This window comes from Polaromonas sp. P4_F9, from assembly GCF_056401235.1.
Genome location: NZ_JBFUJT010000038.1, coordinates 1 through 49,986, shown reverse-complemented (window position 1 = coordinate 49,986; position 49,986 = coordinate 1). Strand labels below are relative to the sequence as shown.

The following is a 49,986-nucleotide window of genomic DNA, read 5'->3' as shown; positions in this document are numbered from 1 at the left end:
GGCGAAGCGATGTGCGTCGCGTGCTGTATGTGGCCGCCCTGGTGGGTACCCGATTCAATCCAGTACTCAAAGCCTTTTATGCCAAGCTCCTGGCCGCCGGCAAGCCCAAGAAGGTCGCCTTGGTGGCCTGCATGCACAAGCTGCTGGTCATCCTGAACGCCATCGCACGTACCAGGTCGCCCTGGAACAACGCTATTGCAGTAACGAATTAATGTCTTCATTCAAGATGGTTGCTGTTCTTTCCTGCTTTTCTCTGTTTTTTTCTGTTCTTCCGGGTCGGGGTGCCGGCGGGTCAGTGCAGCGGTGTCTTGCAGAAGTGCCCATGCTGCGCCACGCTCATCAGTTCGTGAAACTGGTCGTGCGACATCCGCAGCAGGCGCTCGTGGTCGCCGCCTTCCATGTAGATAACGTCGTTGGCTTCGAGGTCATCGTCGACGATGGTTTCCATGCCCCAGGCCATGCCAACCGGGGGCACCGCACCCACGTCGCAGTCATCGAACATACTCGCAATGCGGGTTTCATCGGACAGCCGCAATTCCTTGCGGCCCAGCAGCCGGGACAGATGACCCAGCATGACGGTCTTGTCGGCCGGAACGACCGCCATCACGCAGCCGGTGTCGTCTTCAAGAATCACCGACTTGGCGAGCTGGTGGGGCAGCACATGCGCCGTGTGGGCGGTCTCTGCGCTGCTGTGGCTGGGCTGGTGTGGGTGGATTTCATAGAGCGCGCCGCGCTCATCGAGGTAGCTTGACAGACGTGAGGAAATCGACATGACAGCCTCCTGGTGCAAAGCGACAGGCCATGGTCAGGGCAGCGTCACCGATGAAGCCGCTCGTGCCCGTCAAATGCATACTATGCGCCATGGCGGGCCAGATCGCAAGCCATGCGCTCCTGGCCTTGCATTGCCCCTTTGGCGGGGGGCGGAGGGCGGAGGGCGGGAAAGGATGTCGCCGCCTCCCCGATCAGCCCCCCAGTCAGCTTACCCAATCAGCCTGGGCAGCCAGGTCGCGATCCCGGGAATCCAGAACACGGCGGCCAGCAGTATCAGGCTCATCACCACATAGGGCACCACCGCCATGAAGATATGGCCCATGGTGACGGCAGGCGGGGCCACGCCGCGCATGGTCATGAGCAGCAGGCCGTGCGGTGGCAGCAGCAGGCCGAGCTGCATGCAGATCAGAAACATCACGCCAAACCAGATCGGGTCTATGCCCAACGTTTGCACCACGGGCATGAAGATGGGCAGCGTGATCATCATCATGCTGACCTGGTCGACAAAGATGCCCAGGAAAATCAGCATCAGCATCATGCCGACCACGATCATGCTGGTAGACAGGCCCTGGCCGGTGATGAACTGCACCAGGCCGTTGCTGGCGCCCGAGAACGACAGGATTTGCGCAAACGTGGTGGCGCCCAGGATGATGAACAAAATCATGCCCGAGATGCCCGCCGTGCCCTTGAGCGCCTTGAGCACGGCGTCCCGCGTCAGGACGCGGTAGCACAAGGCCAGCAGCATGGTGGCAAAGGCGCCCAGCGCGGCGCACTCGGTGGGCGTGGCCCAGCCGGCGGCCAGCGCGCCCACCACCACGCCAAAGATCGACAGCGTGGGCAGCACATAGCCAAAGAACAGGCTCCAGCGCGCCCAGCCGCGGTACTGCACCGCATCGTCTTGATCGATGGGTGCCAGCTGCGGGCTGATGGTGACGCGAATGACGATCCACAGCACAAAGGCGACGGACAGGATCACGCCGGGCACCACGCCGCCAATCAGCAGCTTGGAAATCGAGATGCCCGACAGCGAGCCCAGCAGCACGGTCAGCGCCGAGGGCGGGATCAGCATGTCGACCGCGCCAATGGCCATGATGGGCCCGGTGGCCAGGGTCGGGTGGTAGCCGCGTGACAGCATGATGGGCAGCATCAGCGAGCCGAGCATCGCGGTGGTGGCAATGGTGGAGCCCGAGATGGCCGAGAACACCGTGCCGGCCACCACGGCGACCACCGCCAGGCGGCCGGGCACGTGCTTGATCAGCCGCTCGACGCCTTCGATGACCTTGATGGCCAGGCCGGTATGAAACAGGATCTCGCCCATCAGCACGAACAGCGGAATCGGCGTCAGTGAAAACGCCGTGACCGAGCTCACGCTGCTGCGCGCCAGCTGCACCAGGCCGGGCTCGCCGCCCATGTAAAGCCAGGCGCCGATGATGTTGATGGTGATGAAGGTCAGCGCCACCGGCATGCCGATGAACAGCAGCACGGTGGAGCCGCCCAGCATCAGCCAGGCGGCAATGCCCCAGGCGCTCATGACGGCACCCTGGCGCTACGCGCCGTCCCGCCAAGCGGGAATTCGCCCTTGGGGCGGCCCTGCGTGCTCATGCCGCGCTCACCGCGTCATGCCGCGGGCCGCGTGGGCCGCGCTGCAGCCGGATCATGCGAAAGATCATTTCAATTCCAAGCAAAACAAACACCAGGGGCAAGGGCGCCAGCGCCCACCATTCGGGCGTGACCAGCGTCTTGATGTTGACGGCGCCCGACAGGTAGCTGGACCAGGCCGCCTGCGTGCCAAACCAGGCAATCGCCAGGCAGCAAACAAAACCGATCAGGTCGCCCACCCATTCGAAGCTCCAGGCCAGCTGCGGCGGCAGCGCCTGCAGCACGATATCGACGCGGATATGCTGGCCCTGGCGCAGCAGCCAGGGCGCCACGCACATGGTGATGAGGTAGAGCATCAGTTCCGAAATTTCGGTGCTCCAGGCCAGACCTTGCGGCAGGCCGGGCAGCGCCAGGTTGCGCAGCGCCACGTCGGCCACGATGATGAACATCATGGCCATGAGGATGGTGCAGCCCAGCAGGGCCAGCCTGGCCAAAAAGCGGCCATAGGCCTCAGACAACCGGTCTATCACGACGGGGCGCGGTGCTTATTTGGAGAAAAGCGTTTTGAAGCGCGCGGCCACCTCGGGGCTTTGCTTCATGGCGCCGGCCCAACCCACTGCGTAGGCTTTTTCGCGGAAGGCCTTGGACGTGGCGGCATCAAACTTGATGGTCTGGATGCCGGCGGTCTCCTGGCGGGCGGTTTCCACATTGCCGTAACGTGTCCAGAAAGTGTTCTCGGCCTCCAGTGCCAGCAATTGCTTTTGCAGGTAGTTGCGCTGCGCATCGGTGAGCTTTTTGTAGGCCGGCAGGTTCATGGTGAGCGATACCTCGGCGTCATAAAACCCGGGGTCTACACGGAACTTGGTCTTTTCCTGCCAGTTCAGGTCAAAAATGCCGCCAATGGGCCAGCCGTAGCCATCGACCACGCCGCGCTCCAGCGCGGTGTAGACCTCGCCCGGCGGGGTGGTGACCACATTGGCGTTGAGCGCCTGGAAGAAGTCGCGGTACACCGGCGAGATGCGGATCTTCTGGCCGCTCAGGTCGGGCTTGTCGATCTTCTTGTTGGTGTAGATGTGAAAGGGCTGGTTTTCGACCATGCGGGCCAGGTATTGCGTGTTGCCCTTTTCGTTCCAGACCTTGTTGATGGCGTCAAAGGCGCCGTTCTTGCGCTGCTCGGCCACCGGGATCTGCGTGAGTTTCAGGAAGTCGGCCTCGGGCATGACGTTGGTGTAAAACGCGCCGGTGTTCATCGCCATGTCCACCACGCCGGTTTTCACCGCGTTGCCAGCCTCAAACGTCGGAATGGCTTTGGGGCCACCCAGAAAGTTGATCTGCAGCACGCCCTTGCCCTCGGCATTGACCTTGGCGATCCAGGGCAACAGGCGTTGTACGTAGATGCCGTTCTCGGGAAAGGCGCTGACGAGCCGCAGCGTGACCTCCTGCGCCAGCGCGCCGGCCGAAAAGCTGGCCGCCAGCATCAGGGCCAACGTGGGTTTGAGAACTCTGAGCGTTCGTGTTTTCATGGGTCTTGTCTCCTGTGATCGGGTTGAAATCGATGATCCGGTCTGCTTGCTGCCGCGTCAATGCGTGCTAATCACTACACACTGCACGGCACTACATGGCACTACACGGTGGCCGCCAGCATGTGCTCCAGCGCCTGGCCCGTGTCGTCTGCCAGCGCGGCCTGGCTCAGCGCCTTCAGTTGCGCCGCGCCCTGCGGCATGGCCTGCAGCTGCGGCAGCTTGGCCATTACACGCTGAAAGCTGCGCCAGCCGCGCGCATGCGTGTCGCCATACCCTTTGACCAGCCGCTGCGAGCGTGCCACCTCCAGCGCCAGCGCCGGTTGCACGGGCGCCAGGCGGGCTATGGTGGCGAGCCAGTCGCTGATGCGCCGCTGCTCCACCTGAAAGCGCAGCGATTTGGGGCGCAGCGGGCGCAGGGCGGCAATGGTGTAGAGCAGCAGGTAGCCGCGTATCGAGCTGGTCTGCACGATGCGGCCCTTGCGTGTGAAGGGCTCCACGCAGGCGCGCGCCCAGGGCGTGGCCAGCAGCCAGCGGCCGAAGCCGGCGGGCAGCGTGTCGGCAATCTCTTCCACACGCGGATGCAAAAACTCATTGATGCCCAGGTGCTGCGCCTGGCTCAGCTTGACCTCGCCGCCCACGCGGTCAAAGCGCGAGCGCCGGGTCTTGAGGTCGGCCACGCGCACCGTGTCTTCGTAGCTCATCCACAGCGCCAGGTGGCGCGCGGTTTCATCCAGCAGTTCGGCGGCGAGCGTGGGGTCTGCGGGCAGGCAGGCCGTGAGCGGCTGCAGGCGGTCCAGGTAGCTGGCGGCATAGCCCACGTCCTGGTAGTCGGCCGCGCGCACAATGCCGGCGGCCAGCGTGGCGTGGTTGGCCGGCGCAAAGGTGTTTTGAATGCGCCGGGCCAGGGCCGCCAGCCGCGCACCGACCGGCGGCATGGGGGGCGCGGCCTGAACGGGAGGCGCCGCAACGGCCAGTGGTGTCATGGCCTGCTGCGCGACGGCAAAGCCGGCGGCAAAGGCCTTGAGGCTGGACTTCACGCCGACACCGCCGCGCGAGATGGTGGCTTCAAACTGTGCGCGGGTAAACGGCAGGCGCCCGGTGGCGGCCAGCGCGCCGTACAGCGTCGGGCTGATCAGGCTGCCGGTGTCCTCGGCCAGCTGGGCAAAGTCGGCGCTGATGAAGTGCTGGGCAGCGGCACGGCCACCTTCGAGCAGCTTGGTCGAGCTGACGCGGCCGTCGCCCATGGCGGTGCGCTCGGTCATCGAATACACACGGTGGGTTGAGGCTATGAAGGTGGTGCGCCGGGCCGAGACCAGGCCGCGCTGCAGTGCACGGCCGGCTTCCATCAGCTCCGATGCAATCACGATGTCGACTTCGCCCGGCACCGGGCCGAGCGCCAGCACGGGCAGGCGGCCCGCCGGTGCGCCGGCTTCGGGAAACAGCTCCAGGTAGTAGACCGTGGCGCCAGTGCGCTGCGCCACGCCGGGTACCGAGGTGGTCTGGGCAAAGTAGCCGTTCTGCTCGGCCAGGTCGACCAGCCAGTCGGCCAGCACACCGCCGCCTTCACCGCCCATCGCAAGAATCGCAATGGTGATCGCGCGAGGAGTGTGAGCCCCCACGCTTTTCACTCCGTGTAATGCGCTGCCCCCCGAGGGGGCGTTCGCGCCTTGGGGCGGCCCGGCGTCGCTCATGTTCATGGTCATGGTCATGCGGCAATCCCTTCCAGCCGGCGCTCGATGCGGTTTTGCAGTGCGCCGATCACGGCCGTGCGCAGCCGCAGCTTGAAGCGGTCCCAGGCCGTGGGGTTGTTGATGATTTCGGCGCGGTAAAACGAGGGGCACAGCACCGCGGCATGCGCCACCTCGCCGCACAGGCCGCAGCCCACGCAGCTGTCGATCACCGTGGCAATCGGGTCGCGCCGCAGCGGGTCGGGGTTGGGCTTGATGGTCAGCGAAGGGCAGCCCGACAGGCGTATGCACGAGTGGTCGCCGGTGCAGGTGTCGGGGTCGATGCCGAAGCGCTCGCGCACCACGCGTTCGCCGCCTTCAATGCGTTTGCGGATCTGCGGCTTGACGCGGCGCTGGCGGTTCAGCATGCACTCGCTTTGCGCCACGATGACCTTGGGGCCTTTTTCTTTCGTGGTCAGCGCCTCGCGCAGCACGTCGCGCATCTGCGTGAGGCTGTAGGTGTTGGTCACCGTTTTGGCCCACTTCACGCCGACGCCGCGCACGGCCTTTTCAATCGGGTTGTTGGTGCTGCGTATCGGGTTAACGGCCTTGGACGAGAGCACGTCCTGCCCGCCGGTGGCGGCCGAATAGCCGTTGTCCACCACCAGCAGCACGTTGTCGGTCTGGTTGAACACCGCATTGCCCACGCCGCTGGTCAGGCCGTTGTGCCAGAAGCCGCCGTCGCCCATCATGGCAATCGTGCGTTTGGATGTCTCGGGGGTGTTGAAGGCCGAGGCGCCGGCCCAGCCCAGGCCGTAGCCCATGGTGGTGGCGCCGATGTTGAAGGGCGGCAGGATGGAAAACAGGTGGCAGCCGATGTCGCAGCTGATGTGGTGCTTGCCGAGCTCGCGCTCGATCAGCTTCATCGCGGTGAAGATCGGGCGCTCGGGGCAGCCGGTGCAGAACGAGGGCGGGCGGCCCTGCACTTCATCGGAGGCGGCCTTGATGGCAAAGGCCTTGGGGTTGCCGTCCAGCACCGCCAGGCCGCTGGAGGCGGGCCGTGCCGCCACTGGCAGCTCGCGGCCCTGCAGCAATTCGGGCGCATAGATGTCGATGAAGCGCGCCACACCCTTGAGCACCACGCCGCCGGTGTACTCGCCGGCCATGGGCAGCACGTCCTTGCCGTGTACCTTGGTCTGCACATCGGCTTTGCGCAACATCGAGTTCACGCTCTGCTCGATGAAGTCGGGCTGGCCTTCTTCCACCAGCAGGATGCCGCGCTTGCCGGCGCAAAAACGCTTGAACTCGTCGTCAATCAGTGGGTAGGTGAGGTTGAGCACATACAGTGGCACCTGCGAGTTGCCAAACGCATCGGCCAGGCCCAGCAGCTCCAGTGAACGCAGCACGCTGTTGTACAGGCCGCCCTGCATGACGATGCCGAAGTCCTTGGCGCCTTCGGCAAAAAACTCGTTGAGCTGGTGCTCCTGGATGAACTTCACGGCGGCTGGCCAGCGCTCGGTGATCTTTTCCTGCTCCTGCGCGTAGCTGGCGGGCGGCAGCACGATGCGGCTGGCGTCGCGCTGCGGGTTTTCCATCGCGTCCTTCAGCGTGAAGGATGGCCGCTTGTTGGCCTTGGTGGCAAAGCGCCCGTGCACATGGCAGGCGCGTATGCGCAGCTCCAGCATCACCGGTGTGCGGCTGGCTTCAGACAGCTCGAAGCCCATCTCCACGGCCCGCACAATGCTTTCCAGGTTGGGCCGCGGGTCTATCAGCCAGACCTGCGACTTCATCGCAAAGGCGTGCGAGCGCTCCTGCATGATGCTGGAGCCCTCGCCATAGTCTTCGCCGACGATCAGCATTGCGCCGCCGGTCACGCCGCCCGACGCCAGGTTGGCCAGCGCGTCGGAAGCCACATTGGTGCCGACTGTGGACTTGAAGGTCACGGCGCCGCGCAGCGGGTAGTTGACGGAGGCGGCCAGCGTGGCGGTAGCGGTGGCCTCCGAGGCGCTGTGCTCAAAGCGCACACCGAGTTCCTGCAGGATGTCGTTGGCGTCGGTCAGCACGTCCATCAGGTGCGAGATCGGTGCACCCTGGTAGCCGGCCACATAGGACACGCCCGATTGCAGCAGGGCCTTGGTGACGGCCAGAATGCCTTCGCCGCGAAACTCGTCACCGTCGCCCAGGCGCAGTTTCTGCACTTCATTGGCGAATGAACGCTCAGCCATGGAAGGCACCGGATGCGGCGTTCGCCGGAAGAATGGGTTGTTGCTGCATGCGTGTCACCGTGGGTCTCGATGTATGTGTGTCTGTGCGTCTCATGCCACGTCGGGCTGGCAGCCCGTCTGCGGCTGGCGGTATCCGTGTATTGACGGGAATTTACGCAGGTCGAATTCATCCGGCAAATGGATTGTTCAGATGGAGCACATCCATTTGATGAATAATCCGGGAGAACCCTGAGAACCATTTCGGGGAGCAAGCCAGCCTGTTGGAGACGCCGCCATGAACTTTCGCCAGCTCGACCTCAATCTCTTGCGTGTGCTGGCGGCCATTCACCGAACGGGTTCGGTCACCCTCGCCGGCAAGGCGCTGTCACTGTCGCAGCCGGCCACCAGCAATGCGTTGGCCCGGCTGCGCGATTTTTTTGACGACGAGCTGTTTGTGCGCGCGCCCTCGGGCCTCAAGCCCACGCGCCTGTGCGAGCAGYTCGCGCCCGCGGTGCTGGCGCAGCTGCTGGCGCTGGAAACCGTGGTCACTGGCCATGAAGAATTTGAGGCGGCCCACAGCGACATGCACTGGCGCCTGTCGCTGTCGGACCTGGGCGAGATGCTGTTCCTGCCGGCGCTGGCCGGTGCGCTGCGCAGCCAGGCGCCGGGCGCGCGCCTGTCGAATATCTCGGTGGCGGCGAACGATGTGGCGGCCGCGCTGGAGGCGCGCGAGATCGACCTGGCCATCGGCATCCTGCAGCCGCGCCACCGCGGCATACGCACCGAGCTGCTGTTTCGCGAGAACTATGTGGCGGTGGCCGCGCCGCAGTGGCGGCCCGCCTCCGGCCGCAGCGGCCGCACCTTGACCAAGCAGCAGCTGGCCGAGGCCGCCTTTGTGGTGGCCTCGCCCACGGCGACGTTTCACGGCAGTGTGGAGCAGATGCTGCTGCGCATGAAGCTGCAAGACCGCATCGTGCTCCGGGCCCGCCACTTCGGCGCCCTGCCCGACCTGGCGCTGACGACCGACCTGCTGTCCATCGTGCCCGAAATGTATGCGCGCAACCTGCGCCAGCGCTACGACTTCCGGGTCTGGGGGATTCCCGGCGCGCCGGCCTATGAGGTGCGCCTGGTCTGGCACGGCAGCACCGACAACGACCCGGCGCACCAGTGGATGCGCGCGCTGGTGCAGCAGCTGTTCAGGCGGCCGGTGCGCGCGGATCCGGTGTGAGGAAGCTGCATGAAGAAGAGTTGCGCCTGCCGTGATGCGGGCGCCGGTGTCCTGTGCGTTTGTGGTTTTGGGCCGGTGCTTCCGGAGCTTGGAGCGTCGCGCAGCCTCCACTTTTTCGGCGTTGTCAACCTCGATTGCCCCGGTAGGTAGTTGTACGGAGTTGAAGGCGCAGGGCTTACCGCCCATCATCAGGCCCTCTCCATCAGGCCGAGCCGATGTGATTCGGGCTGCTGAAGATTCGCACGCTTGAGTGACAGACGCGCCGAAATAACGGGATGGCCTGAACCGGTGTGTGTGATGAGTGTGTGATGAGTGTGTGATGACTCGATGAATTGCCAGATCAACACAACAACACAACGGGGATGACATGACAATCACAAGCAAAAACTGTTTGACGCTGACGTCTATAGCCGCAGCCGTCGCAGCCGTATTGGTACTCAGCGCCTGCGGGGGTGGCAGTGCAGGTGAAAACATCAACCGCAAGCCGACCTATCTGGGCACGGTGGTGTCGGTCAACTACGACGGCGCCAGCGATGACTTGCTCACCGCAGGTCTCGGCAAAACCGGTCTGGGCGCAACCGCGCCCGTGGCGGCGGATCCCTTGAATCCGACAGCGGCGGAGCTGCGGAGAATTGCCATCTTCAACAACTACCGCGCGCTGCTCGACATCACGGTGGCCGGCGGTTACGGCAGCCTGTATGGCCCCAATGTGGACGCCAGCGGCGCTATCACCGCCAGCGAAGGCAAGATTGCCGGCACCGAATACCTGGCCTACTCGGATGACGGCACCGGCAACCAGAACATCACGATGCTGGTGCAGGTGCCTGTCAGCTTTAACCCTGCCAGCCCGTGCATCGTCACGGGCACATCGAGCGGGTCGCGCGGGGTGTATGGCGCCATCGGAACTTCCGGCGAGTGGGGCCTTAAAAATGGCTGTGCCGTGGCCTATACCGACAAAGGCACCGGCACCGGCATGCACGACCTGCAGAACGACACGGTCAACCTGCAAAATGGCGTCCGCGCGACGGCCACGGCGGCCGGCAAGGCCTCGAATTTCACCGCCAGCCTGACTAGCGCCGAGCGCGCCGCATTCAATACGGCAACGCCGAACCGGTTTGCCGTCAAGCATGCGCATTCGCAGCAGAACACGGAAAAAGACTGGGGTAAATGGACGCTGCAAGCGGTCGAGTTTGCCTACTTTGTGCTGAATGAAAACTATGGTGCGGTGGCGAAAGACGGCGTGTCGCGCCTCGTCAAACTGACACCCGCCAACACCATCGTGATTGCGTCAAGTGCGTCCAACGGCGCGGGCGCGGCGCTGGCCGCGGCGGAACTCGACACGAAAGGCCTGATCACCGGCGTGGCGGTGGCTGAACCCCAGATCCAGGTGGTACCTGACACCCGGCTGAGCGTGAAGCGCGGCGCAACCACCCTGGCCGGGACCGGAAGGCCTTTGTTCGACTACGCAAGCCTGGGCAATTTGCTGCAGCCCTGTGCGGCGCTGGCATCGCCCACCACGAATGTGTTCAACACGGTCAATACGACCATTGCCACCAACCGCTGCAATGCGCTCCAGTCGAGCGGCCTCATTGTTGGCAACACCACGGCCGAACTGGCCGCCGATGCCATGGCCAGGCTGCTGGCGGCAGGGCATCAGCCGGAAAGCAGTGTCTTGCAGGCGTCGCACTATTCTTTTGCGACACCGGCGGTGGCCGTGACCTTTGCCAACAGCTATGGGCGTTTCAGCGTCAAGGACAACCTCTGCGGTTTCAGCTTTGCGGCCACCGGAGCGGCCGGCTCGGCCACCCCGAATGCGCCGGTGGCCGCCTCCGCCACCGCGCTGGCCACCTCGTTTGGCACCAGCAACGGCATTCCGCCGACGGTCGGCATCAACATCGTCAACAACAACAGCGTGGGCGGCCCCTTGCTGGATGCCGCCTCACTGTCTGCCGGCAGTGTGCTGGACTACAACATCGCCGGCGCGCTGTGCCTGCGCGATCTGTTGGGGGGGAGCAGCGCGAACGCGCTACGGCTGCAGCAGGGCATCAACGAGGTGTTGCGCACCGGTGATTTGCAGGGCAAGCCGGCGCTGATCGTGCACGGTCGCGCGGATGCGCAGGTGCCCGTGGCCTTTTCATCGCGTCCTTATTTCGGCCGCAACAAGATTGTGGAAGGCGTCAACAGCAAGCTGTCCTACATTGAAGTGACGAATGCCCAGCATTTCGACGCTTTCCTGGCATTCCCGGGCTATGGCGAGCGCTTTGTTCCGGCGCACCGCTATTTCATCCAGGCGATGGACATGATGTACGCCAACCTGAAAACCGGCGCCGCGCTGCCGGCCAGCCAGGTGGTGCGCACCGTGCCGCGCGGGCTGACGGGTGCGGTGGTCAATCCGATCACGCCGGCCAATGTGCCGCCGATCAAAACGGTTCCGGCGGTGGGCGACCAGATCACCTTTGCCAACAACGTGGTGACGGTTGCCGATTAAACCTTCAGGTTAAAAACTCGCTGCCCGGCCCCAATGCGCCGGGGCCTTGCTGAACTGGCCGTGCCGCTGCGAACTCATCAGCGCGTGGAACTGGTCGTGCGACATGCGCAGCAGGCGTTCGTGGTCGCCGCCTTCCATGTACACGGCCTCGCACGCCTCGAGTTCGTCATCGACAATCGTTTCAATACCCCAGGCCATGCCGACGGAGGGCACGGCACCGGGTTCGCAGCCTTTGAACAGCATGGCAACGCGGTCTTCATCGGCCAGCCGCAGTGACCTGCGGCCCAGCATGCGCCCAAGCTCATCCACCATCACGGCCTTGTCGGCAGGGATGACGGCCATCACATAGCCCAGGTCGTCTTCAAGAACGACCGACTTGGCCAGGTGATCGGGTATGACGTTGGCGCTGCGGGCTGTTTCCGCACTGGTGCGGCTGTGCGCGTGCGCAAGAATCTCGTAGCGCGCACCGCGCTGGTCGAGGTAGTTGGCTAGAGTCGAGGGAATGGACATGGCAGCCTCCGGGAGTAAATGGACCTTCCTGGGCCTTCGGGGGCCACACAGCGCAGCGGCCCCGTGCAGGTTCCATTCAGTCTAGGCCGAAAAATACCGCGTTGCCAGTGGGGTGTTGCAGGCTGCCCGGCACATCAAACGGCATCTTCCCAGGCGCTTGATGGGCCAGGCAGCCCGGTCATGAACTGGGTCGACTTCAGGCCCGTTCCTGCCAGCAGCGCCGTGGCGCCGGAACGGGTCAATGATGGTGGCCGTGCTCGCCGTGCACATGGCGGTGCGCAATCTCTTCTTCGGAGGCGGCGCGCACGTCGGTGACCTTCAGCGTGAAGCGCAGGGCCTTGCCGGCCAGCGGGTGGTTGCCGTCCAGCATGACGACGTTGCCCTTGATTTTCATCACGTGGAACAGTTGCTCCCGGCCGTCGTCGCCGCGGCCTTCCAGTTGTCCGCCGACCTTGACGCCGGGCGGAAATTCAGACTTGGGGATGGTGCGCACCAGGCTTTCGTCGCGCAGGCCGAAGGCGTCCTCCGGCTGCAGGTTCAGCGTGACCTGGTAGCCGGGCAGCTGTCCGTCCAGGGCTTCCTCGATCTTGGGCAGGGTGTTGCCATAGCCACCATGCAGGTAGACCATGGGTCCCGAGCTTTCCTCGACGAGCTTGCCCTGGGCGTCGGCGACTTTGTAGTTCAGGGTGACGGCGGTGTTTTTTTCGATTTTCATGATGAGTGCTTTCGGGGCTTCAGGGCGCCGCATCGGGCTAGTGTGGTGTTGCACGCTATCCGGTACATAAAACCGTGTCTTTTTGCCCATGGCGGCGTTGCAAATCCTCGCAATAGTGGAACTATTGCTGTGGTTTGCGCCTTGCCCTGAACAAAAACCCATCGGTTTTATTTGTACCGTCAAGCATGCAACACCACACTAGATGCTTCATGCGTCAATGGGTAATCTTAGCAATGATGGCTTACCCGCAGGCGCTGGACGCCGGGGCCTGTCGGGTCTGACAATAGCGATTCAACAACAACACTTTACCGGACGGTCCATGCCATGAATTTACTGGACATCGAAACCATCGAGCTGCTGTCGGCTGCGGCATCGCCCCGGCCGCTGTTTGTGCTGTTGCACGATGAAGGCGGTGTGGCCGCCGACATGCTCGTCATGGGCAACCTGCTGGGCGATGCGTTTGCCGAGGCCGCCGTGTTGATCCCCGAGGGGCTGGTGGGCCCGCTGGGTACGGGCAACGGCCACGGCAGCCTGTCGACCCGGGTGGAGGCCCTGGCCGCCTATTTGCGGAGCCAGCAGCAGCGGTTTGACGTGCTGCAGTCGGACACGGCCCTGGTCGGTTTCGGCGCCGGCGCCACGCTGGCCCTGGCCTTCAGCGACGCCCACGATGGCCTGGCGGGGCGCGTGCTGGCGTTTGGCGGCAGCTACCAGGTCTGGCCCGACAAGGCGCCCGCCCTCACCACGCTGCACCTGCTGCACGGCCAGAACGACCCGGTGGTGCCGGTCAGCGTCGCACGGCACGGCTTTGACCTGCTGATGGCCCTGAATGCCGATGCCACGCTGGACGTGGCCGCCTCCGTGGGCCACGAGTTGCATCCGGCGCTGATGGACCAGGCCGTGACGCGGCTGCAGACCTGTGTGCCGCTGCGGCACTGGCGGGCGGTGTAAACGGCCCTGGTGACTTCGGGGCATTTTTTAAGCAAATAATGCCTGCAAGCCGCGCAGAACGAGCGTGACAAGCTCCTGAATCAATAGCAACAAATTTGCACCCCGCACCCTGCAAGGCCTAGGGAGCTCTTAAACCAAGCAGGGGCCGCGGGACTGGCTTTGCCAGACCGCAGGCGCAGCGCCCCCTCGGGGGGCAGCGAACCACACAAAGTGGGGAGCGTGGGGGCTTTGTTATCGGCAGGCCTGCAATGCCTTGCCCTCGAGCTGGGGCTTCAGGGACTCCAGCTGGGACCGCAGCGCGGCATCGACCGCGGCCAGCTTGAGCAACTGGCCTTTCGCTTCGGGCCGTTCCAGCACGACCCTGGCGGTGCGCACGCCGAGGGTGGCGGCCCTGGCCAGTTCGCGCTCGGCCTCGGCCTGCGAGCCGAAGTGGCCCAGCGACAGGCCGGGGGCCAGCGTCGGGTTGAGCAGCGGCTCGAAAGACACGCCCCGCTGGCGCAGCTCGCCGCGTTTTTTGGCCAGGGCTTCGTCGCTGCTGTATTTACCCATGTAGATGATCCAGCGGCCGGGCTCGGCGCTGCTTTCGAGCGACCAGCTGCCGGCGGGCAGGCTGGCTTGCAGGCGGGGGCGGAGCGCGCCGGCCTGCTCGTCGCTGAAGAGGCCGGCCTGCAGGCACTCGGCAGAGCTGGAGGGACCGCCGGCGCTTTCAAATTGCCGGGCTTCGCCCGTGCTGAGCAGCTGCATGGCTTCCGGCCGGATCTGCTGCTCCAGGCGCTGGGGCTCGGCCTGGATGGCCGGAGCCCATCCGTAATCGGCCAGCAGGCCCTGGGTAAAGGCAAAGTAGCCTGCGTTGGCCAGCAGCAGCGCCAGCACCAGCAGCCTCAGCATGGGCGGTTGCCCTTTGCCGCCGAAACCGGCCGCACGCTGACTTCGGAACTGGTGATTTCTTTCATGCCAGCCGCAGTATGCACGAGCAGGGCGCCGCTTTCACTGACGCCGTGCGCCGTGCCTTCGGTGCCGTCCGAGAGCCTCACGGCGCGGCCGGCGAGCACATCGCGCGCCGAAAAACGCGCCTGGAAGGGCGCAAAGCCGAATTGTTCAAAGGCCTGCACGGCCTGCACCAGCGGGGGCAGCGTGCGCAGCAGCGCTTCGCCGGCATCCACGCCGGGGCGCAGGTCCTGCAGGCAACCGGGCGGGACGGCCATGGTGGCGGGGAAACCGGAGACGGAGGAACCGGAGGCGGGGGCGGAAAGCTGCACCGGCAGGATGTTGATGCCGACACCGATCACCACATAGCGAATGCCGCCCCAGCTGGCGGTTTCCACCAGAATGCCCCCCAGCTTGCGCTCGCCCTCGCGGGTCTGGCCGGAAAGCCAGAGGTCGTTGGGCCATTTCAGGCCGATGGCTGGTTGGCCTGCGGGCCGCGGGTCCAGGCTTTCCGCCAGGCTGATGCCGACCGCCAGCGACAGGCCCGACCAGTCGGCCGGCTGCAGGGGCAGGCCCAGGGAAAAAGTCAGGCTGTCTGAGCGCCGGCTTTCCCAGCTGCGGCCGGATCGGCCGCGCCCGGCGGTTTGCTGTTCGGCCACCAGCAGCAGGGGCTCGGGCCGGAGCGGCGCACCGTCGCTGCCGCGAAAGCGCCGCATCAGCTCGCTGTTGGTCGAGTCGATCTCGGGCAGGACCTCCACGGTAAACCCCGGCAAAGAGGGAGCTACAGCCTCCCAGATGGCCTCGGCGGGCCATCGGAGGGGGGAGGCCGGGGCGGCCGTCGGGGAGGAAGTCACGGCGAGGGGCTGAACGTGGAGGATGGGAGGGGCGGAACGGTGAGACGGTGAGAAGGCGAAATGGGGAGGTGACGGTGAAGCAAGCTGCCCGGTTCAGTCCTTCTTCTTTTTGTTCTTTTTGGCCTGGGATTTCTTGCTGTCGAGCTTGGCTTTGGCTTTGGCCTTGTCGCCCGCCTTGTCACTGGCCTTGTCTTTCGCTTTCGGCTTGTCCTTGCCAGCGTCTTTGCCGTTGTCCTTGTCTTTGGGGGCGAGCAGCGTGCCACGGCAGTTTTTGGCGCCGCACCAGCAGGGGTATTCGGCCTTCAGCTTTTTGGTGTACTTGGCATCGATGATCAGGCCGTAGTCGTAAAACAGCTCTTCGCCGGCCTTGATGTTGCGCAGCGCCTTGATGAAGACACGCCCCTCGTCTTCGTCGGCCTCGCAGTTGGGTTTGCAGCTGTGGTTGATCCAGCGCGAGGAATTGCCGCCGTACTTGGCGTCGATCACATGCTTTTCATCGATGTGAAAGTAAAAGGTGTGGTTGGGGTCTTTCGGGTCGTGCGGGTGGCGCCGCAGGGCCTCTTTCCAGGTCACCACCTCGCCCACGTACTCGATCAGTGTCTCGCCTTCGGCCAGGTCCTGCAGGGCAAACACGCCCTTCCCGTGCACGCCGGAGCGACGGGTCTGGATGCGGCGGCCGTCGGCGCCAGACGCGCCCTCGGGCGCCAGGGAAGAAAGTGCGGAAGGGCTCGCAGCGGCGTGGTTTTTTGACACGGGGTAATTTTTTGGTATGGTTAATTCATGCATGTGCGCGCACAGGCGTGCGTGCGCACCCGCGCGCGTACCTGCGCGTGAAGTGGTTATTGTAGTGATGCATCCAGGGAGTCCACCGTGTTCAACCGCCGAAATGTTATTCAGGCCATCGCCGCGATCGCCGCGCCGGGCGTGGGCCTGCCGGCGTGGGCCAGGGAGCCGGAAGGCCCCCTGCCGAAGGTGGGCAGCACGCTGCCTTTGCCGTCCCTGACGCTGCTGGATGGTCGCCGCTGGACCCCCGCCGATGCCCAGGGCAAGGTGCTTGTGGTGTACTGGTGGGCCAGCTGGTGCCCTTTTTGTGCGCTGCAGTCGCCTCATATAGAGGCTTTGTGGCGCGCGCGGAAGGACCAGGGGCTGGACGTGCTGGCCTTGTCGATTGACAGGCAGCCTGCAGCGGCGGCCGGCTATTTGAAAGCCAAAGGCTACAGTTTTCCCGCGGGAATGCTGACCCCCGAGGTCGGCAAACTGCTGCCCAAGCCGGCGGGTCTGCCGGTCGTGGTGGTCATGAAGGTGACCGGGCGGAATGGAAAAGTCGTATTTGCGGAAAGCGGAGAGATGTTCTCCGAAGATGTGGAAAGTTTGAAGAAGTACTTATGAAAACTCTGGTGATTGCAGAAAAGCCCTCGGTGGCACAAGACATTGTGCGTGCCATCACGCCCACGGCGGGGAAGTTCGAGAAGCACGACGAGTACTTCGAGAGCGACGAGTGGCTGGTCACTTCGGCCGTGGGCCACCTGGTGGAGATCCAGGCGCCCGAGGAGTTTGACGTGAAGCGCGGCAAGTGGAGCTTTGCCAACCTGCCGGTGATTCCGCCGTACTTTGAAGTCAAGCCCATTGACAAGACCAGGACGCGGCTCAACGCCATCGTCAAGCTGGCCAAGCGCAAGGACGTGGGCGCCATCGTCAATGCCTGCGATGCGGGGCGTGAGGGCGAGCTGATCTTCCGGCTGATCCAGCAGTACGCCAACAGCAAGCACCCGGTCAAGCGCCTCTGGCTGCAGTCCATGACGCCGGCCGCGATCCGCGAGGGCTTTGACAGCCTGCGCACCGAAAAGCAGATGCAGGGCCTGGCCGATGCCGCGCGCTCCCGCTCCGAGGCCGACTGGATGGTCGGCATCAACGGCACCCGCGCCATGACCGCCTTCAATTCACGCGATGGCGGCTTCTTCCTGACCACCGTGGGCCGTGTGCAGACGCCGACGCTGTCGGTGGTGGTGGAGCGCGAAGAGAAAATCCGCAAATTTGTCAGTCGCGACTACTGGGAGGTCCACGCATCTTTCCTGGCCGAAGCCGGCGAATACCCGGCCAAGTGGTTCGACCCGAAATGGAAAAAGGCCGCGGCGAATGCCGACAATGCCGAGCCCGACGCCGAGCTGCGGGCCGACCGCGTCTGGTCGGAGCGCGAAGCGCTGGCCATTGCCGAGGCGGTGCGCGGCAAGGCCGCCACGGTCACGGAAGAGTCCAAGCCGACCACGCAGGCCGCCGGCCTGCTGTTCGATTTGACCTCGCTACAGCGCGAAGCCAACGGCAAGTTCGGCTTCTCGGCCAAGACCACGCTGTCGATTGCGCAAAGCCTGTACGAGCGCCACAAGGCGCTGACCTATCCGCGTACCGACTCGCGCGCGCTGCCCGAAGACTATTTGCCGGTGGTGAAGCAGACCTTCGAAATGCTGGCTGACAGCGGCATGCGCCACCTGGCGCCGCACGCGGCTACGGCCCTCAAGGGCAACTACATCAAGCCCAGCAAGCGGATTTTTGATAACGCAAAGGTGAGCGATCACTTCGCCATTATCCCAACCACGCAGGCGCCAAGTGGCCTGAGCGAGGCCGAGCAAAAGCTGTACGACCTGGTGGTGCGCCGCTTCATGGCGGTGTTCTACCCGAGCGCCGAGTATCTGGTCACCACGCGTATATCCCAAGCGGTTGGCCATAGCTTCAAGACCGAAGGCAAGGTGCTGGTCAAGCCCGGCTGGCTGGCGATTTACGGCAAGGAGGCGGCCGATGAAGTGGCCGATGCGAAAGACGGCGACAAGGGCCAGAGCTTGGTGCCGGTCAAGCCCGGCGAGCGGGTAGCAGCCGAGGTGGTCGAGGCCAAGGGCCTGAAGACCCGGCCGCCGGCCCGCTACAGCGAAGCCACCCTGCTGGGTGCGATGGAAGGCGCCGGCAAGACCATAGACGACGACGAGCTGCGGGAAGCCATGCAGGAAAAAGGCCTGGGCACGCCGGCCACGCGCGCCGCCACCATTGAGGGCCTGATCGCCGAGAAATACATGCTGCGCGAAGGGCGCGAACTGATCCCGACCGCCAAGGCCTTCCAGCTCATGACGCTGCTGCGCGGCCTGGGCGTGGAAGAGCTTTCCAAGGCCGAGCTGACCGGCGAATGGGAGTACAAGCTGGCCCAGATGGAGCACGGCAAGCTGAGCCGCGAAACCTTCATGGCGGAAATTGCCGCCATGACGGAAAACCTCGTCAACAAGGCCAAGGGCTACGACAAGGACACCATCCCGGGCGACTACACCACGCTGCAGACGCCCTGCCCCAACTGCGGCGGCGTGGTAAAGGAGAACTACCGCCGCTACACCTGCACCGGCAAAAACGGCGACGATGGCTGCGGTTTTTCCTTCGGCAAGACGCCGGCGGGCCGCACTTTTGAAACGGCCGAGGTCGAGCAGTTCCTGCGTGACCGCAAGATCGGGCCGCTGGAAGGCTTCCGCTCCAAGGCGGGCTGGCCCTTCACCGCCGAGATGGTGATCAAGTTCGACGAGGAAACGAAGAACTACAAGCTGGAATTCGATTTTGGCGACGACAAGAACGGCGAGACCGGTGAGATCGTGGATTTTGCCGGCCAGCAGTCGCTGGGCCCCTGCCCGCGCTGCGCCGCCCGGGTGTTCGAGCTCGGCAAGAACTACGTCTGCGAAAAGTCGGCGCCCACGCTGGAGCAGCCCACGCCGAGCTGCACCTTCAAGACCGGCCAGGTGATCCTGCAGCAGCCGATTGAGCGCGAGCAAATGCACAAGCTGCTGGAGACCGGCAAGACCGACCTGCTGGACAAGTTTGTCTCGATGCGCACGCGCCGCCCGTTCAAGGCCATGCTGGCCTGGGACAAGGAGGCCGACAAGGTGAACTTCGAGTTCGCGCCGTCCAAGTTCCCGCCGCGCAAACCGGCGGCCGCCAGGACGGGGGTCGTGAAGACGCCGTTCGGCAAGACGGTGGCGGCCAAAGGGGCCGCAGGCGATGCGGCGCCGGCGGCAAAGAAAGCTGCGGCCAAAAAGGTCGCCGCCAAAAAAGCGCCGGCCAAGACGGCCGCACCCAAGGTGGCGCGCAAGGCAGCCACCCCCAAGCCGGGTGCCGGCCTCAAGCCCAGCGCATCGCTCGCCGCGGTGATTGGCGCCGAGCCGGTGGCCCGCACCCAGGTGATCAAGAAGCTGTGGGACTACATCAAGGCCGAGGGCCTGCAGGACGCCACCAACAAGCGCGCCATCAATGCCGACGCCAAGCTGCTGCCGGTGTTCGGCAAGCCGCAGGTGACGATGTTCGAGCTGGCCGGGATTGTGGGCAAGCACCTGAGCTGAGGCGTCCGCCAATGGACGCCCCCGCCGCATCACATGTCCTTTCGAGCACGGTCCGCCACCGCATCCGCACGATCACGGTGCGTGACGACATGGTGGGCTGGGTAGCCTCGGGCAGCAAGCGCCTGGCCACCCCGCAAGGCAGCACCGGTTTTCGCACCGGCGACGTGTTCGTGGTTCCGCGTGCGACGCAATGGGACATGGTGAACGACCCCGCGCCGCAGGGCCGTTACATCGCGCGCGTGTTGACTTTCGCGCCGCCGCTGGTGGAGCTGTTCCATGAGCGCTTTGGCCAGTTCGCAGCCACCCCGGTCGTGCAAGGCTGCGCCAGCCTGCTAGCCGACGAGGCGTTTACCGCCACCTTCGGCCATGCCGCTGCGGCCCTGGAAGACAGCGAAGCGTCGCAGGTCATGCGCCAGCATCGCGCGCTTGAAGTGCTGTTGCTGCTGGCCGAGCGCGGCCTGGTGTTCGCGCCAGCCCGTGAACTCGGCTGGGCCGACCGCGTGCGGCGGCTGGCGGGGCAGCGCCCGCAAGCCGTCTGGACGGTGGACGACGTGGCCCGCGCCTTTCACCTGAGCGCCAGCACCCTGCAGCGCCGGCTGGCGCAAGAGGCCACATCGGTCAGCCAGTGCGTGCGCGAGGTCCGGCTGGAAACGGCCATGAGCCTGCTGCAAACGACCGGGCTGCAGGTGTCTGAAATTGCCGGCCGCTGCGGCTACGAATCACACAGCCGCTTTTCCGCGGCGTTCCGCGAGCGCTTCGGCTTCGCGCCTTCGCACCTGCGTCCTTGAGAACGGGTTGCGGGGGGCTCTGGGCTCTGCCGCACAGCAATTGATGCGGCGCAGCCAGCAAGGTGCGCCGGTTTGCACCATCATCCGGTTCTCATCTCAGGAGAATTTCATGAAACGCACGCTTCTCATCGCCGCCCTGGCAGGCGCCGCCACGCTGGCGCACGCCGCCGCCTTCACGCTCACCAGCCCGGACATCAAGGCCGGCGGAATGATCCCCAAGAGCTTCGAGTTCAACGGCTTTGGCTGCTCGGGCGACAACAAATCGCCCGCGCTCAAGTGGAGTGGCATGCCCAAGGACACCAAGAGCTTTGCCGTGACGGTCTACGATCCCGACGCGCCCACCGGCTCGGGCTGGTGGCACTGGTCGGTTATCAACATTCCGGCTTCCGTGACGGAGCTGGCGCCCAACGCCGGCGCTGTGGGTGGTGCAAACCTGCCCAAGGGTGCAGTCCCGGTGCGCATCGATTACGGCGTGGCCGGCTGGGGCGGCACCTGCCCGCCGCAAGGCGACAAGCCGCACCGCTACATCTTTACCGTGCATGCGCTCAAGGTCGACAAGCTGGAGGTGCCGGCCGATGCCACGGCGGCGCTTGCCGGCTTCATGATCAACGCCAACACACTGGGCAAAGCCAGCTTTACCGCCAGATACGGCCGCAAGAAATAAGAACAGCCGCGTGTTCGGGATCGTATCGGCTTCGGGGGCGTTCAGCTTGTTTGGGGTGCCGCTTCAGCCGGGCTGACCCTGCTCAGCGCAGCTGCAGTGCCGGCCAGCCGCGCTCGCCGCCTATGGCCGCCAGTGTCGCGTCGGCGTTCACCGTCACCGGGTGCTTCACCGCTTCCAGCAGCGGCAGGTCATTGATGGAGTCGCTGTACGCCGTGGTTTTGAAGTCCTTGAAGCGCAGGCCGCGTGCCATCAGCCAGTCATGCAGGCGCGTTACCTTGCCGGCGCGCATGTTCAGCGTGCCGGTGGTGCTGCCGGTGAAGCGGTCGTCTTGCAGTTCGGGCTCGGTGGCAATCAGGTGCTCGATGTCCAGGTAGAAAGCGGTCAGCTCGGTGAGGAAGCGGTTGGTGGCCGTGGTCATGACGACCAGGTCGCCGGCTTCCAGGTGCTTGTCGACCAGCGCCACGGCCTGCGGCGTGATGCGCGGGACGATCCATTCCGAGAAGAACTCCTGCCGCAGGGGTTCCCACTCGCGCACGGTGCGTCCGGCCAGGGTGCCCACATAAAAATCGGCAAACTCCTTCAGGTCGACGGTGCCGGCCTTGTAGCGCGCTTCGATGTCGGCATTGCGTGCGGAAAAATGTTCTTTGTCGAGCACGCCTTTTTCCATCAGGAAGTCGCACCACAGCACATCACTGTCACCACTGAGCAGCGTGTGGTCGAGGTCGAAGAGGGTCAGCTTCATGGTGTTCTCCTCATGGCGAGACAACTTTCCGACGGGCCGCCCCCAGGAAAATCAGCCCCATTTCCTCGTGAAAGGGGCAGCGTAACGCCGTAGGCACGCGGAGCGACAAGCGTGGTTGCCAGGGTTTCGCCGCCGGGCCGCCCCAAGGCAAAATGCGCCCCCTCGGGGGCAGCGAACCACACAAAGTGGGGAGCGTGGGGGCCTGTATTTTCAAGCAGGGGCCGCGGGACTGGCTTTGCCAGACCGCAGGCGCAGCGGCCCCCTCGGGGGGCAGCGAAGTACGCGAAGCGACAAGCGTGGGGGCCATATATTCAGGGTCGGCGCAAGTGCCAGGCCTTGGGACGGGTGAAGGTCTGGATGCCGTAGGTGGACAGCGTCAGGCCGACGCCCGAATCGCCGTAACCGCTCCAGGGCAGGCGCGGGCTGACGCGGTCGCAGCAGTTCCAGTACACGCTGCCCGCATTCACCTGCGCCAGCAACGCCTTCGCGCGGGTCTCGTTCGGGGTGAACACGCCCGCGGTCAGGCCGTAGCGCGTGTCGTTCATGAGCCTGACGGCTTCCTCGTCGCCGGCGACTTTCTGGATGCCGATGATGGGGCCGAAACTTTCCTCCTGCATCAGCGCCATGCCGTGGTTGACGTTGGCAAACACGGTGGGCGCATACCAGTTGCCCGGGCCCGGCAGGCGGTGGCCGCCGGCCAGCAGCGTGGCGCCTTTGGCTTTGGCGTCCAGCACCTGCGCATCCAGCACCTCCAGCTGGGGTGCGCGCGTGATGGCGCCGATGTAGGTGTCCTCGGCCATCGGGTCGCCGACCTTGAAGGTCCTGACCGTGTCGACAAAGGCGGCCACGAACGCGTCGTGAATCTTCTCGTGCACATAGATGCGCTCGACCGAGCAGCAGCTCTGCCCGGTGTTGTACATCGCGCCGTCGGCAAGCGACTCCGCGGCGGTCTTCGGGTCGGCGTCGTCGCAGACGTAGGTCGGGTCCTTGCCGCCCAGCTCCAGCTGCAGCTTGACCATGCGCGGGCCCATGGCGCGGGCAATCCGCGCGCCCGTCGCGTAGGAGCCGGTGAAAAAGAGGCCGTCCACCTGCTGCGCCAGCAGGGCTTCCCCCACGGCCGCGCCGCCGACCAGCGGCACAAACACATCCCGGGGCACGCCGGCGGCGTGCAGCAGGCGGGCCATGGCCAGGCCCGTCATGGCGGCATATTCGGAAGGCTTGTAGAGCACGGCGTTGCCCGTGAGCAGGGCGGGAATGAACACATTGCCGCCGACGAACCAGGGGTAGTTCCAGGCCGAGATATTGGCCACCACGCCGAGCGGCGCGTGCTCGATCTGCTCGGTCATGCCGCCCTCGCTGAAGACGGTTTGCGTGGCGGTGGTGCTGTCGAGTTCTGCCAGGAAGAAGTCGATGCGCCCCAGCAGGCCGTTCAGTTCGTTGCGCGACATCTTGATGGGCTTGCCGGTTTCGTGCGTCATGGTCGCGGCCAGCGCGTCCAGCTCTGCCACGATGCCGGCGCGAAAACGCGTGATGCAGGCCTTGCGCTCGGCCAGCGGCATCCTGGCCCAGCCCGGCTGGGCGGCGCGCGCCTGGCCCGCCTTGCTGGCCACCGTGGCAGCGTCATCGGCCGGCAGGTCCGTTATCAGGGCGCCGGTCGCGGGGTTGTGGATGGACAGTTGCGTCATGCCTTGCTTTTTCGGGAATGGTTGTGATGGTTGTGCTTGGCGTCCGCCACGGCCGACAGGAAATCTTCGAGCACGGCGGCGTCGTCAATCGTGTCGGAGCCGGGCTGGTGGAATTCGGGATGCCACTGCAGCGCGGCGATATAGCTTTTGGAACGGTCCTTGCGGCGTATGGCTTCCACAATGCCGTCGCCGACGCTGTAGGCCTCGACTTCAAATTCGGGCGACAGCTTCTTGATGGCCTGGTGGTGAATGCTGTTGACACGCACCCGCTCCACGCCGGGGTATAGCGCCGACAGCCGGGTGCCCTGCACGATGTCCACGCTGTGGAAATTCTGGTCGTAGGTCGCCGCATCGCGGTGAAGGAAGGAGTCGGGCACCTGGGTCTGGATGTCCTGGTAGAGCGTTCCGCCAAAGGCCACGTTGAGCAGCTGCAGGCCGCGGCACACGCCAAAAATCGGTTTGCCGATGCCTTCGAATGTGGCGACCAGCGCCTTGTCGTATTCGTCGCGTATCCGGTCGCCGGACCATTTTTCTTCCATGGGCGCCTCGCCATAGCTGCCGGGCCAGACGTCGGCGCCGCCATGCAGCACCAGGCCGTCCAGCCACTGGGCGTAATGCTCATAGGTCACATCGCCGCGCCGGGTATTGCCCGTGGGACAGGGCACCATGACCACCATGGCGCCCGAGGACATCAGCCAGTGGGCAATCGACTGCTCCACATATTGCAGGGTCTTGCCCGTGAAGAAGGAGCGGCTCGGGTCGGCATGCGAAAAGCAGGCCGAAAGACCGATCTTGAGGCGGCTGGCGGCGGTCATTGGGCCCCCACGCTTGTCGCTTCGCGTACTGCGCGAGGCCTTGCAGGCCGCGGCTCGCGAGACGCTTCGCCTCTGTCGCCTGTCCAAAGCTGCTCAAGCAGCTTTGGAGCCGCAGGCTCCAGCCCCTCGGGGGCGCTGCGCCTGCGGCCCGGCAAAGCCGGTTCCGCGGCCCTGGCTGAATGGGGAACCTGTATCGCACGACGCATGGTCATCACGAGAGTTGTCATGTCGGCGTTCATAAAGCGGCCTCGAACAGCTTTTGAAAGTCTTCGGCCTTGCAAGGGCGGGGGTTGGTCTGGTGGCAGATGTCGGCCGTGGCGATCTCGACCAGGCGTGGCAGGTGGTCACGCTTGACGCCATGCGCTGACAGCGGGCCGGTGATGCCGACACTTTCTTTCAGCTGCTTGAGCCAGGGCACCAGGGCTTTGCCGCCGCCGGCCACGCCGCAGACATGGGCCAGCTCGTCAAATTTGGCCGGTGCGGCTTCGTGGTTCCAGGCCAGCACGGTGTCTATCATCAGCGCGTTGGCCAGGCCATGGTGCAGGTCGCACACCGCGCCCAGCGCATGCGCGCACGAGTGCACGGCGCCCAGGTCTTTCTGGAAGGCAATGGCGCCCATCATGGAGGCCATCATCATGTCGCCTCTAGCCTGCAGGTTGCCGGGCTCTTTCACCGCGGTGAGCAGGGCCCGGGCAGCGATGCGCGTGCCTTCCAGCGCAATGCCGTCGCACAGCGGATGGTAGGCGGGCGACAGGTAGCTCTCGATGTTGTGGGTCAGTGCGTCCATGCCGGTGGCGGCCGTCACATGCGGTGGCAGGCCCAAGGTGAGTTCGGGGTCGGCAAACACCACCTTTGCCAGGATTTTGGGGCTGAACACCACGCGTTTCAAGTGGGTGTCGTTTTCGCTGACCACGCTGGAGCGGCCGACTTCGGAGCCGGTGCCGGAGGTGGTGGGCAGGGCCACAAAATAAGGCAGTTCGCCCGTGATGGCGCGCACCTGCGGATGGTCCCATACGTATTCGAGGATGTCGCCCTCATGGGTGGCCGCGACGCCCACCACCTTGGCCACGTCCAGCGCCGCGCCGCCGCCAAAGCCGATCACGCAGTCGGCCTGGTGCGCCTGGTACGCCGCGGCGCCGTCCATCACCTGGCTGCAGGTCGGGTTGCCGAACACACCGGAAAATACCGCCACCTCCAGCCCCGCCAGATGGGTTTTGAACTCGGCCAGCACCGGCAGGGCCGCCAGGGCCTTGTCGGTCACGATGAGCGGGCGCCTGCAGCCGGCCGCCAGCAGGGCTTCGGCCACCTGCTTGCGTGCGCCCGGACCGAATTTGATGGCGGTGGGGAAGGAAAAGCTGGTGATGGTCATGGGGTTAGAGGGCCAGAGGGTTATGAGGGTGGGGCGGTTCAGAAGGACCGGGCGTGCGTGAGCTGGCGATACATATGGGTTTTGCCCAAACTGGCGCCATTGACCCGTATCGCGTCGGGCTCCGTGCCCCAGGACGAAAAACCGGCGCTTTCGTAGAGCGCCATGGCCTGCCGGTTGCTGTCCGTGACCGTGAGGATGACGAGCTCCACGCCCCAGGTGGTGGCCGCTTGCAGCACGGTGTCGACCAGCGCGCGGCCGAGACCCTGGCCACTGTATTCCTCCGCCACATACATGCTCACCAGTGAGGCCTTGTGGCGGTTTTTCAGGCGGGTTTCACGGCTGAGCCCCACCATGCCGGCCATGACGGGCTTCTCGCCTTCGACAAAAGCGCCCCAGAGTTTTTCGCTGGTGCTGGCGGCCAGCCTTTTTTCGGTGTCGGCCAGGGGGCGCAGGGTTTCTTCCTCAAAGCTCGACGTGAAGGCATCGGGGTGCTCGCGCAGGCCGCGCAGCCGAAAGGCCCGGTAGACCGGTGCATCGGAGATTTCAAGTGGTCGAATTTCCATGCCTGTCATGCCTAGATGATCTCGAAGTAGCGTTTTAATTCCCAGTCGGTCACCCCGTCAAGCCATTGCCGCCATTCCCAGTCACGGGTCGCGGCGAAGTGGTCGACAAAGGTATCGCCCAGCCAGTCGCGGGCAATGCTGGACTGCTGGAAGATGCGGGTGGTTTCGATCAGGGTGCGCGGTGCGCGCGGAATGTGCTCGGCGCCCTGGTTGGTGCCGGTGATGGGCGGTGCCGTGAGCTTGAGGCCTTTTTCAACACCGTCCAGTCCGGCCGCGATCACGGCCGCCATGGCGAGGTAGGGGTTCACGTCGGCGCCCGGGCAGCGCGTTTCCAGCCGCGTGGCCTTGGGGCTGCCGGCAATCACGCGGAAGCTGGCGGTGCGGTTGTCCATGCCCCAGGTGGGTTTGACCGGCGCCCAGAAGCCATCGACCAGGCGCTTGTAGCTGTTGATGGTGGGCCAGATCAGCGGGCCGAAATCCATCATGCAGGCGACCTGCCCGGCCACATAGCTTTCAAACAGCTTGCTCATCTTGCGCGGGTTCTTCGCATCGTAGAACAGGTTGGTTTTTCCGTCGGACAGGCTCTGGTGGATATGCCCGCTGCAGCCGGGCAGGTGCTGGTTGGGCTTGGCCATGAAGCTGGGCATGATGCCGAAGCGCGCACCGATTTCCCGGGTGCCGGTCTTGAACAGGATGGCGCGGTCGGCCTGCGCCAGCGCCTCGCTGAAGCCGATGGCGGCTTCATAGACGCCGGGCCCGGTCTCGGTGTGCAGGCCTTCAATCGGGATGTCAAAGGCCAGCATCTCATCCATGATGGCCTTGAAGAACTCGCGGTTCTGGTTCATGCGCAGCACCGAATAGCCGAACATGCCCGGTGTCAGCTGCTCGGGCCCGACGCCTTTTTTGGCGGCCCAGCTGTGCGGTGTTTCCAGGAAATTGAACCACTCGAATTCCATGCCGGTCATCACCATGAAACCCATTTTTTCGGCGCGCTTGAGCACGCGCTTGAGCGTCTGGCGCGGGCAGACGGCATGCGGAGTGCCGTCCGCGTTGACGAATTCTCCGAGAAAGAAGGGCACGCCGTCGTCCCAGGGCACATGACGCGCAGTGTTCAGGTCCAGCCTGGCCAGCGCATCGGGAAAGCCATGCTGCCAGCCGGTGACGGTGGTGTTGTCGTAGCAGCTGTCCGTCATGTCCCAGCCCAGCACCACGTCGCAAAAGCCGAAGCCGCCCGCCGGGTAAGGCTCGGCGGTGCCCAGAAACTTGTCGCGGTGCAGGTATTTGCCGCGCAGGACGCCGTCGATGTCGCTGACGGCCACCTTGACCTTGGTCGCACCTGATTTTCTGACCGCCTCTACAGCGGGGTGGGTCTTGCCGGATGCTTTGCTGGCCATGCTGACTCCTGGTTTTTTATCAATGCGCTCAATGCCCCAAATTTCCCCAATGCTCCCAATCCCCTCAATCTTCTCCGTGCCCTGAATGTCGTCAGTGCGCCGGTGCGGCAGAGGGGATTCCCATGTCCTGCAGTGCCCCGGCGATGGCGTGGACCGCCTGCTCCATTTCCCCGGGGCCGATCGCGCCAATACAGCCTACACGGAAAGTTTCCACCTGGGTGAGTTTGCCGGGGTATAGGACAAAGCCGCGTTCGCGCGCGGAGGCATAGAACCTCTTGAATTCATAGCGGCTGTCGGCCGGCGCGTGAAAGGTCACGATGATGGGCGCCTGGATGGCCGGGTCCAGAAAGGGCCTGAAGCCGAGCCGGGCCATGCCGGTGACGAGCGTGGTGTAGTTGCGCTGGTAGCGGGCCAGGCGGGCGGGCTGGCCGCCTTCTTCCTCGAACTGCGCAATCGCCTCGGCCAGCGCCACCACGACGTGGGTGGGGGGCGTGAAACGCCACTGCGTGGTCTTTTCCATGTAGACGTACTGGTCGTACAGGTCCATGGCCAGCGACTGGCTGCGGCCGGCGCAGCCCTCCAGGATGGCCTTGCGGATAAAGACAAAGCCCATGCCGGGAACGCCCTCCAGGCATTTGCCGCTGGCGGCCACCAGCGCATCGAAGTGCACCTTGCGCGCATCGATTTCCAGCGCGGCAAAGGAACTCATGGCATCGACGATCAGCCCCTTGCCGTAGGCGGCGCACACGTCGGCCACCTCCTGCAGCGGATTGAGCACGCCGGCGCCGGTCTCGCAGTGGATCAGGATCACGTGGCTGATGCTGGCATCGGCCTTGAGCTGGTCGGCCATCGCGGCGGCGGACACCTGCGCCGCTTCGTCGAACGGCAGCACGGTGCAGCGGCGGCCCATCAGTTGGGTGAGGCGCGCGGCGCGTTTGCAATAGGCGCCGTTGTCCAGCACCAGCACATGGCCGTCGCGCGGCACGAGGGTGGCGACGGCGGCTTCGACGCTGAAGGTGCCGCTGCCCTGCAACGGCACCACCACATGCGAGTCGTGGCCGTGGATGATGTCCAGCAGGCTGTGGCGCACGCTGGCCGTCACGGCGTTGAAGTCGGCGTCCCAGGAGCCCCAGTCCTTCAGCATGGCCAGCTTGGTGCGCAGCGTGGTGGTCAGTGGGCCCGGTGTGAGGAGGATTTTGTCTCGATCCATTTTTATCTTTCGGTTCCAGTGCCAGCTTCAGGCAATGAGAGAACGTGGGGGATGGTGGTCTTCACCAGCAGGGGCCGCGGGACTGGCTTCGCCAGACCGCAGGCGCAGCGCCCCCTCGGGGGGCAGGGAGCTACACGCAGTGAGCGAGCGTGGGGGCACTATTTCCTCCATGCCTGGGTCCGGCGGTTGATCCACCAGGCGAGGGCCATGAACAGCAGGGTGGCGATGGTTGATGCAATACCAATCAGCACGGCCATGGCCGCGGCGGCGCCCATCTCACCGGCTTCGTCCAGATTCAGGATGGCAATCGACGCCACCTTGGTTTCGGGTGAATACAAAAACACCACAGCCGAAATGGTGGTCATGGCATTGATGAAGAAGTAACGCGCAATGTCCACCAGCGCGGGCGTGCAGATGGGCAGCGTGACGCGCCAGAAGGTCTTGAAAAACGGCACCTTGAGCGAAGCGCTGACCGCCTCGAACTCGCTGTCCAGGCTCTTCAGCGCCGTCACCGCGGTGAGGTGGCCGGTGGTGTAGAAGTGCACGATGGTGCACAGCGTCAGCAGCGTCAGCGTGTGGTACAGGCCGCCCAGGGGGTTGTCCGGGGCATTGAAAAAGAAGATGTAGCCCAGGCCCAGCACCAGGCCGGGCACGGCCATGGGCAGCATGGCCAGCATGCGCACAAAGCCGCGCAGGCCGTCCATGCCCTTGGTTTTTTCCAGCAGGTAGGCGCCGCAAAACACCAGCGCCGTGCCGAAGAACGCGGTGCCGGCCGACATCTTCAGGCTGTTCATGAAACCCACGCCCACTTCCGCATCGATCAGGCCGAGCGTGTAGTGGCGCAGGCTGGGTGTCAGGTTGTAGGGCCAGAAGCTGGCGAACGAGGCAAACACGGCCATCGCCAGCATGGCCAGCACCAGCAAGGCGATCGCGCAGCAATACAGGGTCATGAGGGCGTCGTAGCCGCGCGCGGGCGTGGGGCGGTAGGGCACCGCGCGCGCGGTGAGCATCGCGGTCTGCCGCTTGCTTACGTAGTGGTCGACGGCGAAGGTCAGCACGGCCGGTGCGAGCAGGAGAATTGCCACCACGGCGCCCTTGGCGAAGTCCTGCTGGCCGATCACCAGCTTGAAGACGTCGGTGGCCAGCACATTGAAGCTGCCGCCGATGACCTTGGGGATGCCGAAGTCGGTGATGACCAGGGTGAAGGTGACGAGGGCCGCCGAGATCAGGCCGTACTTGGCGCCCGGCAGCGTGATGGTGAAGAACTTGCGACGGGCGCTGGTGCCCATGGCATTGGCCGCCTCATACAGCCGCGCATCCGACAGGCTCAGCGCGGTGAGCAGAATCATCAGCGCATGCGGGAACACGGCAAAGCATTCCGCAATCACGATGCCGGGCGCGCCGTAGATCTGCCCTACCCCCAGGCCTTGCATCCAGCCCTTGAGCACGCCCTGGTTGCCGAACCAGTAAATCAGGGAAATGGCCGACAGCAACGACGGGGCCAGCAGCGGGATCAACGTGATGCCCCGAAATAGCGCCTTGTAAGGCATGCATGAGCGTGCCAGCGCATAGGCGAAGCCGAAAGCCAGCGGCACGGTCACCACGGTGACGGCGACGGACACCCAGATGCTGTTCCACAGGCTTTCCAGCAGCGCCGGGGTTTTCGCGTAGTCAATGAAGTTGTCAAACCAGACGAGGTCGCCGGTCTTGTCTTCCACGGCCTGCTGCAGGATGGTGACCAGCGGCGCGGCGAGAAACGCTATCAAAATCACCGCCACCAGCGCCAGCGCGGCGTAGGCCAGGTGGTCAATCCAGTGCACGCGCTGCCTGACCAGCGGGAGTTTGGCGGCGGCGGTGGACAGGGGCATCAAAACACCTTGATGCGTTCGGGCAGCAGCCGCAGGGGCAGGGTCGAGCCGATCTGCAGCGACTGCTCGGACAGGAAGTTGAGCGAAAGATAAACCGTGAGCTTGTGCTTGTCCAGTGCGGGGGAGGTCACATGCACGTGGCAGAAGGACCCGAGAAAGTCGATTTTCTCGATGGTGGCGTTGAACACATGGGGGTCGCCTTCGGCAATGGGACGGGCCAGTACGTCTTCGGGACGCAGGTAGACCTTGACGTCGCGGTCGGCGCCGTCGCAGGGCAGGCAGAGTGCGCCAAACCTCATCTCGCCGCCGCTGACACGGGCCGGCAACACATTCACCTTGCCGACAAAATCGGCCACGAAGGGCGAGGCCGGCTCGCGGTAAATCTCCATCGGCGTGCCCACCTGCTCGATCAGCCCCTGGTTGATCACGACAATGCGGTCGGCCACGCTGAGGGCTTCTTCCTGGTCGTGCGTCACCATGATGGTGGTCACGCCCAGTTTTTGCTGCAGCGCCCGGATTTCCTGGCGCAGCCGCACGCGTTCCAGCGCATCGAGCGCCGACAGGGGCTCGTCCAGCAGCAACAGGCCCGGTGAGGTGGCGAGGGCCCGCGCCAGCGCAATGCGCTGCTGCTGGCCGCCCGACAGCTGGCTGGGGTATTTGGCTTCGCTGCCCGGCAGGCCCACCAGCCTGACCAGCTCGCCCACCCGTCTGGCGGCTTCGGCCCGCGGGGTCTTGCGGTTGACCAGACCATAGGCCACGTTGTCGGCCACCGTGAGGTTGGGAAACAGCGCGTAGCTCTGGAACACGATGCCGTAGTCGCGCAGCGCGGGCGGCAGGCGGGAAATGTCGCGGCCGCCCTGGTGCACTTCGCCGGCGGTCTGCACTTCCAGGCCGGCAATGATGCGCAGCAAGGTGGTCTTGCCGCAGCCAGATGGCCCGAGAAAGCAGACAAACTCGCCCTTGCGGATATCCAGGTTGATGTCCTGGAGCGCAATAAAACCACCGAACTCTTTCCGGATGTGGCGCAGCGCGAGAAAAGTGTCGTGGGTCATTCGTGGGTCATACGTGTGTATTGCCTGGACGGGCGGCGCGCCGATGCAAAAAAGCAGGCAGCGGCGTGGAACCGGCTCCGCCGGGCCACAGCGGCTGTCCCCCTGAGGGGGAGACGGCGGCCAAAGGCCGCCGACAGGGGGCTATTTTTTTTCTGTTTTGCTGTTATAGCGCCGCGTCCATTCGTTCAGGATGCGTTCGCGGTTGTCGGCGGCCCAGGTGAAGTCCATCTTCACGAGGCGTGCTTCATAGTCCTTGGGCACGTTGGCCAGCGGCGGCGCCAGGCCAGGCTGCGCCGTGATGGCGAAGTTCTTGCCGTACAGCATCATGGCGTCCTTGCTGGAAGCCCAGTCAGCCAGTTTTTTGGTGGCTTCCAGTTTCTTGGTGCCCTTGTGGATGGCAAACGCCTCGAGGTCCCAGCCCAGGCCCTCTTTCGGGAAGACCAGGTCAATCGGTGCGCCTTTGGCCTTGTTGGCGTTGCCCCGGTACTCGAAGGAGATGCCCATCAGGAACTCACCGGCGGCCGCCATGTTGCAGGGCTTGGAGCCGGAGTGGGTGTACTGCGCAATGTTTTCATGCAGGCCGTCCATGTATTTCCAGCCGCCGCCCTTGCCGTCCTTGTCGCCAAACAGCGTGAGCCAGGCGGTCACGTCGAAGTAGCCCGTGCCGCTGGAGGCGGGGTTGGGCATGACGATCTGGCCCTTGTAGATGGGCTTGGTGAGGTCCTGCCAGGTTTCCGGCTTGGGAATGTTCTTTTTCTGGGCTTCGGTCGTGTTGAAGCAGATGGTGGCACCCCACACGTCCATGCCGAACCAGGCCGGGACTTTTTTCTTGTCGCGGTACTGGCTCATGATGCCGTCCAGGTTGAGCGGCGCATAAGGCTCGAGCATGCCCTGCTTGTCCAGCAGTGCCAGGCTGGAAGCCGCCACGCCCATGACGGCGTCGGCCTGGGGGTTGGCTTTTTCAGCGAGCAGCTTGGCGGTGATCACGCCGGTCGAGTCGCGCACCCACTTGAGGTCGATGTCGGGATGCGCCTTGTTGAAGCCTTCCTGGTAGGCCTTGAGCTGGTCGGTTTCCAGGGCGGTATAGACCAGCAACTGGGTTTTTTGCGCGGAGGCCGATGCGGCAATGGCCAGCAGGCCTGCTGCGGCGAGTGCTTTGCCGAGGGATTTGAGATGGAGAGCCAGCTGCATACATCGTCCTTTGTGAAAAACCTGCCATGTTGTGACCTGATCGTGTCAGCGGGATGACATGTGATGGCGCAACCTGCGCTCAGGCCATATCGATCCAGCCCGAGTGAATTGGACGCCGCCCCTTTTTACTTGTCAATTGTTTTTTGCAGATTGTTGACATTTTTTTGTTTTGTGCTTCAATGCAGGGCATGAACGCAGTCTTTCACCCCACCATCGCACTCCTCCAAAACAGTTCCCTCACCACGGTAGTGCAGCAGGAAATCGAGCGGGCCATTCTTGTCGGCGAGTACGAACCCGGCAGCAAACTGATTGAAGCGGCGCTGGCCGAGAAGATGGGTGTTTCACGCGGGCCTGTGCGTGAAGCCTTTCGCATGCTGGAGGAAGCGGGGCTGGTGCGCAACGAAAAAAACCGCGGCGTCTTTGTGCGCGACATACCGATCGACGAAGCGGTGGAGATTTTTGACCTGCGCGCGGCGATGGACGAGCTGGTGGGCCGCCAGCTCGCCAGGAACATCACGCCGGCGCAGCTCAAGGAAATCAAGGGCCTGGTCGACGCGATGGAAAAGGCCGTGAAGGCCGAAGACGCCTACAACTACCACCTGCTGAACCTCAAGTTTCACGACCGGCTGGTCGAGATGGCCGGCAACCGCAAGCTCACGGCGATTTATCGCAAGCTGATCAAGGAGCTGTCGCTGTTTCGCCGTCTCAACCTGGCCGACGGCTGGCTCATGCCCATTTCGGCCAGTGAGCACCGGCAGATCGTCAAGGCCATCGCCTCGGGGGACGCGGATACCGCCGGGCGGGCCATGTTCGACCATGTGATCGAAAGCAAGGAACGCACGATCGAGAACGATTTGCGGCGCCAGGCACGGCTGCAGGGCGGCGACGCCGGGACGGGTGCAGGGCAGGGTGCAGGGCAGGGCGCAGCCAGGGCCACGCACCTGAACAACACTTCGGACACCGACAGGGAAAGGCCCAAACGTGGCAACCGATAAGGCACGCGCTGAACTGACGGTGAATGGCCGGTCGTACGCGCTGCCGACGCAGCCCACGGTGGTGGTGTGCGTCGACGGCTGCGAGCCCGACTACCTGGCCCAAGCCGTCGCCACGGGCCACATGCCCTGGCTGCAGCGCACGCTGGCCCTGGGTTCGGGCCTGACGGCCGACTGCGTGGTGCCCAGCTTCACCAATCCCAACAACCTGTCCATCGTCACCGGCGCGCCGCCCAGCGTGCACGGCATTTGCGGCAACTACCTGTTTGACACCGCGACCGGCACGGAGGTCATGATGAACGACCCCAAGTGGCTGCGCGCGCCCACGCTGCTGGCCGCACTGGCCGATGCGGGCCAGTCGCTGGTGGTGGTGACGGCCAAGGACAAGCTGCGCAAGCTGCTCGGCCACCAGATGAAGGGCATCTGCTTTTCGTCCGAAAAGGCCGACCAGGTGACGCTGGCGGAAAACGGGATTGAGGACGTGCTGGGGCTGGTGGGTCGGCCGCTGCCCAGCGTGTACAGCGCAGACCTGTCCGAGTTTGTCTTTGCCGCCGGCGTGAAGATCATGCAGAAATACCACCCCGACGTGATGTACCTGTCGACCACCGACTATGTGCAGCACAAGCACGCGCCGGGTACCGATGGCGCCAACGCGTTTTACCGCATGATGGACGGCTACCTGGCCCAGCTGGATGCGCTGGGCTGCGTGATCGTGCTGACCGCCGACCATGGCATGAATGCCAAGGTCGCCCTGGACGGCACGCCCGATGTGATTTACCTCCAGGACTGGTTTGACGCCTGGCTGGGCACGGCGAAAGCGCGCGTGATCCTGCCGATCACCGACCCGTATGTCATGCACCATGGCGCGCTCGGCTCGTTTGCCACGGTCTACCTGCCGCAAGAGGTGGACGTGACCGCGGCCTGCGAACGCCTGGCACAGCTCAAGGGCATGGAAGTCGTGCTGACCCGCGAACAGGCCGCCCGGCGCTTTGAGTTGCCGGCCGACCGCATCGGTGACCTCGTGGCCGTCTCGGAGCGCTTCACCGTGATCGGCACGTCGGCGTCGCGCCACGACCTCTCCGCACTGGAGGTGCCGCTGCGCTCGCATGGTGGCCTCAGCGAGCAGCGCGTGCCGCTGATCGTGAACCGCAAGCTGCCGGGGCTGGACCGCAGCCGGCGCTTTCGAAATTTTGATGCCTTTGACCTGGCGCTCAACTATGCGCAGGGCTGATTCTTATTCCCTCTCCCTCTGGGAGAGGGTTAGGGTGAGGGCTGTACCCGCACTCGAATGCCTCTATCGTTTGGGCGCCGGCGGCCCTCACCCCGCCCTCTCCCAGAGGGAGAGGGGGAAATATCAGGGAGTGCTGTGTGACCAGTGACTACATCGGCGACCACCAGCTCAACGCCATGCGCCTGTTGGGCCGCAGGGTCGGCGCCGAGCGCAGCGGCGACCGCGCCATCGAGGTGTTCAACCCCTACACCGAAAAGCTGCTGGGCACCGTGCCCAAGGCCACGCTGGAGGAAGTGCGGGAGACCTTCGCCAGGGCGCATGCCTACAAGCCCCAACTCACCCGCTACGAACGCGCTGCGATTCTCAACCGTGCAGCCGCCATCATCCAGTCGCGGCTGGATGAGGTCGCGAATCTGATCACCGCCGAGTCCGGGCTGTGCCTGAAGGACGCGATGTACGAAGCCGGTCGCGTGAGCGACGTGCTGCTGTTCGGCGCCAGCGAAGCGCTCCGGGACGACGGCCAGATTTTCAGCTGCGACCTGACGCCGCACGGCAAGAAGCGCCGCGTGTACACGCAGCGCTCACCGCTGCTGGGTGTCATCACCGCCATCACGCCCTTCAACCACCCGATGAACCAGGTGGCGCACAAGGTGGTGCCCAGCATCGCGAGCAACAACCGCATGGTGCTGAAACCCTCCGAAAAAGTGCCCTTCTCGGCCATCCTGTTTGCCGACATCCTGTACGAGGCCGGCCTGCCGCCCGAGATGCTCAGCGTGGTCACCGGCGACCCGCGCGAAATCGCCGACGAGCTGATCACGAACCCGCTGGTGGACCTGGTGACCTTCACCGGCGGCGTGGCGATCGGCAAATACATCGCGTCCAAGGCCGGCTACCGCCGCGTGGTGCTGGAGCTGGGCGGCAACGACCCGATCATCGTGATGGAAGATGCCGACATCGACGAAGCGTCCACGCTGGCGGTGCAGGGCTCGTACAGGAACTCGGGCCAGCGCTGCACGGCCATCAAACGCCTGCTGGTGCACGAGGCCGTGGCCGGCCAGTTTGTGGAACAGGTGCTGGCCAAGACCCTGGCCTGGAAATACGGCGACCCCACCGACCGGGCCAACGACATGGGCACGGTGATCGATGAGGCCGCCGCCATGCTGTTCGAGTCGCGGGTCAACGAGGCGGTGGCGCAGGGCGCGAAGCTGCTGGCCGGCAACCAGCGCCGCGGCGCGCTGTACTCGCCCACGCTGCTGGACCATGTCCTGCCGCAGATGACGGTGGTCCGGGAAGAAACCTTCGGCCCGGTGTCGCCGGTGATCCGTTTCAGGACCATCGACGAAGCGATACAGATCTCCAACGGCACCGTCTATGGCCTGTCGAGCGCGGTCTGCACCAACCGCATGGACTACATCACGCGCTTTGTGAGTGAACTGCAGGTGGGCACGGTCAATGTCCGCGAAGTGCCGGGCTACCGGCTCGAACTCACCCCTTTCGGCGGCATCAAGGACTCGGGCCTGGGCTACAAGGAAGGCGTGCAGGAAGCGATCAAGAGTTTCACCAACCTCAAGACTTATTCGCTCCCATGGAGTGGCTGATGCTCTCCCCGAAGCGCCTTCGGCGCCCCGTGCAACGGCCAGAGGCCGAAGCTCTTCGAGGCCGTCCAAGCCTGCGAAGGCAGGCTTGGAGCCGCGGCCCTCAGCCCCAGGGGCGGTCACCTGCGGCCCGGCTAAGCCGGTTCCACGGCGGCCACTGGCCTTTGCATCTTTCTTTACTTTTTCATCCGGTGAGGAATTCACATGCTGAGCTTTGACGACATTGAACACCTCTTCGCCGACCGCGGCGGCGAGCAGTACAGCGGCGAGCCGGTCACGCAACTGCAGCATGCGCTGCAGACCGCGGCGCTCGGCGAGGCCGAAGGCGCCAGCGACGAGCTGGTGACTGCCGCCCTGCTGCATGACCTGGGGCATTTGCTGCACGACTTGGGCGAGACGCCTTCGCTGCGCGGCGTGGACGACGTGCACCAGTACCGCGCCCTGCCCTTCCTGCGCGGCCTGTTTGCCGACGAGGTGCTGGACGCGATCAAGCTGCATGTGGACGCCAAGCGCTACCTGTGCGCCGCCCGGCGCGGCTACCATTCCAGCCTCTCGGCGGACTCCAAGCGCAGCCTGCTGCTGCAAGGGGGGATCTTCTCGGCCGAAGAAGCCGCGCGCTTCATTGAGCAGCCCGGCGCTGTGGGTGCCGTGAAGCTGCGCCTCTGGGACGACCTGGCGAAGGACGCCAGCAGGATCACCCCGCCCTTGACGCATTTCCTCGCGCGCGCGCAGCGCTGTGCCCTGCCCCTGTCAAGGCCTGCGGTTGCCCTCTGACATCCTGGCGCTGACCTGGCCGGTGCTGGGTGCCGTGTTGTTCGGCGCCCTGCTGCACGCCGGCTGGAACGCCTTGGTCAAATCCAGCACGGACAAGGCGCTGGACATGGCGGTGATCCACCTGATCGGCTCCGTGCTGGCCGTGCCGCTGGTCGCGCTGGTCGGGTGGCCGCGCCCGGAAGCCTGGCCTTTCATCGCCGCCTCGGTGGTGATTCATATCGGCTACTACATCGCCACCACGCAGGCCTACCACCATGGCGAGCTGGGCCTGACCTATCCGCTGATGCGCGGCGTGGCCCCCTTGCTGGTGGCCCTGTCGGCCACCTTCACGCTGGGCGAGACCCTGTCACCGCTGGCCTGGGCCGGCATCCTCGGCATCTGCTGCGGCGTGCTGGTGCTGGGCCTGAGCCGGCACGCGCTGCATGCGCCCAAGGCCGTTGGTTTTGCACTCGCCAACGCGGTCATCATTGCCATTTACACGGTGGTCGATGCGCTGGGCGTGCGCGCCTCGGGCAATGCCCTGCAGTATGTCGCCACGCTGTTCCTGCTGGACGGCTGGCCGTTTGGCCTCCTGATGCTGGCGCGGCGCGGCCGTGCCATGGGGCACTATGCGCTGCAGCGCTGGCCGATCGCGACCGGCGGCGCGCTGGCCTCGCTGGGCTCGTATGGCATTGCGCTGTGGGCGATGACCCGGGCTCCGGTGGCTACCGTCGCGGCCTTGCGCGAAACCTCGGTGCTGTTCGCCGTGCTGCTGGGCACCTGGCTGCTGAAAGAGGCGTTCACGATGCGCCGGCTGCTGGGCACCTGCGTCATTGTGGGTGGCGTGATGGCCGTACGGCTGGCCTGACAGCCCGCAAGGCGTCTCCGCAGCCGTTGCGGTGTGATGCAGCGCTGACGCGCCGGCTTCAGCCGACTTCAACCACCATCACCGACCATTAGCCGCCGTCGGGCAAGTCCATGCCGACAAAGCGCACGGCCACGCGCGTGCCCGGTGACTGCGGGTGGCCTGCCAGGGCCGCGTCTTCAATGGTGATGGTGGCGCCATGCTGTTTGGCGATCTCCAGCACGATCGCCAGCCCGAGGCCCGACCCATCCACGTTGGTGCCGAGCGCCCGGTAAAAGGGCTGGAACACCAGTTCGCGTTCCGACTCCGGAATGCCGGGCCCCGAGTCTTCCACCAGCAGCACCAGCACGCCGCTGAAGCGGTCGGTCATCAGCCGCACCGTGACCTGGCCTTTTTCGGGCGTGTAGTTGATGGCGTTGTCCAGCAGGTTGCGCACCAGCTCCTTGAGCAGCGTCGGGTTGCCTTCCAGCTGGCTGGACGGCTCGCCGGCGGGCGGGCCGTCGTAGCCGAGGTCGATCTGCTTGTCGAGCGCGCGCGGCACCGAGTCGGCCATGACTTCCGAGACGATGTGCACCAGGTCCACGTGCTGCTTGGCCAGGCTGCGGCCGGTGGTTTCGGCGCGCGCCAGCGCCAGCAGCTGGTTGACGGTATGCGTCGCGCGTATGCTGGCGCGGCCGATGTGCTTGAGCGATTTCTTGAGCTCGTCGGTGTCGGTTTCACGCTGCGCCAGGTCGGCCTGCATGCGCAGGCCTGCCAGCGGCGTCTTGAGCTGGTGTGCTGCGTCGGCCAGAAAGCGTTTTTGCGTGGTGAGCGAGACCTTGAGCCGGCTCAGCAAATCGTTGATGGATGACACCAGTGGCGCGACTTCTTCAGGCACGAAGGTTTCATCGAGCGGGCTCATGTCGTCGGACTTGCGCGCGCGAATGCGTTTTTCAAGTTGTGCCAGCGGCTTGATGCCGCGCACCAGCGCCAGCCACACCAGCAGCACGGCCAGCGGCAGGGTCACGAACTGCGGCACCATCGTGCCCTTCACAATCTCCGTTGCCAGTGTTTTGCGTTTTTCCAGTGTTTCCGCGACCTGCACCAATACCGGCGCCGCGCCTTTCACGTCCACCTTGAGCCAGGTGTAAGCCACGCGAACCTCTTCGCCCTGGATGACATCCTCGCGCAGCCGCACCTCGCCGTTGGTGGGCTTGTCCTCATCCGGCGGCAGGGGCAAGTCGTGTTCGCCGCTCAGGTACTCGCCGTGCGTGCCCACCACCTGGTAGTAAACCAGGTCGGTGTCGTCGGCACGCAAAATTTCGCGCGCCGGTGCGGTCAGGTTGAACTGCACCTGGTTGTTCCTGACCACCACCAGCTTGGCCAGCGCCTGCACGTTGTATTCCAGCGCGCGGTCAAAAGGCTTGCCGGCAATGTTTTGCGCCACCAGCCAGGTCAGCGCCAGGCTGATCGGCCACAACAGCAGCAGCGGCGTGAGCATCCAGTCGAGGATCTCGCCAAACAGGCTGCGCCGCTCACGCTGGAAGAGTCTTAAAGCCAAATAGGCCCCCACGTTCGCTCACTGCGTGTAGCTCTCTGCCCCCCGAGGGGGCCGCTGCGCCTGCGGCCCGGCAAAGCCGGTTCCGCGGCCCTGACTTGCAGGCCCATGCCTATCCAACTGTGCGAATCCGCCTTCGCAAGCTCAAGCCGCAGGGCCGGCTTTGCCGGACTGCAGGCGGGCGGCCCCCTCGGGGGGCAGCGAACCACACGCAGTGGGGAGCGTGGGGGCACCATCAGTTTGGGATTTTCTCAAGGCAGTAGCCCAGGCCGCGCACCGTCGCAATGCGTATCGGCCCCTTTTCAATCTTCTTGCGCAGGCGGTGGATATAGACCTCAATGGCGTTGTTGCTGACTTCCTCGCCCCACTCGCACAGGCGCTCGACCAGCTGGTCCTTGCTCACCAGGCGGCCGGCGCGTTGCAGCAGCACTTCCAGCAAGCCCAACTCGCGGGCCGACAGCTCCAGCATCTGGCCATCAATGGTGGCGACCCGCCCGGCCTGGTCATAGACCAGCGGCCCGTGCTTGATGGTGCTGCTGGCGCCGCCCATGCCGCGGCGGGTCAGGGCGCGCACGCGCGCTTCGAGTTCCTGCAGTGAAAAGGGCTTGGCCATGTAGTCGTCCGCGCCGTAGTCCAGGCCCTTGACGCGTTCTTCCACGCTGTCGGCCGCGGTGAGTATCAGCACCGGCAGTGCCGAGCCGCGCGCACGCAGCCTTTTCAGCACTTCCAGCCCATGCATGCGCGGCAGGCCCAGGTCGAGAATCAGCAAATCAAATTCCGTGTTGGTGAGCAGCGCGGCATCGGCCTCGGTGCCGCTCGCTACATGGTCCGCCGCCGCGCCCGACGCGCGCAGGGTGCGCAGCAGGCCATCGGCTAGAACCTGGTCGTCTTCGGCAATCAGAATACGCATGGCTGTCTCCAGATATCAGCCCGCGGCAGGGCCTGCGGACAGTGTTTTTTGGTTCTCGGTCAAATTCTAGGCTTTTGCGGTCATGGGTTTGCTTACGGAATAGAGCCCCCACGCTTTTCACTGCGTGTAATGCGCTGCCCCCCGAGGGGGCGCTGCGCCTGCGGCCCGGCTAAGCCGGTTCCGCGGCCCCGGTTGGAAGGGATACGCCCCCATGGTCGCTCACTTCACACCCGATCGTCCTGAGCCTGTCGAAGGATGCCCCCCGAGGGGGCCGCTGCGCCTGCGGTCTGGCCCTTCGACAAGCTCAGGACAGGCCAAAGCCAGTCCCGCGGCCCTGGCTGGAGTGGGAGGTGGATCCCTTCAAGCGCCTGCGTATGCCTCCAGCCCGAGCGCCACCACCGTCGCCACATCGGCCCCCACCGCCTGCCGGAACTCCTCTTCGGTCTGGCGCACCGCGCGCCGGAAGGCGTCCAGCCAGAGCAGACCCGATTCGGTGAACATCACGCGGCGCGCCCGTTTGTCATGGGGATCGGGCTGGCGCGTGACCAGCCCCCAGGCCTCGCACTGGTCGACCAGATCGCCCATGGCCTGTTTGCTCATGCCGGCGCTCGTCGCCAGGTCTGTCAGGCGCGAGCCGCCCACCGCCAGGTGCCGCGTGATGTGGATATGGGCGGCGCCCACCTGGTTGCGGGCCGCCAGATTGGACAGTGCCAGCGGCACGTCCGCATTGCTGGCCATCAGTGACAGCACGCGTTCGTCAAAGCGGCGCAGGGCGTGGCCGAGCAGGCGCCCCAGGTGGGTGAGGCGCCAGCCGGGTTCGACGACACCGGGTGGGCTGGTCATCGTCTGGGCATCCATGTTGGGCATCCGGATATGGTAGCCCAAGGTAGTGCAATTAATCAGGAAAACTGACTAAAAATATGGTTTACTTATTTTTATAGCGCCCATAAAGTACTGGTCATGCATCCAGCGCTGTAATTAAAAGCAGAAACGGCTGGGAACCCTGCAAAGAGTTTTAATTCTTTTAAGTTATTGATTTTCAAGGAGTTTTTTATGGAACTGACCAGCAAACTGAATCCCGCCCAAAACCCTGCGCAAACCGCCGCCCTGAACACCGAAAAGGCCAAGGCCCTGCAAGCCGCGCTGGCCCAGATCGAAAAGCAGTTCGGCAAGGGCACCATCATGAAGCTGGGTGCTGGCGAGGTGATCGAGGACATCCAGGTGGTCTCCACTGGTTCGCTGGGCCTGGACATTGCGCTGGGCGTCGGCGGCCTGCCGCGCGGCCGGGTGGTTGAAATCTACGGCCCGGAGTCGTCGGGCAAAACCACGCTGACCTTGCAGGTGATTGCCGAAATGCAAAAACTGGGCGGCACCTGCGCCTTCGTCGACGCCGAGCACGCGCTGGACATCCAGTACGCGCAAAAGCTGGGCGTCAACCTGCAGGAACTGCTGATCAGCCAGCCCGACACCGGCGAGCAGGCCCTGGAAATCGTTGATTCGCTGACCCGCTCAGGCGCGGTGGACCTGATCGTGGTCGACTCGGTGGCGGCGCTCACGCCCAAGGCCGAACTTGAAGGCGAAATGGGCGATTCACTGCCCGGCCTGCAGGCCCGCCTGATGAGCCAGGCACTGCGCAAGCTGACCGCCACCATCAAGAAGGCCAACTGCATGGTGATCTTCATCAACCAGATCCGCATGAAGATCGGTGTGATGTTCGGCTCGCCCGAAACCACGACCGGCGGCAATGCGCTGAAGTTCTACGCGTCGGTGCGTCTGGACATCCGCCGCATAGGCTCCATCAAGAAAGGCGAAGAGGTGATCGGCAACGAAACCCGCGTCAAGGTGGTCAAGAACAAGGTGGCGTCGCCCTTCAAGACGGCGGAGTTCGACATCCTGTATGGCGAGGGCATCAGCCGCCTGGGCGAGGTGCTGGACCTGGGTGTGGCCGGCCACATCGTCGAGAAAGCCGGCGCCTGGTATGCCTTCAACGGCGAAAAAATCGGCCAGGGCCGCGACAACTCGCGTGAATTCCTCAAGGAGAACCCGGACCTCGCGATTGAAATCGAAAACAAGGTGCGCGAGTCGCTGGGCGTGCCGCTGATCGCCGTGGCCGCCGAGACGGGCGACAAGCCGGAGAAGGCCGTCAAGGCCGAAAAACCCACCAAGGCCGCCGCCTGATCCGGCTTTTTACAGGGCAAGTCAGGCGTGGATTTTAAGGTGACGGCTGTGGAGGGCTATGAAAATAATAGCAACTGCGTGCCGCCACAAGCCTTGTACCCGTGCCCCACGCCTGCCGACCGAGCCATGACCTCCGACAAGCCAGCCGCCCCGACGGGCTTCAAGCTCTCGCTCAAGGGCCGCGCCCTGCGCTTGCTGGCGGCCCGCGAGCATTCGCGGGCCGAGCTGGAACGCAAGCTCACACCCCACGAAGAAACGCCGGGCCAACTGGCGCAGGTGCTCGATGACTTGCAGGCCAAAGACTTCATCAGCGAGGCGCGGGTGGTCGAGTCGGTGATCAACCGGCGCGCCGGCCGCTACGGCGCGGCGCGCATACGCCATGAGCTGCTGAACAAGGGGCTGGGCGCGGAGGTGGTGGCCGGGGCGATGGACAGCCTCAAGGCCGGTGAACTCGAACGAGCCCGCGACATCTGGCGCAAGAAGTTCGATGGCCCGGCCCTGGACGCGGCCGGGCGCGCCAGGCAAATGCGTTTTCTGGCGGCGCGCGGTTTTGGCGGTGACGTGATTCGCCGCGTCGTTTCTCAATCAGAAGACGACTAGGAACTAAATGCAGATGGCGGCGCGGGCGCCGTGTTGGCGCCTACCCGGAATCAGCCTCAACGGGCCAGAGCAACTGAATGTGCAGGCCTTTGCCCTCGGGGCCTTCGCCAAGCGATATTTCGATCCGATGGCGATCGCAGATCTCCTTCGCGATCGCCAGCCCGAGGCCGGTGCCTTGCTCGCCGCTGCCGGCGCTGCGGTAGAAGCGCTCGAAGACCTTGAGGCGCTCGTCGATGGGAATGCCCGGGCCGTTGTCGATTACGCACAAGCGGGGCCGCCCATTGTGCCTATCCACCCGAACGGTGACGTGACCGCCGGGCGGCGTGTAACTGATGGCGTTGTGCACCAGATTTGCGACGAGTTCGCGCAGCAACACAGGTTCGCCGCGCACCAGCACAAGCATGTCGCCTTCGAAACCAAGGTCGATTGATTTCGCCCGCGCCAAAACCAGCATCTCGAAGGTCTGATTGCGTGCCAGTTCGGCAAGATCTATTTCTTCGATGTCGAGTGTGCGACCGGGTTCACTCCGTGCCAGGCTCAGTAGCTGGTTCACAAGTCTCTGGGTCGATTGCGTGGACAGGTGAATGCCGCTGACCACGGTGCGCATGTGGTCAAGGTCGGTCTGTTGCAAGGCGTGATCGACCTGGGCGCGCAGCACGGTCAGTGGCGTCTTCAACTGGTGTGATGCGTTGGCGATGAATCGCACCTGGGCATCACTGAGCTGCCGCTGCCGTTCGGTATGCGCGTTGATCGCATGGATCAGGGGCGCTACTTCGCGCGGGACGCTGCGCGTGTCGATTGGCGTCAGGTCGTTCGCGCCGCGCGCGCGTACCTCGTCGCGTAGCCGTTTCAAGGGGGCCAGGCCGCGCTGCACGCCGAAGGCGATGAGCGCGGCCGCCGCTGTGATCAGCAGCAACTGCATTGCCGCCGCATCGGAGACGATGCGGCGCGTAAGCTGGCGCCGGGCGTCCATCGTTTCGGCCACCTGCACGATCAGGGATCGGGGCGCCATATCGTCCACCACCAACCAGGTCAGCGCCACCACGCGGATGTTCTGCCCCTTATAAACTGCGTCATAGAACAGCGGCTCGGTGTCTGGCTGCGTGGCCGGCGGCGGCAGGTCTTTGTAGCCGGTGATGTGGTGGCCATCGGCAAGGCCGGCGACGCGGTAGAAGATACGGTCCTGCGCGTCGGTACGCAGCATTTCCAGCGCAGCATAGGGCAGGTCGGCCACAACCTGGCCGTTTTCCACACTCAGGCGCTCACCGATCACGAGCGCCGAACCGAGCAGCGTGCGGTCATAGGCTTCGTGAGCCTGCGCCAGGCTGCGCAGGTAGCCAATCGTTGACGCCAGCATCCACAGCCCCAGCGTCGGGATCAACAGCCAGCGCAGCAGCAGGCTACGCAGGCGCGTCATCGGCAACCTCAAGCACGTAACCGAGTCCGCGCAACGTGTGAATGGCCGCGCCGCTGCCGTCGATCCGGCGGCGCACACGGTGCACATAGAGCTCCAGCGCGTCGTTGCTGAGGACGGCGTCGCTGGTGCACAGGCGCTGGGTCAGCAGCAGCTTGTTGACCGGCCGGCCCGCGTGGACGATCAGGGCTTCCAGCAGGTCGTGCTCGCGTGGCGGCAAGTCCAGGTGCCGCGCGCCGAGCGCGAAGCGGCGCGATACCGTGTTGAATTCCAGCGCCGCCACGCGTAGCACCGCGTCGACCGAGCCGATCGAGCGCCGGTGCAGGGCGCGCAGGCGCGCTTCCAGTTCGGAAAGGTCGAACGGCTTGGGCAGGTAGTCGTCGGCACCGGCGTTCAGGCCCTGAACCCGGTCGTGGGTGTCGCCGTTGGCAGTGAGTACCAGCACTGGCACCTTGTCGCCGCGCTTGCGCAGGCGGCACAGGATTTCGAAACCACCCATGCGCGGCAACGCCAGGTCGAGCACCACGACGTCGAAGCTGCGTTCCTGCAATAGCGTATCGGCCAGCACGCCGTCGGCGCAGGATTCGACCTCGATGCCCAGCACCCCGAGCGATTGCTGCAGCGTCTGCACCAGTTGCAGGTGGTCCTCGATCAACAGGATGTGCATGGCGGGCTGGATGAATCACCGTCGACAGGGCCGGGGGTGCCCCGGGGCTCACGCAGGCGGTGCAAGCGTGCACGGTGATAATACCTCCCAGGAGACTTACGATGCCATTGAACCGCAGGGTGATCGGGGCCGGCTTGCTGGGCCTGGCGGCAAGTTCCATCGCGGCTGCGGCCGTCAGGGGCGGCGCCAGCGCGGCATCGGGCGCCCAGCGTGTGCGGGTTCTTGCGGCGACGGACCGGCACGCCATCGAGCCGCTGATCGCCGATTTCGAGCGCCGGCACGCCGGCCTGCAGGTAGACTACATCGAGCTCGGCAGCATGGCCCTGTACGAGCGCTTCCTGCGCCAGGGCGACGATGCACCCGATCGCGCCGACGTGCTGTGGAGTTCGGCTATGGATCTGCAGATCAAGCTGGTCAACGACGGCCACGCGCAGCGCTACGAAAGCCCGCACGCGCCAAACTTGCCCAAGTGGGCGGTCTGGAAGCACGAAGCCTATGGCACCACCCATGAACCGGTCGGGATGGCCGTGAACCGCCAGCTGCTGGCGGCCGGCGAAGTGCCGCGCACGCGTGCGGCTCTGGCCGCGTTGCTGCTGGCCGATACGCCGCGCTGGCGCGGCCGGGCCGCCACGTTCGACATCGCGCGGGCCGGTATCGGGTTCCTGGCCGCGGCGCAGGACGCGCTGGCCTCGCCGCGCTACTGGGAACTGGTGCGCGCCCTGGGCCAATGCCAGGCACGCCTGCATACCGGCACGCAGGGCATGCTCGAAAGCGTGGCGGCAGGCGAAGCGATGCTCGCCTACAACGTGCTGGGGAGCTATGCGCAGGCGTTCGCGCGCAGCCAGCCGGAGATCGGTGTCACCTATTTCCAGGACTACACGCTGGTGGTCTCGCGAGTGGCCTTCATCGCCCGCACCGCGCCCAATCCGCAAGGCGCCCGCCTGTGGCTCGACCACCTGCTGTCGGCGCCCGGCCAGGACCTGCTGGCTGCCGGCGGCTTGCCCGCCGTGCGGACGGGCGCCATGCAAAGCCCGCCGCAGGGCATCGCCTTCAGGCCGGTCGCGCTCGGCCCCGGCCTGCTCGCGCACCTGGACCGCAGCAAGCACGACGCGCTGCTCAAGCGCTGGCAGCGCGAGTTCGATCCTCAGCGCTGACCGACGCGGCGGTGCGGCCGAGGTCTGAAGCCCTGACGACCAGCACCGGGACCGATGAATGTTCCAGGGTACCGGTGGCCACCGATCCGATCAGGCCCGCCGTGTGCGAGCCCAGGCCGCGCGAACCCATGACGATCAGGTCGCAGCCCACGGCGGCCGCCACCCCGGCGATGGTGGCGCCGGGGTCCCCGACGCGCCGATGCTCCTGGAAGGCCAGGCCTTCGGCGCGCAGCCGGTCGCGCGCCGGCGCCAGCGCCTGCTCGCCGCGCTCGCGGTGGTAGTCTTCGAGCGTCTGCACCGCGACAAACGAGGCCACGTCGCCCGACAAGGGCCGCTGCACGTTGACCAGGTGCAGTTCGACGCCCTCGGGATCGCTTAGGTTCTGGCGCAGCACCAGCAGCTGATCGAGCGCGCGGGCCGCGCCCGGTGAGCCGTCGGTCGCCAGCAGGATGCGGCGCAGCAGCCCGGACACCCTGGGCACGACGGCAGGCGCGCTGGCGAGCCGTGCGGCGGCGGCGCGGCCGGCAATGGCCTTGCCGATCAGCATGACGCTGACGGCCCCCGTCAGCGGCGCCGCGTAGTGCAGCCACGCCGCCTGCGCGTCGATCCAGGCCTTGACCAGCGGGTCGCCGATCGCCATCTCGCCCGCGACCCAGCCCAGCAGCGCGGCGCCGATGGTGATGATGGACGGGAACCGTTCCATCAAGGTCAGCAGCAGCCGGCTGGCGAAGACCACCAGCGGGATCGAAATGGCCAGGCCGACGACCAGCAGCAGCGTGCTGCCCTTGGCCGCCGCCGCGACGGCGATCACGTTGTCCAGGCTCATCACCAGGTCGGCCAGCAGGATGGTCCGCACGGCCGCCGCCATGCTGGTGTTCGCGCCGCCGTGGCCTTCGCCTTCCTCTTCCGGCACCAGCAGCTTGACGGCGATCCAGAACAGCAGCACCGCGCCCACCAGCTTCAGGAAGGGCAGGCGCAGGAGTTCGACCGCCACGATGGTCAGCACGATGCGCATCACCACCGCCGCGCCGCTGCCCCAGGCCACGGCGCTCTTTTGCTGGGCGGGCGGCAGTCCGCGCGAGGCCAGCGCGATCACCACCGCGTTGTCGCCCGACAGCACGATATTGATGCCGATGATCTGCATCAGCGCGATCCAGAAAGCAGTTGCTCCGAAGTCCATGGTGTAGTTCCCTCCTGGTCAGACAGCTGCTGCGAGCTGCCGCCGCCTGGCCATGGCCGTCGTCACGCGGGGCAGCACCAGCACGCAGGCGATGATGATCAGCATGGCAATCGACATCGGCCGCTGCAGGAAGACCGTGAAGCTGCCCTCGCCGATGGACACCGCGTTGCGCAGCTGCGCCTCGGCCAGCGGTCCCAGGATCATCCCCACCACCACCGGCGCGGTCGGGAAGTCGTAGCGCCGCATCACGATGCCCACCAGGCCGATGCCGTACAACAGCACCAGATCGAAGGCGCTCTGGCGCATGCCGTAGGCGCCGACGGTGGCGAAGATCAGGATGCCCGCGTACAGCTGCGGCTTGGGGATCTTCAGCAGCTTGACCCACAGCTTGACCAGCGGCAGGTTCAGGATCAGCAGCATCACGTTGCCGATATACAACGAGGCGATCAGCGCCCACACCAGCGCGGCCGATGTGGTGAACAGCTGCGGCCCTGGCTGGATGCCGTAGTTCTGGAACGCGCCCAGCAGGATGGCCGTGGTGTTGGAGGTGGGGATGCCCAGCGTCAGCAGGGGAATCAGCGCCGTAGTCACCGTGGCGTTGTTGGCGGCCTCCGGCCCGGCCACCCCCTCGATGGCGCCCTTGGTGCCGAACTCGGCGCGGTCTTCTCCCTTGGCCAGCTTCTTCTCGGCCGCATAGCTCAGGAAGGTGGGGATCTCGGTGCCGCCGGCCGGGATGCAGCCGAAGGGCGCGCCGATGGCCGTGCCGCGCAGCCAGGCCGGAATCGAACGCTTCCAGTCGCGGCCCGTCATGTAGACCTTGGTCAGCTTGTTCTGCGTGTCGACCACCCGGCCTTCGTACATGGCCGCATACAGCACCTCGGCCACCGCGAACAGGCCGACCGCCACGAGCACGATCTCGATGCCGTCCAGCAGTTCGGGCACGCCCATGGTGTAGCGGGCCTGGCCCGAGATCTGGTCCAGCCCCACCAGGCCTACCGCCAGCCCGATGAACAGTGCCGTCATGCCGCGCAGCGCGCTGGAGCCGAGCACGGCGCTGACTGTGGTGAATGCCAGCACCATCAGCAGGAAGGTTTCCGGCGGGCCGAGCTTGACCGCGAACTCGGCGACGAAGGGCGCGAACAGCGTGACGACCACTGTGGCGATGGTGCCGGCCACGAAGGAACCGATGGCCGCCGTGGCCAGCGCCGCACCCGCCCGCCCGCTCTTGGCCATCTTGTTGCCCTCCATCGCCGTGACCATGCTGGCGGTTTCGCCCGGCGTGTTCAGCAGGATGGAGGTGGTCGAGCCGCCGTACATGGCGCCGTAGTAGATGCCCGCGAAGAAGATCATCGAAGCGGTGACTTCGACCTTGGCCGTGATCGGCAGCAGCATCGCCACCGCCACGGCGGGGCCGATGCCCGGAAGCACGCCCACCGCCGTGCCCAGCGCACAGCCGACCAGGGCCCAGAGCAGGTTGGCCGGCGAAATCGCCGTGGCAAAGCCTTGCAAAAGCGCGTTCAGGATGTCCATGTCAGTTGCTCCACCGCGCTGCGCGCGACCCGTGACTCAGGTAACGGATGTCATTGCGGGCTCGACCCGCAATCCACGGCAGCGCGCCTGGACGCCACGATGGATCCCGGGTCGAGCCCGGGATGACAAGGCTTGATGGGGTCGGTTTCATTTCGGCTTTCATATCCAACCCGTTGTGGTGAGGCCCGGCAGGTTGATCGCCAGGAATTGGGTGAAGGTCCAGAACAGGTCCAGAACACCG

43 protein-coding genes and 2 pseudogenes are annotated in these 49,986 nt (G+C 65.1%); 16 read left to right on the top strand and 29 right to left on the bottom strand.

Annotated elements, in window-relative coordinates; all coding sequences use genetic code 11:
* Window positions 1–212, top strand: a pseudogene (locus AC1DUB_RS24355) (IS110 family transposase); the annotation flags it as partial.
* A gap of 80 nt (window positions 213–292) precedes the next feature.
* Here the strand turns inward: AC1DUB_RS24355 and AC1DUB_RS24350 are convergent.
* The 6 genes from AC1DUB_RS24350 to AC1DUB_RS24325 all read right to left on the bottom strand — a co-directional run bounded on the left by AC1DUB_RS24350 (window position 293) and on the right by AC1DUB_RS24325 (window position 7,785).
* Complete coding sequence (locus AC1DUB_RS24350) at window positions 293–772, bottom strand: aminoacyl-tRNA deacylase (RefSeq protein ID WP_477731730.1); 480 nt, start codon at window positions 770–772, stop codon at window positions 293–295.
* A gap of 207 nt (window positions 773–979) precedes the next feature.
* Window positions 980–2,302 carry a TRAP transporter large permease gene (locus tag AC1DUB_RS24345; RefSeq protein ID WP_477731729.1) on the bottom strand — a complete coding sequence of 441 codons (1,323 nt, stop codon included), beginning with the start codon at window positions 2,300–2,302 and terminating at the stop codon, window positions 980–982.
* 67 nt (window positions 2,303–2,369) lie between these two features.
* Complete coding sequence (locus tag AC1DUB_RS24340) at window positions 2,370–2,888, bottom strand: TRAP transporter small permease (RefSeq protein WP_477731728.1); 519 nt, start codon at window positions 2,886–2,888, stop codon at window positions 2,370–2,372.
* 27 nt (window positions 2,889–2,915) lie between these two features.
* Window positions 2,916–3,893, bottom strand: coding sequence for a TRAP transporter substrate-binding protein DctP (gene dctP / locus AC1DUB_RS24335; protein WP_477731727.1), 978 nt, complete (start codon window positions 3,891–3,893; stop codon window positions 2,916–2,918).
* A gap of 101 nt (window positions 3,894–3,994) precedes the next feature.
* Window positions 3,995–5,467 (bottom strand): indolepyruvate oxidoreductase subunit beta family protein, encoded by a 1,473-nt coding sequence (locus tag AC1DUB_RS24330; protein ID WP_477731732.1) that lies wholly within the window; start codon window positions 5,465–5,467, stop codon window positions 3,995–3,997.
* A gap of 131 nt (window positions 5,468–5,598) precedes the next feature.
* Window positions 5,599–7,785, bottom strand: a complete 2,187-nt coding sequence (locus tag AC1DUB_RS24325; protein WP_477731726.1) for a thiamine pyrophosphate-dependent enzyme — start codon at window positions 7,783–7,785, stop codon at window positions 5,599–5,601.
* A gap of 274 nt (window positions 7,786–8,059) precedes the next feature.
* Between AC1DUB_RS24325 and AC1DUB_RS24320 the strand changes: the two genes are divergently transcribed.
* Together AC1DUB_RS24320 and AC1DUB_RS24315 are read left to right on the top strand one after the other, a co-directional pair.
* Entirely contained in the window at window positions 8,060–8,992 is a 933-nt protein-coding gene (locus AC1DUB_RS24320; protein WP_477731725.1) for a LysR family transcriptional regulator, read from the top strand.
* A gap of 367 nt (window positions 8,993–9,359) precedes the next feature.
* Window positions 9,360–11,480: a D-(-)-3-hydroxybutyrate oligomer hydrolase gene (locus AC1DUB_RS24315; RefSeq protein WP_477731724.1), complete on the top strand. Its 2,121-nt coding sequence runs from the start codon at window positions 9,360–9,362 to the stop codon at window positions 11,478–11,480.
* Window positions 11,481–11,489: 9 nt separating this feature from the next.
* Here AC1DUB_RS24315 and AC1DUB_RS24310 read toward each other — a convergent pair whose 3' ends face one another.
* Window positions 11,490–11,990 (bottom strand): aminoacyl-tRNA deacylase, encoded by a 501-nt coding sequence (locus tag AC1DUB_RS24310; protein ID WP_477731723.1) that lies wholly within the window; start codon window positions 11,988–11,990, stop codon window positions 11,490–11,492.
* Between the two features lie 238 nt (window positions 11,991–12,228).
* On the bottom strand, window positions 12,229–12,705 hold the full coding sequence (locus tag AC1DUB_RS24305) for an FKBP-type peptidyl-prolyl cis-trans isomerase (protein ID WP_477716490.1): 477 nt from the start codon (window positions 12,703–12,705) through the stop codon (window positions 12,229–12,231).
* Between the two features lie 324 nt (window positions 12,706–13,029).
* On the opposite strand from AC1DUB_RS24305, the gene ypfH reads away from it, so the two are divergent.
* Window positions 13,030–13,653, top strand: coding sequence for an esterase (ypfH, locus tag AC1DUB_RS24300; protein WP_477731722.1), 624 nt, complete (start codon window positions 13,030–13,032; stop codon window positions 13,651–13,653).
* A gap of 231 nt (window positions 13,654–13,884) precedes the next feature.
* Here ypfH and AC1DUB_RS24295 read toward each other — a convergent pair whose 3' ends face one another.
* From AC1DUB_RS24295 to AC1DUB_RS24285, 3 genes are all read right to left on the bottom strand, one after another.
* The gene (locus tag AC1DUB_RS24295) at window positions 13,885–14,541 is read right to left on the bottom strand and encodes an SPOR domain-containing protein (RefSeq protein ID WP_477721250.1); all 657 of its coding nucleotides are present in this window, start codon (window positions 14,539–14,541) and stop codon (window positions 13,885–13,887) included.
* A complete protein-coding gene (locus AC1DUB_RS24290) occupies window positions 14,535–15,434 on the bottom strand; it encodes a biotin--[acetyl-CoA-carboxylase] ligase (RefSeq protein ID WP_477731721.1) in 900 nt (299 codons plus the stop codon). The genes AC1DUB_RS24295 and AC1DUB_RS24290 overlap by 7 nt, the downstream gene beginning before the upstream one ends.
* Window positions 15,435–15,527: 93 nt before the next feature.
* Window positions 15,528–16,220: an SET domain-containing protein gene (locus AC1DUB_RS24285; protein ID WP_477731720.1), complete on the bottom strand. Its 693-nt coding sequence runs from the start codon at window positions 16,218–16,220 to the stop codon at window positions 15,528–15,530.
* An 84-nt stretch (window positions 16,221–16,304) separates the two neighbouring features.
* On the opposite strand from AC1DUB_RS24285, the gene AC1DUB_RS24280 reads away from it, so the two are divergent.
* The 4 genes from AC1DUB_RS24280 to AC1DUB_RS24265 all read left to right on the top strand — a co-directional run bounded on the left by AC1DUB_RS24280 (window position 16,305) and on the right by AC1DUB_RS24265 (window position 21,250).
* Window positions 16,305–16,823, top strand: a complete 519-nt coding sequence (locus tag AC1DUB_RS24280; protein WP_477731719.1) for a TlpA disulfide reductase family protein — start codon at window positions 16,305–16,307, stop codon at window positions 16,821–16,823.
* A complete protein-coding gene (locus AC1DUB_RS24275; protein ID WP_477731718.1) occupies window positions 16,820–19,798 on the top strand; it encodes a DNA topoisomerase III in 2,979 nt (992 codons plus the stop codon). The genes AC1DUB_RS24280 and AC1DUB_RS24275 overlap by 4 nt, the downstream gene beginning before the upstream one ends.
* Window positions 19,799–19,809: 11 nt before the next feature.
* Window positions 19,810–20,586 (top strand): helix-turn-helix transcriptional regulator, encoded by a 777-nt coding sequence (locus tag AC1DUB_RS24270; protein WP_477731717.1) that lies wholly within the window; start codon window positions 19,810–19,812, stop codon window positions 20,584–20,586.
* Between the two features lie 109 nt (window positions 20,587–20,695).
* The gene (locus AC1DUB_RS24265) at window positions 20,696–21,250 is read left to right on the top strand and encodes a YbhB/YbcL family Raf kinase inhibitor-like protein (RefSeq protein ID WP_477731716.1); all 555 of its coding nucleotides are present in this window, start codon (window positions 20,696–20,698) and stop codon (window positions 21,248–21,250) included.
* A gap of 82 nt (window positions 21,251–21,332) precedes the next feature.
* On the opposite strand, the gene AC1DUB_RS24260 is transcribed toward AC1DUB_RS24265, so the two are convergent.
* The 10 genes from AC1DUB_RS24260 to AC1DUB_RS24215 all read right to left on the bottom strand — a co-directional run bounded on the left by AC1DUB_RS24260 (window position 21,333) and on the right by AC1DUB_RS24215 (window position 33,139).
* Entirely contained in the window at window positions 21,333–21,992 is a 660-nt protein-coding gene (locus AC1DUB_RS24260; RefSeq protein WP_477731715.1) for an HAD family hydrolase, read from the bottom strand.
* A gap of 311 nt (window positions 21,993–22,303) precedes the next feature.
* Window positions 22,304–23,677 carry an aldehyde dehydrogenase family protein gene (locus tag AC1DUB_RS24255; RefSeq protein ID WP_477731714.1) on the bottom strand — a complete coding sequence of 458 codons (1,374 nt, stop codon included), beginning with the start codon at window positions 23,675–23,677 and terminating at the stop codon, window positions 22,304–22,306.
* Entirely contained in the window at window positions 23,674–24,492 is an 819-nt protein-coding gene (locus AC1DUB_RS24250; protein WP_477731713.1) for a gamma-glutamyl-gamma-aminobutyrate hydrolase family protein, read from the bottom strand. Before AC1DUB_RS24250 ends, AC1DUB_RS24255 begins: the two co-directional genes overlap by 4 nt.
* A gap of 235 nt (window positions 24,493–24,727) precedes the next feature.
* Entirely contained in the window at window positions 24,728–25,861 is a 1,134-nt protein-coding gene (locus tag AC1DUB_RS24245) for an iron-containing alcohol dehydrogenase (RefSeq protein WP_477731712.1), read from the bottom strand.
* Between the two features lie 38 nt (window positions 25,862–25,899).
* A complete protein-coding gene (locus AC1DUB_RS24240) occupies window positions 25,900–26,424 on the bottom strand; it encodes an N-acetyltransferase family protein (RefSeq protein ID WP_477731711.1) in 525 nt (174 codons plus the stop codon).
* Window positions 26,425–26,435: 11 nt separating this feature from the next.
* The gene (locus AC1DUB_RS24235) at window positions 26,436–27,818 is read right to left on the bottom strand and encodes a glutamine synthetase family protein (RefSeq protein WP_477731710.1); all 1,383 of its coding nucleotides are present in this window, start codon (window positions 27,816–27,818) and stop codon (window positions 26,436–26,438) included.
* A gap of 91 nt (window positions 27,819–27,909) precedes the next feature.
* Complete coding sequence (locus tag AC1DUB_RS24230) at window positions 27,910–29,028, bottom strand: 2-aminoethylphosphonate--pyruvate transaminase (RefSeq protein WP_477731709.1); 1,119 nt, start codon at window positions 29,026–29,028, stop codon at window positions 27,910–27,912.
* Window positions 29,029–29,186: 158 nt separating this feature from the next.
* The gene (locus AC1DUB_RS24225; protein ID WP_477731708.1) at window positions 29,187–30,896 is read right to left on the bottom strand and encodes a putative 2-aminoethylphosphonate ABC transporter permease subunit; all 1,710 of its coding nucleotides are present in this window, start codon (window positions 30,894–30,896) and stop codon (window positions 29,187–29,189) included.
* Window positions 30,896–31,948 carry a putative 2-aminoethylphosphonate ABC transporter ATP-binding protein gene (locus AC1DUB_RS24220; RefSeq protein WP_477731707.1) on the bottom strand — a complete coding sequence of 351 codons (1,053 nt, stop codon included), beginning with the start codon at window positions 31,946–31,948 and terminating at the stop codon, window positions 30,896–30,898. The genes AC1DUB_RS24225 and AC1DUB_RS24220 overlap by 1 nt, the downstream gene beginning before the upstream one ends.
* Before the next feature lie 141 nt (window positions 31,949–32,089).
* Window positions 32,090–33,139, bottom strand: coding sequence for a putative 2-aminoethylphosphonate ABC transporter substrate-binding protein (locus AC1DUB_RS24215; RefSeq protein ID WP_477731706.1), 1,050 nt, complete (start codon window positions 33,137–33,139; stop codon window positions 32,090–32,092).
* A 188-nt stretch (window positions 33,140–33,327) separates the two neighbouring features.
* Here AC1DUB_RS24215 and AC1DUB_RS24210 point away from each other — a divergent pair, with 188 nt between their 5' ends.
* The 5 genes from AC1DUB_RS24210 (at window position 33,328) to AC1DUB_RS24190 (ending at window position 38,578) form a co-directional block, all read left to right on the top strand.
* Complete coding sequence (locus tag AC1DUB_RS24210) at window positions 33,328–34,134, top strand: phosphonate utilization associated transcriptional regulator (protein WP_477731705.1); 807 nt, start codon at window positions 33,328–33,330, stop codon at window positions 34,132–34,134.
* Entirely contained in the window at window positions 34,121–35,362 is a 1,242-nt protein-coding gene (gene phnA / locus AC1DUB_RS24205) for a phosphonoacetate hydrolase (protein WP_477731704.1), read from the top strand. Before AC1DUB_RS24210 ends, phnA begins: the two co-directional genes overlap by 14 nt.
* Window positions 35,363–35,538: 176 nt before the next feature.
* Window positions 35,539–36,960 carry a phosphonoacetaldehyde dehydrogenase gene (gene phnY, locus AC1DUB_RS24200; RefSeq protein WP_477731731.1) on the top strand — a complete coding sequence of 474 codons (1,422 nt, stop codon included), beginning with the start codon at window positions 35,539–35,541 and terminating at the stop codon, window positions 36,958–36,960.
* Window positions 36,961–37,161: 201 nt separating this feature from the next.
* Window positions 37,162–37,731, top strand: coding sequence for a phosphonate degradation HD-domain oxygenase (locus tag AC1DUB_RS24195; RefSeq protein ID WP_477731703.1), 570 nt, complete (start codon window positions 37,162–37,164; stop codon window positions 37,729–37,731).
* Window positions 37,721–38,578 carry an EamA family transporter gene (locus tag AC1DUB_RS24190; RefSeq protein ID WP_477731702.1) on the top strand — a complete coding sequence of 286 codons (858 nt, stop codon included), beginning with the start codon at window positions 37,721–37,723 and terminating at the stop codon, window positions 38,576–38,578. The genes AC1DUB_RS24195 and AC1DUB_RS24190 overlap by 11 nt, the downstream gene beginning before the upstream one ends.
* An 88-nt stretch (window positions 38,579–38,666) precedes the next feature.
* Here AC1DUB_RS24190 and AC1DUB_RS24185 read toward each other — a convergent pair whose 3' ends face one another.
* The 3 genes from AC1DUB_RS24185 to AC1DUB_RS24175 form a co-directional block, all read right to left on the bottom strand.
* Window positions 38,667–40,115 carry a sensor histidine kinase gene (locus tag AC1DUB_RS24185; RefSeq protein WP_477731701.1) on the bottom strand — a complete coding sequence of 483 codons (1,449 nt, stop codon included), beginning with the start codon at window positions 40,113–40,115 and terminating at the stop codon, window positions 38,667–38,669.
* A gap of 232 nt (window positions 40,116–40,347) precedes the next feature.
* Window positions 40,348–41,022, bottom strand: coding sequence for a response regulator (locus AC1DUB_RS24180; protein WP_477731700.1), 675 nt, complete (start codon window positions 41,020–41,022; stop codon window positions 40,348–40,350).
* Window positions 41,023–41,382: 360 nt separating this feature from the next.
* Window positions 41,383–41,889, bottom strand: coding sequence for a MarR family winged helix-turn-helix transcriptional regulator (locus tag AC1DUB_RS24175; protein ID WP_477731699.1), 507 nt, complete (start codon window positions 41,887–41,889; stop codon window positions 41,383–41,385).
* Window positions 41,890–42,075: 186 nt separating this feature from the next.
* Here AC1DUB_RS24175 and recA point away from each other — a divergent pair, with 186 nt between their 5' ends.
* A complete protein-coding gene (gene recA, locus AC1DUB_RS24170; RefSeq protein ID WP_477731698.1) occupies window positions 42,076–43,200 on the top strand; it encodes a recombinase RecA in 1,125 nt (374 codons plus the stop codon).
* A 126-nt stretch (window positions 43,201–43,326) separates the two neighbouring features.
* Window positions 43,327–43,800 (top strand): recombination regulator RecX, encoded by a 474-nt coding sequence (gene recX, locus AC1DUB_RS24165; protein WP_477731697.1) that lies wholly within the window; start codon window positions 43,327–43,329, stop codon window positions 43,798–43,800.
* A 40-nt stretch (window positions 43,801–43,840) separates the two neighbouring features.
* On the opposite strand, the gene AC1DUB_RS24160 is transcribed toward recX, so the two are convergent.
* Both AC1DUB_RS24160 and AC1DUB_RS24155 read right to left on the bottom strand, forming a co-directional pair.
* Window positions 43,841–45,217 (bottom strand): sensor histidine kinase, encoded by a 1,377-nt coding sequence (locus AC1DUB_RS24160; protein ID WP_477716464.1) that lies wholly within the window; start codon window positions 45,215–45,217, stop codon window positions 43,841–43,843.
* Window positions 45,201–45,881 (bottom strand): response regulator, encoded by a 681-nt coding sequence (locus AC1DUB_RS24155; RefSeq protein ID WP_477731696.1) that lies wholly within the window; start codon window positions 45,879–45,881, stop codon window positions 45,201–45,203. Before AC1DUB_RS24155 ends, AC1DUB_RS24160 begins: the two co-directional genes overlap by 17 nt.
* Before the next feature lie 74 nt (window positions 45,882–45,955).
* On the opposite strand from AC1DUB_RS24155, the gene AC1DUB_RS24150 reads away from it, so the two are divergent.
* Window positions 45,956–47,035, top strand: coding sequence for an ABC transporter substrate-binding protein (locus tag AC1DUB_RS24150; protein ID WP_477731695.1), 1,080 nt, complete (start codon window positions 45,956–45,958; stop codon window positions 47,033–47,035).
* Here the strand turns inward: AC1DUB_RS24150 and AC1DUB_RS24145 are convergent.
* The 3 genes and pseudogenes from AC1DUB_RS24145 to AC1DUB_RS24135 form a co-directional block, all read right to left on the bottom strand.
* Entirely contained in the window at window positions 46,998–47,507 is a 510-nt protein-coding gene (locus AC1DUB_RS24145; RefSeq protein WP_477716736.1) for a universal stress protein, read from the bottom strand. The genes AC1DUB_RS24150 and AC1DUB_RS24145 overlap by 38 nt on opposite strands.
* Window positions 47,508–47,525: 18 nt before the next feature.
* Window positions 47,526–48,215, bottom strand: a pseudogene (locus tag AC1DUB_RS24140) (TerC family protein); the annotation flags it as partial.
* A gap of 18 nt (window positions 48,216–48,233) precedes the next feature.
* The gene (locus AC1DUB_RS24135) at window positions 48,234–49,745 is read right to left on the bottom strand and encodes a tripartite tricarboxylate transporter permease (protein ID WP_477731694.1); all 1,512 of its coding nucleotides are present in this window, start codon (window positions 49,743–49,745) and stop codon (window positions 48,234–48,236) included.
* Window positions 49,746–49,986 lie beyond the last annotated feature (241 nt).

Bases quoted from the DNA above. Each gene is read 5' to 3' on its own strand.
- AC1DUB_RS24255 (WP_477731714.1), bottom strand. From the start codon at position 23,677: ATGACGCAACTGTCCATCCACAACCCCGCGACCGGCGCCCTGATAACG.
- ypfH (WP_477731722.1), top strand. From the start codon at position 13,030: ATGAATTTACTGGACATCGAAACCATCGAGCTGCTGTCGGCTGCGGCA.
- AC1DUB_RS24350 (WP_477731730.1), bottom strand. From the start codon at position 772: ATGTCGATTTCCTCACGTCTGTCAAGCTACCTCGATGAGCGCGGCGCG.
- AC1DUB_RS24250 (WP_477731713.1), bottom strand. From the start codon at position 24,492: ATGACCGCCGCCAGCCGCCTCAAGATCGGTCTTTCGGCCTGCTTTTCG.
- AC1DUB_RS24245 (WP_477731712.1), bottom strand. From the start codon at position 25,861: ATGACCATCACCAGCTTTTCCTTCCCCACCGCCATCAAATTCGGTCCG.
- AC1DUB_RS24295 (WP_477721250.1), bottom strand. From the start codon at position 14,541: ATGCTGAGGCTGCTGGTGCTGGCGCTGCTGCTGGCCAACGCAGGCTAC.
- recX (WP_477731697.1), top strand. From the start codon at position 43,327: ATGACCTCCGACAAGCCAGCCGCCCCGACGGGCTTCAAGCTCTCGCTC.
- AC1DUB_RS24175 (WP_477731699.1), bottom strand. From the start codon at position 41,889: ATGCCCAACATGGATGCCCAGACGATGACCAGCCCACCCGGTGTCGTC.
- recA (WP_477731698.1), top strand. From the start codon at position 42,076: ATGGAACTGACCAGCAAACTGAATCCCGCCCAAAACCCTGCGCAAACC.
- AC1DUB_RS24225 (WP_477731708.1), bottom strand. From the start codon at position 30,896: ATGCCCCTGTCCACCGCCGCCGCCAAACTCCCGCTGGTCAGGCAGCGC.
- AC1DUB_RS24275 (WP_477731718.1), top strand. From the start codon at position 16,820: ATGAAAACTCTGGTGATTGCAGAAAAGCCCTCGGTGGCACAAGACATT.
- AC1DUB_RS24210 (WP_477731705.1), top strand. From the start codon at position 33,328: ATGAACGCAGTCTTTCACCCCACCATCGCACTCCTCCAAAACAGTTCC.
- AC1DUB_RS24135 (WP_477731694.1), bottom strand. From the start codon at position 49,745: ATGGACATCCTGAACGCGCTTTTGCAAGGCTTTGCCACGGCGATTTCG.
- AC1DUB_RS24325 (WP_477731726.1), bottom strand. From the start codon at position 7,785: ATGGCTGAGCGTTCATTCGCCAATGAAGTGCAGAAACTGCGCCTGGGC.
- AC1DUB_RS24235 (WP_477731710.1), bottom strand. From the start codon at position 27,818: ATGGCCAGCAAAGCATCCGGCAAGACCCACCCCGCTGTAGAGGCGGTC.
- AC1DUB_RS24260 (WP_477731715.1), bottom strand. From the start codon at position 21,992: ATGAAGCTGACCCTCTTCGACCTCGACCACACGCTGCTCAGTGGTGAC.
- AC1DUB_RS24330 (WP_477731732.1), bottom strand. From the start codon at position 5,467: ATGGGCGGTGAAGGCGGCGGTGTGCTGGCCGACTGGCTGGTCGACCTG.
- AC1DUB_RS24315 (WP_477731724.1), top strand. From the start codon at position 9,360: ATGACAATCACAAGCAAAAACTGTTTGACGCTGACGTCTATAGCCGCA.
- AC1DUB_RS24220 (WP_477731707.1), bottom strand. From the start codon at position 31,948: ATGACCCACGACACTTTTCTCGCGCTGCGCCACATCCGGAAAGAGTTC.
- AC1DUB_RS24160 (WP_477716464.1), bottom strand. From the start codon at position 45,217: ATGACGCGCCTGCGTAGCCTGCTGCTGCGCTGGCTGTTGATCCCGACG.
- AC1DUB_RS24215 (WP_477731706.1), bottom strand. From the start codon at position 33,139: ATGCAGCTGGCTCTCCATCTCAAATCCCTCGGCAAAGCACTCGCCGCA.
- AC1DUB_RS24265 (WP_477731716.1), top strand. From the start codon at position 20,696: ATGAAACGCACGCTTCTCATCGCCGCCCTGGCAGGCGCCGCCACGCTG.
- AC1DUB_RS24270 (WP_477731717.1), top strand. From the start codon at position 19,810: ATGGACGCCCCCGCCGCATCACATGTCCTTTCGAGCACGGTCCGCCAC.
- AC1DUB_RS24305 (WP_477716490.1), bottom strand. From the start codon at position 12,705: ATGAAAATCGAAAAAAACACCGCCGTCACCCTGAACTACAAAGTCGCC.
- AC1DUB_RS24345 (WP_477731729.1), bottom strand. From the start codon at position 2,302: ATGAGCGCCTGGGGCATTGCCGCCTGGCTGATGCTGGGCGGCTCCACC.
- AC1DUB_RS24240 (WP_477731711.1), bottom strand. From the start codon at position 26,424: ATGGAAATTCGACCACTTGAAATCTCCGATGCACCGGTCTACCGGGCC.
- AC1DUB_RS24195 (WP_477731703.1), top strand. From the start codon at position 37,162: ATGCTGAGCTTTGACGACATTGAACACCTCTTCGCCGACCGCGGCGGC.
- AC1DUB_RS24180 (WP_477731700.1), bottom strand. From the start codon at position 41,022: ATGCGTATTCTGATTGCCGAAGACGACCAGGTTCTAGCCGATGGCCTG.
- phnY (WP_477731731.1), top strand. From the start codon at position 35,539: ATGCGCCTGTTGGGCCGCAGGGTCGGCGCCGAGCGCAGCGGCGACCGC.
- AC1DUB_RS24230 (WP_477731709.1), bottom strand. From the start codon at position 29,028: ATGGATCGAGACAAAATCCTCCTCACACCGGGCCCACTGACCACCACG.
- dctP (WP_477731727.1), bottom strand. From the start codon at position 3,893: ATGAAAACACGAACGCTCAGAGTTCTCAAACCCACGTTGGCCCTGATG.
- AC1DUB_RS24155 (WP_477731696.1), bottom strand. From the start codon at position 45,881: ATGCACATCCTGTTGATCGAGGACCACCTGCAACTGGTGCAGACGCTG.
- AC1DUB_RS24310 (WP_477731723.1), bottom strand. From the start codon at position 11,990: ATGTCCATTCCCTCGACTCTAGCCAACTACCTCGACCAGCGCGGTGCG.
- AC1DUB_RS24285 (WP_477731720.1), bottom strand. From the start codon at position 16,220: ATGCATGAATTAACCATACCAAAAAATTACCCCGTGTCAAAAAACCAC.